This window comes from Bradyrhizobium sp. LHD-71, assembly GCF_031157255.1.
In the GTDB taxonomy this organism is placed as follows: Bacteria; Pseudomonadota; Alphaproteobacteria; order Rhizobiales; family Xanthobacteraceae; genus P52-10.
In genome coordinates this window covers 53,689-108,459 of the sequence record NZ_JAVIFX010000027.1, presented here as the reverse complement: position 1 = coordinate 108,459, position 54,771 = coordinate 53,689, and the positions used below count along the sequence as shown (strand labels likewise).

Genomic DNA, 54,771 nt, shown 5'->3' with positions numbered 1-54,771 from the left:
ACATCCCCGCCTCGATCTTCACGGAGCCGGCCGGCCGGCCCGACGGATACGGCCAGCATTTTCGCAGCTCCGACGGCAGCGCAGACCTCACCGTTCAGGCCGTCGTGAACCAGCAAGGCGTTTCGCCGGCTGAATTCCTGGCCCGGAAGAACCCTCCGTCGGGAATCATCTACAAGCGGATCACGTCGAACTTCTTCGTGGTGTCCAGCATCAAGCGCGACAAGGTCTGGTACAACCGCTGTAACTTCACTCGCGGCTATGTCCACTGCGTCCTGATCAATTATCCCGCCGCCGAGAAGCGTCGCTGGGACGCCGTGGTGACCCGGATCAGCCACAGCCTGCACGGCGGCTGACAGGTCACAACACAAAAGCTGCCCGAACAAGTCGGGCAGCAGCTGCGGAATGAATGCACGAATTGCGTCTAGCGCGCAGTCGTTGTCGTCCTCGACATGGTCGGCTTCGAGCCCGGCACATGCGACATGGTCTTGGTGGTGGAGCCGACCTCTTCGCCGGCCTTGACCTTGGTGCGCGTATGCGAGCGGCTGAACGTGCCACCCTCATGGGCCTGCGCCCGCGCGTTGGAGTTCATCACCGGACCGTTGCCCTTGTTCATGCTGACGCCGGTCTTGGCTTTGCCGTCCACGGCGGCGGCGCTTCCGCCGGCCGCAATCGACGAGCCGGTGCGGCCGGTCGCAGAGGTTGAGGTACCACCGGTGCCGACGGTGGAGGCGGATGTGCCGCCCGCTGCGGCCGAGCCGCCCGTTCCGCCCGTCATGCTGGTCTGTGCAAGAGCTGGTGTCGCGGCAGCGAGCAGAATTGCCACTGCCGAAGTCGTCAGGAGCGTTCTCATGTTTCCATCCTTCATGAATGTCAGGGTGACGAGGTCGAGATCGTGCAGCCGTTGACGGTGATGGTGCTGGCGCTGGTGGAGCCAGGCCCGCCCGCCGTCGACGATGAGCTCGAAACGCTGCCGCCGCCGGCCTGCACGTTCACCGATGATCCGCCTGCCGAGCTCGAGCTCGACAGCGAGCCGCTCGACGAGGTCGATCCGGTCGTGCCCGAACGCGACGAGCCGGCTGCAGTGATGCTGCCGTCCGCATGTTTCTCGACCGTGACCTTGCAGTTCTGGCCGGATGCCGTCTTGCCGGTTTTTTCCATGGTTTCTGCCGATGCAGCGCTGCTCATCAGAGCCAGTGCCGTAATCGCAACGATTGATCTGTTCATTGCGTGTCCTCCTCAACATGGACGAAGGGAGCGGCACGTGGCCGCTCCCGGGATCGGACTAGTTCTTGTCCTTCTTCCACTCGTCCTTGTTGTGGCCCTTGCCCTTCTCCATGCCCTTGTCGCTGGCATGACCGGCAGACGAGCCGGCGGCGCCGACAGTCGAGCCGCTCTTGCCGTCACCGGCTGACGAGCCACCGGTGCCGACCGTCGATGCGGAGTTCGAGCCCGAGCCCGCTGCGGATCCGCCGGTGCCGACGCTGGACGAGCTCTTGCCGCCGCCGGCCGATGAGCCACCGGTACCGAGCGTCGAAGCCGAGCCGCTGCCGGAGCCGCTACCCGCCGCGGAGCCGCCGGTGCCGACGGTCGAGCTGCTGGTGCCGCCGCCCGCCGAGGAGCCGCCGGTGCCGAGTGTCGAGGCCGAGCCGGAGCCGCTGCCGCCAGCCGAAGAGCCGCCGGTGCCGACGGTCGAGTTGCTGGTGCCGCCGCCGGCCGACGAACCGCCGGTACCGACCGTCGAGCTCGATTGCGCAACGGCGAGCGCCGTGCCCGCCAACAGCGCGGCCGCAGCCGCAGAAAGCTTCAGGATCCTCATGTCCGTTTTCCTCCAGTGGGTTTCCAAAACAAAAGCGCCAGATCAGGCTCGGGATAAACTGGCAATTGCGCAAACGTTCCTCATGTCGAGAACTTTGACGCCAATGATCGCTGCATCATGCCGTTCCGGGACGCATAACGTTGGCGCGATGCCCGTTCATTCATCCACTGTTCATCCAGGTCGGGTGTTCGGGCCGTGCGTCTGTTGCCGCGCAATCACGCGACGCCAGCGCCGTTCAGAATGCGCCGACCATCACATGGCGATCCATCACTTGGCGATCGTAGAGCCGACGCGAGGCCGCCGAGCGGGCCGTGCGATTTGGGCGGAGGTCGGCTGCCCGCGTCGCGTTGCGTCGAGGTGCGGGTATGATTTTCGTCTCCGGCTTCGGCGAGTCGGCCAACGCCAATGCATCGCCCGCAGTGTGGCTTGGGGCCTCGGCGATCAGAGGTGAGGAAGCCGCGGCAACAATCCCGGTGGACGTGTCCAGGATGATCTTCTCTGGCCAAGCGCGGGCGGAGTGGATGCGAATGGTCGTCCGGTCGACATCAGGCACCGCGGATGCTTTCGCCGTCGGCGCCAGATTGCGCTCGAGCAGGAACAGCAGCGCCACGACGAATGCGCCTGCAAAGATGAAATATCGAATGATGGGCATCAGGCGCTACCGCGAAACGAACCAAGGGCGGGTGGGCGGGCCGCCGTGTGACGGCCCGCCAGGCGACGCAGCTAGTCCACCGCTTGGACGACCATGCGGGTCTCGGGATCGACCAGCATCACGCGGCTGCCCGAATAGACGTAGCGATACTTGGTGAGCGAAGGGCCCCAGTCGCTCGGAACGGCCACGAGCTCGACGTCGCGCGGCACCGGCGAGCCGACGACGATCTTCTCGCGCGTCTCGACCGGACGGATCTTTTGCTCGGTGACGTAGGAGCGGATCCTGGTGCGATACTCCGGCTCGATCTGCACGGTCGCGCCGGGAGCCGCGCCCGTGGTGGTGACGACGGTGGACTGTGCCATCGCGCTCGTCGACACGAGCAGGGCGGCGGCTGATATCAGCATGAACTTCTTCATCGCATTCTCCCTCGCCGCTTCATGCGGCGCAGCGATGAACTCGCTACCAGCATGACCGTTCCGAGCAGCGCGGAACATTTGCTACTTTTTCCCGTTACCTTGCCGGGAGCAGTCATTGGAGGAGAGGACAATGCCCGTATTGATTCTTTGGGCCGTGCCGGCGATCCTGGTCGTCGGCGGTGGCATCTATCTCATTAGCCACATGCATTGATGTGAAGGGGCCCGTTTTCGACAATAGAGAAAATCGGGCCCTTACTTTCTTTCTGTTCGATCATCGCTACGAATGCGGATAAATCGACGATCGCCCACGCAATTCACCGCCACCCCAACGCCGGCGCCACATGCGTCAGGATCGCCTCGATCGCATGCGCGCAGTAATCGACGCCGAGCTGGTTGGGGATCGTCAGCAGCAGCGTATCGGCTTCCGCGATCGCCTCGTCCTGCCGCAACTGCTCGATCAGCACCTCCGGCTCCGCCGCATAAGAGCGTCCGAAGATCGCCCGCGTGCGCGGGTCGATGAAGCCGATCTGGTCTTCGCCTTCGCCACTTCTGCCGAAATAGGCGCGGTCACGATCGTCCAGCAACGCGAAAATGCTGCGGCTGACGGAGACGCGCGGCTCGTGGCTGTGCCCCGCCTCTTTCCATGCCGCGCGAAAGCTACGGATTTGCGCCGCCTGCTGCACGTGAAAGGCTTCGCCGGTCTCGTCGTTCTTCAACGTCGAGCTCTGCAGATTCATGCCGAGCTTGGCGGCCCACACCGCGGTCGCGTTCGAGCCGGCGCCCCACCAGATCCGCTCGCGCAAGCCCTGCGAATGCGGCTCGATGCGCAACAGCCCGGGCGGATTGGGAAACATCGGCTGCGGATTGGGCTCGGCAAAGCCTTCGCCGCGGAGCAGGTCGAGGAAGACTTCGGCGTGGCGCCGCCCCAAATCGGCATCGCTCTGGCCCTCGGCCGGCCGATAGCCGAAATAGCGCCAGCCGTCGATCACCTGCTCGGGCGAGCCGCGACTGATGCCGAGCTGCAGCCGGCCGCCGGCGATGAGGTCGGCGCTCCCCGCGTCCTCCACCATGTAGAGCGGGTTCTCGTAGCGCATGTCGATCACGGCCGTGCCGATCTCGATCCTATGAGTCTTCGCGCCGACGGCCGCGAGCAGCGGAAACGGCGAGGCGAGCTGGCGCGCGAAATGATGCACGCGGAAATAGGCGCCGTCGGCCCCCAACTGTTCTGCGGCAACCGCAAGCTCGATCGATTGCAGCAGCGTGTCGCTGGCAGAGCGGGTCTGCGATTGCGGCGAGGGGGTCCAGTGCCCGAAGGAAAGAAATCCGATCTTTTTCATGAGGGCAACATATGGATGATCGGAAGCATTTGCGAGGCGTCGATCGGAGGAAAGATGGCGACACGGGTGTGCAACCGTAAGCGCCCCTTGGGGATGAACCAGCCCCTGGCCAGCTGATGCTTCCGAACTCAGAGCGCTCGGCTTCGATCTGCCGCGCCGGGACGCGCGCTCAGATTTCGCAGCCGTTGAAATTCAATGCCTTGAGCAAGCCGCCAAACGCCTTCAGCCGGCAGGGCTCGGCATTTCCTGCGGTCTTCGAGCGCGGGACGTCGGCGGTTCGCTTGACGACGGTCGCCTTCGGCTTCGGCTTCGGCTTGGGACGTTCTGCGGCCGCGATCTTTTTCGGAGTATGCCGAGGACGAACGGCCGGCTCCGGTCCGGGAGAGCCGGCATGGGTCTCTTCCGCCGGAGCCATGCTGCTTTCGACCGGAGCCTGTGCCGGCATCGCGCTGATCGCAGGGGTAAGGTCGAGGCGATCGGCCTTCGCCAAGGCGTCGTGTGAAGCGGACATGCCTGCGTCTTGCTCGGCAAGCGGTTGCACGATCGCAGCCGCGCGACGCGGCGGTGCGCTCAGCTCCATCGCCGACAGCACGCCTGCACTCAACAGGATGAGGAGGCCCAACAACGCCATTCTCAGCATAATGCGCCTCTGACAGAGGTTCGTGCCGCTGAAAATTCTCCGCGCCAATGAGGCAATCTGTCGGCGGCTGCGGAATCATTTGCCGATAGGGTTAACGTCGGTGCTGCTCCCGCGCGTGGCGTTAGCGTTTCGAAAAACATCTCTTAAGCCTGTACAGATAACGTCGTGCTCTCCCCGTCGTCAGTGCCAGGGACCGACGCGCATATTCGCAAGCCCGCCATGAACGAAGCACGATACGAAGAGAGCCAGGCTCAACGGTTCGCAAATTGGCCGCGATGGAAACGGTGGTTTGCCAAGGTCGGTGTTCTCGATCGCCGCGTCTTGCTCATGAGCGACGCCGAGCGCCGGAAGATGAGATCAGAGGTTCTCGACCGCTTGGCTGCTCGCCCGCTTTGGGAGAAGTGCATGGCGATAGCAGGGCTTGTAACAGCCGCAATTTCGGTTGCCCTGTATCCCTATCTATTCGGACGCCTGACGATCGGCTGGGAAAATCTGGGCCTCGTCAGAACGATTGTTCCGTCCCGAGAGCCGGTCCTGTTCACGGCCACGCTGTTGTTTACCGAGAGCCTCCTTATTGCCGCGCTCTGCTTTTTGGCCAAGCTTTACTTCTTTCGGGGCAGGGACGGAGGCACTCGTTCCTGACCAGTCGCGGCGAATGCCCGGTCATAGCCCATAGCGGTCGTCGGCGCGCGCGATGCGCCGACCCGTAGGTCCTGGGTGAAGATCGATGGCGAACGTAACCTGGAGTGGGCTGCCAGGCAGCCCAAAGCCGCAACCCTCCATCGGCGCTTGCTGAAGCAGCCGTGACGGGGCGGCGGGTCGTCATTGGCCCTAACCGGACACTACACCACAAGAACTTTATTAGAGCGGTCGCCTGCGCCGCTTGGCCCAAATACCTCGGACTTCCGATCGTTTGCCGCTGCTTCTCTCGACGGTCTTCGATATACGAACGCGGAGGTTTCGGAGTTCTGCAAGTTGAGAGTTGAGAAAACAGACCCGTTGGTTCAAAATGACCATACGGTCGCAAATCCGACCACTACTCATTAGGAGCCCCAATAGCTGCAACTGCTGAAAAACACTGACATTGGTAAAAGGGCGTTCGATTGGATCGTAGCGTTGTTTCACGTAAAAGATGTGAAACGGCACACATGCGGCAGGAAAGATATTTCACCTGCCGCGTTTCTGAAAACGTGCTTTGGGCACTAGCGACCGAGTTGGTGCAGGAAGAAGGCCCGAAATAGGGTCGCCTCAGTGTCGCGGTCATAAATTTGTAATGTTAGAGCAGAGAACCCTCTCAGGGGTGCCAGCCCCGTGAACGTGCGGCGCGCGGCCCGCCGTCGCACTGCAAAGTCGATATCGGTCAGCCAGGTTTGTCGGCATGCAAACGGGCACCAAACTCGGCGGCTCAAATGACGAATCCAGAGCCAAAGGCTTGTCGGAGCTGGTTTGCGGAAGCTGTCGCAGATTTTGCCCCTGTGCTGAGGCACAGAGGCACGCGATCTTGCGGCTCGCGTTGCCGGATACTCGTATCGGAACGCTAAGTCACTCCAAGCCGAGAAAGTAGCGCCACTCCGTACCCATATTGTCGTCCGTAATGAGCTTTTGGCCGGCAGTAGCCTCCAGCAGCTGCGGACATGGTTCGATCGTAGGACCATCCTGACGGAAGTCGGCCATCAGCGCATCCAGCCGAGCGCGGTCAGCCTCATCGGAAGCAAACTCGGGTTTTCCGTCAATGCTGTAGGTTTCCAGCGTTCGTCGCCAGCGAGCATGATCCCAAGCGATCGGCGTCTGCGACAGCACCATATGATTCAAGAACCGGGCGCCATGGGAAATGCAGTGCAGCCCGTGCGCTGCGCCCGCCGCGAATTGGTGGTGTTGTAGAAGTAGACTCCACCGGGCTTCAGGTGTTGCTGCACGAGGCCCAGGAATTCCGACGAGAGCAAATTGGCGGCGTTGGCCCGAAAGTGCCACGTCGTGTTGGAGACGACCGCATCGAACTGAGCGTCGGGATGATGGCGCAGCCAACGGCGTCCGTCATCCTCGATAATCCTGATCTTGGGATTGTTCAGGATCGATTTGACATTGTCGTGTTTGGCGATCAACTCGACATATCCGCGATTGATCTCGACGATCGTGAGCGATTCCACATCCGGATTGTTGGCGATGACTTGGGCCCACGAACCGGAGGAGAGACCGATCATCAGCACCTGTCGTGGCGCAGGGTGGAAGAGGCTCAGCGCGTAGGGGCGGACGATGCCGTTGCGATCGGACTTCAGGTCTGTGTTGAAGCGGCCGTCATACATGCCGTTGCCGAAGACGGTGCCCTCGTTGTCGACGGTGATGATGCCGCTATGATTCTCGACAACATGGAGGAAGTCGCGGTCGCTGACCGCCTTCGCCTGCAAATTCTCCAATAGCCGCTGGCTCAACAAGGAGTTTGCGCCGAGGCCGAGCACGAGAACCGCAATGGCAAGTCGGCCAAGAAGATACCGCTCCTGCCGGGTTGTTTCGCTGACCGCAATCAATGCAAATGCGGACATCGTGCCGCCAACGAGCAATATTGCCGAGATTTGCCGGATTCCGAAGTAGTCCGTCAGCACGAAGCCGGTGAGGATAGCCCCGCTGGCGCAGCCTACGATGTTGGCGAAATACAGGAGCGCCGTCCGCTGACCAACCTGTTCGTCCGCAGCGATGCCAAATTGCGAGAGATAGGGGAGCAGTGCGCCCCATTGCCGCGCTATCAGGTAGGTAATGACGACTGCAACGCTGATTGCGCCGGCGCCGGTCCATGCCAATTGCGTCATCAAAGGAAGAAACAGCGCACCGAACAAGTTGGCCCAGATGAGATCGCTCGCGGCTTTGCGGAGCGCAGCCTGCGGCGCGAGTGTCCTGCAGGACTGTCCGGCCTGTCGGGCGCCGACCGCGATCCCGGTCAGAAAAGCATATAGCGTGATCGCAAAAGCCAGCGAACTCGATCCCGAGGCGAACGACATCACGCGGAACAGGTAGATCTCGTAGGACAGCGAGATGAATCCCCCCGCCATTGCGAGCAGCACGACCAAGCCCGTGCCGAGAATTGGCGGTGTTCCTGATGCGTTGCCCGACTTTGGCGAACCGTTCGTCGTGCTGCGGCCAGGCAGGACGTGCGCCGCGATTGCCCCGGCGCCGACCGCAATATTGATTCCAGCCGCGATCGTGATCGCCGCATGCATGCCGAGAAAGGGGAAAATCAGGATGGCGCATACGAGACACGCGGCACCGGCACCGAGCGTGTTGACGAAATAGAGAGTGCCGACGGCGTCGCCGATCTGTCCGGAAAGTCGTGCCAGATAGGCGACCAGGATCGGCAGCGTTGCGCCCATCAGAAGGGTTGGCACCAGCACCAGGACAAGGTTGATGGCGGCAAGGGCGGGCAACGGCAGGTCAGCCACCTGAGCGCCCACCTTTTCGAAGATCTGGAGGGAGGCCAATCCGAATGCAGCAGTCGCAAGCTCGATTACTCCTAGAAGCAACAATGGCCTGACGTTGGTGCGCCGGGATATCCAGCCGCCACACAAGCTGCCGAGTCCGAGTCCGAGCATGAACGCGGTCACGATAATCGTCACCGATTCCGAATTGACGCCGAAGATCCGGAACAGGCTCCGTTGCCAGGTCAATTGATAGATCAGCGCCGGAAAGCCGGAGAAGAAGAAGAGGATGCAAAGAATGCGGACATGGGGCGCAGCGGATGTCTGCGCCGGCGTATCCGCGGGCAATTCGACGGTGGTCATGACGGAACCCTTCTCCCAGACCATTGCAACCTAGAGGAGAAAGGTAATCAAATGTTGCGGTTGGTTGCTGAACCGCGCTGGGATTGACGGCTCAATCCGGCAACGCGATGCGCAAGGTTAACCCATTGCGAACCGCGGGCAAGAAATGACCGCTTCGCCACGTGGCACCGGCGCCTTTCCGGACCAAGCTCGGGAAAAATTGGCATCCATTGTTGCAAGTTGTTCCCGATCTGTGATGCACGCCTGTGTTGTACGTTTATTAATGGTTGTATTGGCAGAAACATTCCCCTGGAATGCAGGAATGTCAGATGACAACCACAAAGGGTGGACGACGTTTCGGATCAGCCAGGATGCTCTCAAACGTAAAGGGAGACGTGGAGCTTTCCCTGAGGCTGTTCCAGCTGAACTGGATCATCATCGGCGTGGTCTTGGTCTTGCTCGCACTCGGCGTTCTGCTGACCAGCTTCCGGATGGAACCCAAGGGCTACATCGTTATCCTGGGAATGACCGGGCTTTACGGATACATCGGACATCGCAACGCGAGATCCGGGCGCGGCAATCCGCGAGTCTATGCGACGCTGTTCACCTTAGCGCAGATCATCCTGATCCTCATACTCGTCACATCGCTGGGCTATATCGCGGCGTCGGCGGCTCTCCCAATGCAGGAAGCCAGACTGCTTGCATTCGATCGAGCGCTGGGGTTGGATTTTCGAGCATATCTGTCGTTTGTGAACGACCGGCCGGGATTGATCCGCGCGCTTGCCCCGACCTACAATTCCATATTCGTGCAGCTTGCCGTGCTGGTCGTTCTTCTGCCCTTGTGCGGTTTCTATCGACGGGCTGCAGAATTCGTTCTCTGCTTCGCACTGACGCTGATCGTCACCACGGTCATTTCAACACTGGTTCCTGCCACAGGCGTTTATCATGCGTTGGGCCTGCTGCCGGCGGATCATCCGAACATCGAGCCTTCCGTTTACTATGACACCCTGCGCGAGCTTCCCCTTGTGCGTGATGGTACCACCAGGGTGCTGGACGCGTTCAGCCTGGGTCCCCTTCTGACATTTCCGAGCTTCCACGCCATCACGGCCGTCCTTTACGCATGGGCGCTATGGCCGATCGGTTGGCTGAGAGTCGCAGGGACCTTGTGGAATGCCGTCGTGTTGGCGGCGACCCCGATTGGTGGTGGACACTTCTTCGTCGACGTCATTGCCGGCGTGGGCATCGCGTTTGCGACGATCTATGCGACGCATCGGCTTGGGAATTATTTCGCACGGGGCCAATCGCAGAAGCAGCAGCCGGTATTGGTCCCCTCGCATGCATCAGCAAACCGGATTTGATTTGATCATCAGCGCAGACACCCGCGTTGCACATCTGGCGGCTGCGCTCGCGAAACCAACCTGGGCTCTGCTTGTCTTCTCAGGCAAAGTGAGGGCCGGGCGTATTTCAGCGTCATCAACCTCTCGGTCGGGAAGAAAGCCCCCGGGGGGACGTTAGTCGGACCGTACGGCCGACTCGTCAATTTCCATGATCGGCCGGCCTGCCTTGACCTGCTGGCCGACGCGGTCACGCGCGATTCAAGTTTTGTTTTTTGATCTTGGGGCAGGCAAATATCCGCCCGCGCGGCCGCTGCCACCGTGCGCGGCGATGAACATGGCGACGGCCGACCGGCAATAGGATTCGATCTCGTTGTCGTCCTCTGCTCTCGCCTGATCGAAACGTGCGATCATCAGGAGATCGGATCCTTTGAAAAGCGCGGCAAACAAGCGGGCGGACCGGAGAGGATCGGGCACATTCAGAAGCGCCTTCGCGTGCAACTGACGCAGCACGGCTTCGATCTGGGCGATGACATGGGCGGGGCCGGCTTCGAAATGGAGCTTGCTCAACGCGTTTTGACTGGTCTTGTCGGCCATGACCATGGCTTCGACACTGCGCACGTCCGGTCTCAACAGCGTGCGAAGCAGTAATGATCCAATCGCCATGAGCTGATCTTCGACCGAACCGTCGCCTCCTTCAGGAAGAGCCTGTGGTGCGAACAACTGACGGCAGCCGGCCGCCATGGCCGCACCGAACAGCGCCTCCTTGTTCTCGTAGTGCCTGTAGATGCTGAGCTTGGATATTTTCGCCCGCTGCGCGACCTTGTCCAATGTCGTCGCTTGAAAACCCAATTCCACAAAGAGTTCGCGCGCAGCGTCGACGATCGTTTGGCCAAGCGCCTCGTTGGCGGGCCGGCCGCGCCGGCCCTGGCTGTTTTCGGTCACGACAATTCCAGTACTTGACAGTGTTCTAATCCCGACATTAAGATACCACGTAGTATCTGAAATGTGCAAGCCAATCGGCAGGTTTCAACCAGTCCTCCAAACGGAGTCTCGACCATGGATGACGTCATCATCATCGGCGGCAGCTTTGCCGGTCTCGCCGGCGCCCTGCAGCTCGGCCGTGCCCGCCGCAAGGTGACCGTTCTCGATACCGGCCTGCCGCGCAACCGCTTCGCTGAGCACTCGCATGGTCTGCTCGGCCACGATCCACAAGCCACCGTTGGACATCCTGGCCGAGGCGCGGCAGCAGCTGGCGCGTTATCCCACGGTCAGGCTGGTCAACGCCCGGGCTGACAGCATCTCTGGCACCATCGACAAATTCTCCGTCCTCACTGGCGATGGCGAAAGCCTTGGGGCGCGCCGCCTCATCCTGAGCTATGGCATCGTTGACCAGATGCCTGACGTTCCGGGTTTTGCCGAAGGCTGGGGCGGGTCTATCGTGCCTCGCCCCTATTGCGACGGCTTTGAAGTCGCCGGCCAGCATTGGGGCCTCGTCTGGTCCGGCCCGCAGTCGCACAATCAGGTCAGGCTGTTCCGCGATTGGACCGACAAGCTGACGCTCTTCGCCGATGGTCACGACATTCCGCCCGATATCCGGGCCGATCTGGCTCGCCGCAACGTCCCTGTCGTCGATGGCCGGATCACCGGGATCGCCCAACGCGGGGCCCGTAACGCCACCGTCAAGCTCGATACCGGCCCCGATGTCGCGGTCGACATCCTGTTCGCGCATCCGCGCAACAAGCCGTCCGCAAGCCTGCATGAATCACTGGGCCTCGCCACGGTGAAGACACCCCTCGGCATCATTCTCAAGGTCGACGAGCGCCGCGAAACCAGCATGCCCGGCATCTACGCCGCCGGCGACCTCGCCAACCCCATCACGCCGCCATCGGTCACCCTGGCATCGTCGCACGGCGCGATGGCGGGTATCTTCGCCCAGCAGTCGATGGTGGTTTGACAGCTCAGATGCAGGATGAGCATGGCCGTCGAACGAGACAGCGCGGGTGTGCGCTTCCCTCCGCCCCTCGTCTATCTGGGCGCGCTGCTGTTGGGGCTGGCGGCGGAGCGGTTCGTCACCCTGCGCTCTTTCGGCATCGACTGGCGGTTGCTGCTCGCGGCGGGCGCGCTGCTGTTCGTTGCCGGCGCGGCGATGATGCTTGCGGCGGCGGGGCTGTTCCGGCGGCTGGGCACCAACGTTCCGCCGTCGCAGCCAACGACCCTCATCGCAACGACCGGTCCTTATCGGTGGACCCGCAATCCCATGTATCTCGGCATGACGCTTGTCTATGCCGGCCTTGCGATCGGCTTCGACGGGCCGATCGCCTTGGCCTTGCTCCCGTTGGTGCTGATCGCGATCCAGACGCAGGTGATCGCCCGCGAGGAGCGCTATCTCGAAGCGAAGTTCGGCGACGACTACCGCCGCTACAAGGCCGAGGTTCGCCGCTGGCTCTGACTATTGCGCCGCCGCCGCCTGCGGGGCCGCCCGTCAGCCAGCTGTCCGAACAGATCGCCGTCGTGACCCGGAGCAGCTGTCAGTATCTGGAAGTATCCATCCGTCTTGCAGAGCCGTCGGCTAACAGGTGGCATCAATGGTCTACAGTCTCATTGTCAAAAAAGAGATCCGCAGGAGCTTCGATCATGTCAACAACCAGCGTTGGGATGATGCTGCAAAGGACCTAACACCAAACGCGTATCACTGGGTTGCCGGAGATCATGCGTTGGGGGGTGAGCGACATGGAAAGCAATCGGTAAAGCAATGGTTCGAGCGCATGGGCCGTGTTTTCCCGAAGCTTCACATAGATATTGAGCAGGTCGAAGTGACGGGTTGGCCATGGAACACCACAGTGTTCGTCAAGTGGCGGGCCAATGCGAGGCTACTCGACGGCCAAAGCTCGTATGTGAACAGGGGTGTCCACGTCTTCAAGCTGCGATGGGGCAAGGTTTATTCGATCGAGGAATACTTCGACTCGCAGGCTGCAGAACGAAGCCTCGCTATCCAGGCTCGTGCCGGTTTGGAAGAAGCTGCGGCTGGACCAATCGTGAGCTAACGCGGATCATTCGTGTGATGCCGCCATCAGAACAAGGATATGTCATGGCGCAGCACAATGCCGATCGGGTCGCAGCCAGGAACGCGGAATACCGCGACAGCCATAGCGGGCGCTCCTCCTCGCCACTGGGCGCGCTCAAATGAGCTACCACGAAAGCCGCGCCCGGCTTCAGCCGGCGGCGGATCTCGGAGGCGATGCGGCGGCGCTCTGCGACGTCGACGAAGTGCAGCGTCAAAAGGCAGCTGGCACCGTCGAACGGTCCCGCCGGCGCATCGTCGATATAGCCCTGGTGAAGATGCGCGCGCGGCGCCAGCGGGCCCAGGGTCTGTTTCGCGAGCCCCAGCATCGCCGCGGACGGGTCCACGCCGTCGAAGCGCCAGCGCGGCTGCGCCTGCGCAAACGTCCTCAGCTCCAGGCCGCCGCCGGCACCGAGGACGAGAATCCGCGCATCGTTACGCGCGCGCTCGGCCAGCAGGATCGCCGCCATCGACAGCATCGCATTGTAGCCGGGCACGAAGCGCGGCGGGCCTTCCGTGTAGCGCGCCACGGCCTGCGGATCGGAGAACATGTCTTGAATGTTGGTCATGGCGTCGTCCTTGCTGATGCGGCGGTCACGCGCCATGGGCGCGCAGGCCCTGATGTTTGCGCGAGCCGAGGCGCTTGCGACAATCCTCGCTCAGCATCGCCAGCGTCACCTCGCCGAGGCGCGACAGCAGCAACGCTTCCGCATCGTGAAAGGCCTGGTCGAGCGCGGCATTGACGGCCTGCTCGACGAGACAGCCCGGCGACTCCGTCCTGTTGCCCATGGCCAGCAGCGCTGGGCTGCCGAGCGCGGCGTAGACGTCGCGCAGCGTCACCTTCGCGAGGTCACACGCAAGCCGCCAGCCGCCGCCATGCCCCTTCTCGGAGCGGACGTAACCGAGCTCGCGCAGGCCCGCCATGATGCGGCGGATCACCACCGGGTTGGTGTCCATCGCCTTCGCCAAGGTCTCGGACGTGAACGGGCCGGGCTGTTGCGCCATGTGCAGCAGCACGTGGAGCACGCCGGACAATCGGGAATCGCGTCTCATGTAACTTCATATGTTGCATATAGGGGCCAAAGTCAACGGCCCGCTGTCGCACGTCAGTGCGGCCTGCCGAGCAACGAGGATGCCGTGCGATTGTCGGGATGAGCGGCACTGCTAGTAGAGCGCCAATTGGACGTCACGCATCTGCGTCCGATCATGCCATCATGCCGCTGCTTTGCCCGACGGGGCAACGCCGCTCTGCCCGACGCGTCAGCGTTGCAGCGCTGCGGCTAAGTCATTGATCCCGTTCATGCCGTCTACTGTGCATGGGGTTGTTTTCGCACTTTGTTTTCGGCGGTCTGAAAAGACCGAGATCGCCACGCTGATTTGTCACGGTGACGGCGCCGCGCGCGAGGGCGACAATCGGCTGGGCGACCATGTGGACTTTTCGTTCCCGACCTCGCGTGGCGCCCGTTTTCATCCATTCATTTTTTTCGGAGGCGCATCATGCAGGTTTACAACGTGGTCAAGTTCAAGGTGAAGCCGGGCGAGGAAGCCGCCTTCCTCGACGCGCACCGGAACGGCAAGGCCAAATGGCCCGGGCTGGAGCACGGCGTCATCATCAAGACCGGCGATCAGACCTTCTGCCTCATCGGCACCTGGGCCAGCCAGGATGCGATGGTCGCGGCCCGCCCTGCGATGATCAAGACCCTCGACAGTTTCAGGTCCGTGCTCGAGGATCAGGGCAATGGACGCGGCGTGACGGATGCGGTCTCGGGCGAGGTCGTGCTCGCGCTGTAGCAGGCGCGTAGCGCCCGCTACTTCATCACCCGCAGACCCTTGGTCGTGAAGCGCTGCGTCTTGCCGCCGGGGCGAACGGGGCGTTTGGTGCCGGCGGCCTTGCCGGTGCCGGGCGGCTGGTGCGCAGGCACGAGCTGGTGCGGCTGCGAGCCGATCAGGTCGCGGCGGCCCATCTCGATCAGGGCCTCGCGCAGCACCGGCCAATTGTCGGGATCGTGATAGCGCAGGAACGCCTTGTGCAGGCGGCGCTGGCGCAGGCCCTTGATCGCCTCCACCTTGTCGCTGCCGCCATGCCGCACGCCGCGCAAGGGATTGACGCCGGTGTGATACATCGCCGTCGCGGTCGCCATCGGCGAGGGCAGGAAGGTCTGCACCTGGTCGGCGCGATAGCGGTTCTTCTTGAGCCAGAGCGCGAGGTTCATCATGTCCTCGTCCGTCGTGCCCGGATGCGCCGCGATGAAATAGGGGATCAGGTAATATTTCTTGCCGGCGCGCTCGGCCGCTTCATCGAACATCCGCTTGAACTTGTTGTAGGCGCCGATGCCCGGCTTCATCATCTTGTCCAGCGGGCCGCGCTCGGTATGTTCGGGCGCGATCTTCAGATAGCCGCCGACGTGATGGGTGACGAGCTCCTTGATGTATTCGGGGCTCTCGACCGCAAGGTCGTAGCGCACGCCGGAGGCGACCATCACCTTCTTGATGCCCTTGGTCTCGCGCACCTTGCGATAGAGCCGGATCAGGTCGTCATGCGAGGTGTTGAGGTTCGGGCAGATCTCGGGGAAGACGCAGGACGGCCGCCGGCATGCCGCCTCGACCTTGGGGTCCTTGCAGGCCATCCGGTACATGTTGGCGGTGGGGCCGCCGATGTCGGAGATCACGCCAGTGAAGCCCGGCGTCTTGTCGCGGATCTTCTCGATCTCGCGCAGGATCGAGCCTTCCGAGCGGTTCTGGATGATGCGGCCCTCGTGCTCGGTGATCGAGCAGAAGGTGCAGCCGCCGAAGCAGCCGCGCATGATCGTCACCGAGAACTTGATCATGTCCCAGGCGGGGATCTTCGCGTCCCCATAGGATGGATGCGGCGCGCGCGCGTAAGGCAAATCGTAGACCGCGTCCATCTCGTCGCTGGTCAGCGGGATCGGCGGCGGGTTGAGCCAGAGATCACGATCACCATGACGCTGCACCAGCGGCCTGGCATTGCCGGGATTGCTCTCACGATGCAGCACGCGCGAGGCGCGGGCGTAAGCTTCCTTGTCCTGCTCGACCTGCTCCAGCGCGGGCAGCCGGATCACGATCGCGCCCTTCTGGCGCGTTGCGCCCTCGTCGGCAGAATCGAGATCGTCGGCGTGCAGCTCGGTGTAACCTTCCGGCACGCGGCGGAACAGTGCGACGCCCCTGATGTCATCGAGCTCGCGCGGAGCCTCGCCGGCGGCAAGGCGCTGTGCCACCTCGACGACGGCGCGCTCGGCATTGCCGTAGAGCAGGAGGTCGGCCTTGGCGTCGGCGAGCACCGAGCGGCGCACCTTGTCGGACCAGTAGTCGTAATGCGCGATCCGGCGCAGCGAGGCCTCGATGCCGCCGAGCACGATCGGCACATCCTTGAACGCCTCGCGGCAGCGCTGGGCGTAGACGATGGTGCAGCGGTCCGGCCGCTTGCCGCCTTCGCCGCCGGCCGTGTAGGCGTCGTCATGGCGCAGGCGCCGGTCCGCGGTGTAGCGGTTCACCATGGAATCCATGTTGCCGCCGGTGACGCCGAAGAATACGCGCGGCTTGCCCAATGCCCTAAACGGCTCGGCCGAGTGCCAATCCGGCTGCGCGATGATGCCGACGCGGAAGCCTTGCGCTTCCAGCAGCCGGCCAATGATGGCCATGCCGAAACTGGGATGATCGACATAGGCGTCCCCGGTCACCAGCACGATGTCGCAGGCGTCCCAGCCGAGCGCGTCCATCTCGGCGCGGCTCATGGGGAGGAACGGCGCCGGCTTGCGCGGCCGGGCCTGGGCCATCAGGGGCTTTTCGGCGGCGATGATCTGGATGTCCATGCGCTTACGCATAGGACTCGAGGCCCGCGAATTCAACCGACGGGCGCGTGAAATCGGCGGTTCCGCCTCATGTCGTCCGCCCGTGTCCGCGTCAAGCACCGTATCCATGCGCGGTGAGCCCGATCGGCTTTGAGCGCTGCAATCGTCGCATGCGGCGATCCGGGTTCTCACCGTAGCGGCCATGGCGTATTCGGTCGCTCCATGGGCAAGGGATCATCAGACGGCGGCAGCGGTGCGGTCGCGAGCGCAGCGCCATCCACCGGCACCTGGCTCGGCGCGATTGCGCTGATCGGCTTCATTGTGGTGGCGACCGCGCAGGCCTCCAATCAGATTCTCGCGCGCGGGCTTGCGGGCTCGGTCCCGTCCTTTGCGCTCGCCTTCTTTCGCTGGAGCATCGTCGCCATCGGGCTCGCGCCGATCGCGCTCAAGGAGATCCGCGAAGGCCAGGTGCCGCTCGGCAACATCTGGCCGATTCTTGCCGCCGGCTTCATGGGCATGTTTCTGTGCGGCGGTCCGGTCTATGCCGCGGGCGTGTCGACGACGGCGATCCACATCGCGCTGATCATGGCGCTCTCGCCGATCACGGTGCTGATGATCTCTGCGGCGCTCAAGATCGAGCATGTCGGCTTGCTGCAATGGCTCGGTACGGCGCTCGCGCTATCGGGTGCGCTGCTGATCATTTCCGGCGGCCATCCGGCCACGTTGTTCGAACTGGAGACGGCGGCCGGCGACGGCCTGGTCGTGATCGCGATGCTGGGCTGGTCCGGCTATACGCTGCTGCAATCGCGCGCCGCACCGAAGGCGTCGCTGCTTGCACGCATCAGCCTGTTCTCGGCCGCCGGCGCCTTGTTCTCGCTGCCGCTCGCGGCCTGGGAAATGTGGGCCATGCCCGCCCAAATCTTCAGCACCAAGGCGCTATCGGCCTATGTCTTCGCCGGGATCGTTCCTGGCCTGCTTGCCTATGCCGGCTTTGCCTGGCTCGGTGCCAAATTCGGTTCGGTGCGGACCTCGCTCGTCCTCTACCTCGGACCGGTTGCAAGCGCCCTGTTGTCTTTCGCGATCCTCGGTGAGCCGCCGGGGCTGATTCATCTCGTCGGCGGGCTGCTGATCCTCGGCGGCGTCTGGGCCAGCCTGCGCCGATAGTTCCATCTGAACGAGTCCTGGTTCAAGCGCAGGAACCATCCGCGGCTGCGAACATTCTGATTAGGGGTCCGTGCGGGCCCGGTTGCGCGCGCCTCCATCATGTCGGCGTTCGCGGCGTCGCCTCTGGCGATGGGGGACCTGTGAGTACAGTCATTGAGAACTTGCTATTGCGGAAGCAGAAGCTTGTGGAACAGCTCGAAAGGGTGCCGTCGGTCGAGGACCGCGACAAGATCGAGCACCAGCTCGAGCAGATCAACACCGCTCTGGATTTCCTGGACAGGCCGGGATCCAAGGACGCTCACTAGGCGCCTTCAGTCCGCTCCCACTTTCAGGGCCTTGGCATAGACCACGCCCGAATTGGTGATATGCATCGTCATCAGCGCCTCGAATGAAGCGTGCTCGCCGCGCGCGAACAGGTCGAGCAGCTTGCGATGCTCGTCGAAGGAGGTGCGGGTGCGCACGTCGATCGGCGAAGTCAGATTGGTGCGCAGCGCGGCGACGCGGCTGGAGGCGAGCTGATAGGATTCGGCGAGATAGCGGTTGCCGCAATGGGTGAACAGCGCCTCGTGGAAGGCGGTATCGGCCCGGCCATAGGCGATGTTGTCCTTTGCGGCAATCGCCGGCTCCATCGCCGCGATCGCGTCGTTCATCGCCGTAATGGCGCCGTCGCGATCATGGCGAAAGGCGAGCTCGGCCGCCCTGGGTTCGAGTGCGATCCGGAAGGTGCAGAGCGCGGTGATGTCTTCCGCACTCGGCGTAAAGACGAAACTGCCGACCTGCGGCCGGATCACCACCAGCCCCTGTGCCTGCAACAGGCCCATCGCCTCGCGCACCGGCGTGCGGCTGACGCCGAAGGAGTTCGCCACCATCTCCTCGGAGATGGCAGCCCCTAACGCGAATTCGCCGTCGATGATGGCCTGACGCAGCCGCTGCATCACCCGCTGGGACAGCGATTTCGGCGTATCGAGCTTGAGCGAGCGCATATGCCCTCAGATCACCTTGCCGGGATTGAGCAGATGATCAGGATCGAGCGCAGCCTTCAGCGTCCGCATCAGCGCGATCTCGGCCTCGCTGCGGGCGTGCCCCAGCCATTGCTTCTTCAGCGTGCCGATGCCGTGCTCGGCGGAAACGCTGCCGCCAAGCTCGCGCACCAGACCATAGATGATCGCATCCATCTCTTCCTTCGGCTGCTGCTCGACCGGAAGTCCTGTGACCCAGGAGACGAGGTGCAGATTGCCGTCGCCGATATGGCCGTAATAGACACTCTCGCAGCCTTTGATGCCGGCGGCGAGCGCGGCCTTGCAGCGCGTGGTGAACTCGTCCATCCGCGCCACCGCAAGGCCGATGTCGTAGGAGATGTGCGGACCCAGCACCTGGCCGAATTCGGCGCAGATGTCGCGCACGCGCCAGAAGCTCTGCGTTTGCGCCAGCGACTGCGCCACGGCGGCATCCGCCAGCAGCCCGCGCTCCATCAGCTCTTCGAGCCAGGCCTGGAAGCGCGGCGCATCGAGGCTTTCGTCGGTGCCCTGCGCTTCGACCAGCACGTAGAGGCCGTGGCCCGCCGCGACCGGCGGCTTCACGCCGGCGCGAGTCGTGATGACGTCCCAGTAGTCCGGCCACATCACCTCGAAGGCCGACAGCAACGGGCCGAGCCCGCTGCGCGCGGCGCCGAGCAGCGCGACCACCGCAGCATAATCCTTGAGCGCGCAGAGCGCGGCCATGGTCGAGCGCGGCTTTGGAAACAGTTTCAGCACCACGCGGGTGATGATGCCGAGCGTGCCTTCCGAGCCGATGAAGAGATGCTTCAGATCGTACCCGGCATTGTTCTTCATCAGCTTGTTAAGGCTGGTGATGATGGTGCCGTCGGGCAGCACCACTTCGAGACCGAGCACCAGCTCGCGCGTCATGCCGTAGCGGATCACGCGGTTGCCGCCGGCATTGGTGGAGAGATTGCCGCCGATCGCACAGGAGCCGCGCGAGCCGAGATCGAGCGGGAAGAAGAAGCCGGCCTCGTCGGCGGCCTTCTGGATCGTCTCCAGCGGCGTGCCCGCCTTCACCGTCATCGTCGCCGAGGCGGGATCGATCTCCTCGATCCCGGTCATGCGCTCCAGCGAGATCGCGACCCAGCCCGCTTCAGGCGAGGCGCCGCGGCACAGCCCGGTCAAGCCGCCCTGCGGCACGAACGGCAGCCGGGCCTCTCGGCAGGTCGCGATCGCATGGGCAACGCCTTGCGCATCGCGCGGACGGATCACCGCCAGCGGCGTCTGCGGCAGGCTCGCGCTCCAATCGTTGCAATTGCGCGCCGGCACTTCGCTGCCGGTCAGCACCGCAGCCGCGCCGAGCCTGTCACGCAGTGCGCCGAGCAGGTGGTCGGCACGCCCAGGGGGAGTTGCCATGTCCATGCGAGACCTCCGCTAAAATCAGTTGCGCCTTATGCGCGCCGCGAGGGTGGAAAGGAATTGCGCCACTCTTGTATGTAAGGTACAAGGTCAAAAGTAAAGTAAAAATAGTGACTCAGGACACAGCCTAAGATCCTTCCGAATCAAAGGCTTGGGTCCCGGCTCGCAGCAAAAAGGGCGATGGGATGACGGAGGCAATTCGCGGCTTATGGGTGGCGTCGGCGACGCCGCTGGCGGCGGACGGCAGCGTGGACGCGGCCAAGCTCGCGGCTCATGCCAAGCAGCTCTTCGGCAAGGGCGTCGACGGTGTCGTGCTGTTCGGCACCACCGGCGAGGGCACCTCGTTCAATGTCACTGAGCGCGTTGCGACCATCGAAGCCCTGCTCAAGGCGGGCGTCGCGCCGGAGCGCATGGGCATCGGCGGCGGCTTCCCCGCCATCACCGACGGCGTCGCGCTGTCGCGCACCGTGCTCGGCCTCGGCCTGCGCCACGTGCTGGTGCTGCCGCCATACTTCGACCGCGGCGTCACGCCCGAGGGCGTTGAGGACGCCTTCGCCGCGATCATCGACGGCGTCGCCGACGATCGCCTGCGCGCCTATCTCTATCACATCCCGCAGGTCTCGGGCGTTGCGATCCCGACCAGTGTCGCCGCCAACTTACGCAAACGCTACGGCAAGATCGTTGCAGGCCTGAAGGACTCCAGCGGCGACTTCAAGCAGTTTCAGGCGTTCCGTGCGGCCGCGCCCGAGCTCGCCATCACCGTCGGCAACGAGGCTGATATCGCCCGTGCGGTCGCCGCCGGCGGCGCCGGCACCATCTGCGGCATGGCCAACATCGTGCCCGAGCTGGTCAAGGGCATGCTCGACGGCGGGGATGTCGAGGCGCGCATGCAGGCCGCGATTGACGTCGTGTTGAAGACGCCGTCCTTCCTCCCGACGCTGAAGGCGATCCTGGCGGCGCAGACGGGCGATGCGGGCTGGCTGCGCGTGCGTCCGCCGCTTCGTGCGTTGTCCGACGGTGCCGCGTTCAAGCGACAGCTCGACGACCTGACGGCGCCCGTCATCGCGTGATTACGCAGCAAATTCGCGCGTTGCGTGCCGCGGAAGCCGCGGCCGCAATTGCTGATTGCGGTCCGATGCGCTGTGTCTTTAGAACGCTTCAATACTAGAGCTATTCAAGCCGACTTACGGTTCTCTTGACGCGCTGCGACTGTTAGACGCGCCAGCTTCAATGCTGCGTCTGACCTGGAAGTGAATCGTGCCTGCTTATCTGGACGGCCAACCTGTCGATGGCCGTCGAACTCGTGGCGGCAAGAGCCGTGCAAGTCTTCTCATTGGCGCGGCCGTGCTGCTCGCTGAATCCTCCTCCAGCACGACGATTGCGCAGGCGCAATCGGCACTGCCGCCGGTGACGGTGGAGGCCCCCGTGCAGCGACCGCGGCCGGCGCGCGCATCCGAACAATCGCCACGCCGCGCGCAAACTGCCACGCGCCAGCGCAGTCGCACTTCCAGTCCGGCGCCCACCGTACCGACGCTCTCGGAGCGCGCTGCGGCGGAAGCCGCCGCGCAACAGGCCGCGAAGCTCGGCTATCGCGCGATGCCGAGCGCGACCACGCTACGCAGCGGCGCTTCGCCGCTGAACACCTCGCAGGCGGTCAACGTCGTGCCAGAGCAGGTGTTGAAGGACCAGTTGCCGCGCAACATCGACGATGCGCTCATCAACGTCTCCGGCATCACCCAGACCAATACACTCGCGGGCAGCCAGGACGCCGTGATCCGCCGCGGCTTCGGCGACAACCGCGACGGCTCGATCATGCGCAACGGCATGCCGCTGGTGCAGGGCCGCAGCTTCAATCCCGCCGTCGAAAGCGTGGAGGTGCTCAAGGGACCGGCCTCGCTGCTCTACGGCATCATGGATCCCGGCGGCATCGTCAACACCATCAGCAAGCGTCCCGAGCTCTACCAGCACGGCTCGGTCACGCTGCTCGGCTCGGCCTACAGCGCCTCGAAAACCGGCGCCGACGGCCTGCTCGACGTCACCGGTCCGATCGGCGACCAGGGCCTCGCCTATCGCTTCATCGGCTACGGCGTCAGTGAGGACTATTGGCGCAATTTCGGCCGGCACCGCGAGATGCTGGTGGCGCCGTCACTGGCCTGGTACGGCCAGGACACCACGGTGCAGCTCAACTACGAGCATCGCGAGTTCATCTATCCATTCGACCGCGGCACCGCATTCAATCCGGTGACCAAGGCGCCGCTCGCCGTGCCCGCCACGCGAAGGCTGGACGAGCCGTTCAACAACACCTGGGGAACCTCCGACCTGATCCAGGCCTCGGTCGAGCACCGTTTCAATCAGGATTGGAAGCTCTACGCCGGTTACAGCTACAACACCGAAACCTTCAGCGCCAACCAGCTCCGCATCACCGGTATCAACTTCACGACCGGCAACGAGACGCGCAGCAATGACGGCACGCAGGGCTCGCTCAGCAATGTCAGCTACGGAACGTCCTACGTCTCCGGCGGCTTCTGGCTGGGCAACATGCGCAACGAGGTGCTGTTCGGCGGCGACGGCCAGTATCGCACCATCTACCGCGACAATCTGATCCGGCAGGCCACGCCGCCCATCAATGTTTACAATCCCATTTACGGTTTGATCGGACCGGGGACAACCGTCTCGAACAGCGACAGCGCCCAAACCGACAAGCTCGGCCAGTGGTCACTGTTCTTCCAGGACACGCTGCATCTGACCGAGCGGTTCGCGCTGGTCGGCGGCGTGCGTTATATGGACTACGATCAGATCGCCGGGCGTGGAAAGCCTTTCATCGTCAACACCAACGTCTCCCAGGACAAGGTGCTGCCGCTCGGAGGTGCGATCCTCAAGCTCACCGACGAGCTTTCGCTCTATGCGAGCTATACCCAGTCGCTGAAGCCGAATTCGACGATTGCTCCGTTGGCAAATAGCGGCGGCTTCGTGCTGGGTTCGAACATCGCTCCGGAAGAAGGCACGCAGTACGAGACCGGTCTCAAGTTCGATAACAAGCGTCTCTCAGGTACGCTTGCGGTCTACGAGGTCGAGAAGCAGAACGTGTTGGTCAGCCAATTTAACCCCGCGCTCGGCCTAAACGTCTATACGACGGCCGGCAAGGCACGCGCGCGCGGGGTCGAGATCGACGTCACCGGGAGGCTCACGGACAGCTGGGCCGTGATCGGAAGCTATGGCTATACCGATGCGCGAGTGACGGCTTCCCAGGATCTGACGCTGCTCGGCAAGAAGCTGCAAAACGTCGCCCTGAACACGGCCTCGCTCTATCTCGTCTACGACTTCGGGACGGCGTTGCCAGGTCAGCTCCGCCTCGGAGGCGGCGCCCGCTATGTCGGCGACCGTCCCGGTGATGCCATCAACACCTTCTTCCTGCCGTCCTACGTGGTCGCCGACATCTTCGCGACCTACGAGACCAGGTACGAGCAATTCCCGGTGATCTATCAATTCAACGTCAAGAACCTGTTCGACAAGGTCTATTATCCCTCCGCCGTCAACAATCTGAACGTCGCCGTCGGCGATGCCCGGCGCGTGTCGCTCTCGGCGACGGTGAAGTTCTAGCGATGTCGATGCGGCACATAGCCATCGCGATCCTGATCGCCCTGGCGGCTGCCTGCACGACGGCCCCAAGCCGCGCCGAAGAGATGACGCTCTACTCGACCAGGGAGGCCGCTCTGGTCGCGCCGGTTGCTGGGGCTTTTACGGAAGCCAGCGGCATCGGCGTGAAAATCGTCTTCATCGAGGACAGTCTCATCAGGCGTCTCGTATCGGAAGGCGAGGCATCGCCCGCCGATGTCCTGTTGACCATCGGGCTCGACAAGACCACCCAGCTTGCCGCGCATGGCCTGACCCAGGTCTTCACTTCGACGCATATCGAACGGGCCGTGCCGGCAAACCTGCGCGGCAACGGCGCGCAATGGGTTGCGCTTGCGATCCGCCCCCGCGTCGCATTCGTGCGCAAGGACAGCGCGCTTGCTCAGATCGACTATGAAGATCTGGTCGATCCCCGATGGCGCGGCAAGCTGTGCATGCGCTCGGCGCTGCATCAGAACAATGTCGCGCTGGTTGCGGCCTATCACGTCCATCACGGTGATGCCGCGACCGAGGTCTGGCTCGCCGGGCTGAAGGCTAACCTCGCCCACAGGCCTGAGGGCAAGGACAATGACGTAATCCGCGAGATCGCGGAGGGCAGATGCGAGATCGGCATCGGCAACACCGTTGCGCTGGCGCAATTGCGCGACGGACGGGAGGGGCCTGACTGGCGCGCCTGGGCCGAGGCGGTCAGGGCTGTTCCGACCGCCTTCAAAGGTGGCGGCGCGCATGTGAACCTCGCCGGCGCAGCCCTCGCGAAGCATGCGCCACATCCGGAGGCTGCGCAGAAATTCGTCGAGTTCCTCGTCACGCCGGCGGCGCAGCGGATTTTCGCTGCCGCTGAGCTCGAATACCCTGTGCTGGCCTCGGCAAGGCAGGCCCCGATCGTCGCCGATATGGGCGCGTTCACAGCAGATGCACTGCCGATCGATGAGATCGCCGCGCATCAGCAGGCCGCGATCGTCCTGATCAAGAAGGTCGGCTTCGATGAGTAGAGCGGGCCACACAATCAAGGCGGCCCTGCTTCAGGTCCATTCCATCGCCGGCCTCGTGCTCGCGCTGCTGCTCGCCCTGATCGCGCTGACCGGTGCGGTCATGAGCTTCGAGGATGAAATCCTCGATCATCTCAACGCCGATATCATGCACGTCGCGCCACGCCCAGCGTCGGCGCTGATGCCGGACGAACTGGTCGCGCGGCTCAAGGCGGCGCAGGACGCCGGCAAAGTCTCCGCCGTCGCGCTGTCGAGCGACCCGTCGGCAGCGGTGCGGGTTCGCTTCGGCCGCGACGAGCAGGGCGCAAGGCCGTCCTCGCTCTACGTCGACCCCTATGACGCGCGCGTGCTGGGCTCCCCGCGCGGCGAGGAATTCTTCGCGACCGTGCGCAGGCTGCATCGCTGGCTGCTCATCCCCGGCGATGCCAAGGGCTGGGGGCGCCAGGTCACTGGCGTCGCCGCGCTCGGCCTGATCGTGATGCTGATCTCCGGCCTCGTGCTGCGCTGGCCGCGCCGCGCCGGCAGCGTGAAGATGTGGCTCAAACCCAATCTCGGTCTCAGTGGGCGCGGTCTGCATCGCTCGCTGCACGCCGTCATCGGCACCTGGGTGTTTCCGGTCTATCTGTTAATGACGCTCACCGGGCTCTGGTACTCGTTCGACTGGTACAAGGATGGCGTGGTCTGGCTGCTGTCGCGGCCGCATGTCGCCGCGGCCAAGATGCAGCCCAAGATGTCTGCAAAGCCGCCGCGTGAGGCCGGCCGTATCGAGGCGCAAGCGATCGGTTTCGACCAGGCGTGGACGACGTTCCGGCGCGAGGAGGGCGGCCACTTCTCGAAGGCGTTGCTGACGCTGCCGGCCGGCGCCGGCACAGCGATCCGGATCCGATCGTGGTCGAAGGAGACGACGCTCGACACCTCGCGCGACGAATTCCGCATCGATGCCGTCTCGGGACAATTGGTTTCCGCGGAGCGGTACGCCGACAAGTCTTTTGGCGAGAAGATCATCGCTAACATGCTCGACATCCACCGCGGTGCCATCCTGGGCTGGCCCGGCAAGCTCGCCTTCATGATCGCGGCGGCGCTGATGCCGTTGTTCTCGGTCACCGGCGTCCTGCTCTATCTGTCGCGCCGCAGGCTGCGGCGCCCGGCGCAGCCGCCGCTCGGCCGGCTCGTTCCGGGCGAGTGAGCGGACACGAAGGCTAGCCAAGCGCGCGACAATCGTTCAAAAGCCCATGGCCTGTTCTCGTCAAGGTCCGCGCCATGAAGCTTTCCACCGTCACTCCCGCCGAGATCCGCCGCGCGCTGCTGCTGCGCGAAGAGATCGCGCTGCTCGATCTCAGATATGAGGCGGCGTTCGCGACCGGACATCCGCTGTTCGCCGCCAACATGGCGGCCGGCCGGATCGCCGTCGAGGCCGAGATCAGGCTGCCGCGCGAGGACGTTCCGATCGTACTTTACGATGACGGCGAAGGCCTCGTCGCTGTGGGTGCGGAGCGGCTTGCGGCGCTGGGTTACACCAATATCAGCGCGCTGGACGGTGGACTGAAGTCCTGGCGCGCGGCGGGCTATCAGGTCTTCGAGGACGTCAATTCCTATTCCAAGGCATTCGGCGAACTGGTCGAGTCGCGCCGTCACACGCCCTCGTTCAGTGCCGACGAAGTGGCAAAGCTGATCGCTGACAAGGCCAACATTGCCATCCTCGACGTCCGCCGCTTCGACGAATACGCGACCATGAACATTCCGGGCTCGGTCAGCGTGCCCGGCGCCGAGTTGGTCTTGCGGGCCGGGCAGGCTGCGCCCGATCCTGAAACCACCATCATCGTCAATTGCGCCGGCCGCACGCGCTCGATCATCGGCACCCAGTCGCTGATCAATGCCGGTGTGCCCAACAAGGTGCGCGCGCTGCGCAACGGCACGATCGGCTGGACGCTGGCGAGACACACGCTTGACCACGGTGCCGACAGGCGCGGCGCGATCGGACCGTTCGAGGGCGGTCCGGCCAATGCCCGCGACGTCGCCTATCGTGCCGGCGTTCGTCATATCGGTGCGAGCGAGATGGCGGCGCTGCTCGCGCAAACTGATCACACGCTCTATCGCTTCGACGTGCGCGACGCCGAGGAATATGCCGCCGGCCATCTGCCGGGCTTTCGTCATTATCCCGGCGGCCAGCTCGTTCAGGAGACCGACATGGCGGCGCCGGTCCGCGGCGCGCGAATTTTGCTGACCGACGACAAGGGCGTCCGTGCCGACATGACGGCATCATGGCTCGCCCAGATGGGCTGGGAGGTCTATGTGCTCGAAGGCGGCTATGACGGCGCGCTCGAGATCGCCCCGCCGCTGGTGCTGCCGAAGCCCGACCCGGCGCATCGTTACCGCCGGCCCTATGAAGGTACCGACGTCGCCGAAGCCGCGATGCAAGCCTATCTCGACTGGGAGTACGGCTTGGTCGAACAGCTCCGGCTCGACGCGACGCACGGATTCTACGTGATTTGATTCTGTCGTCCGTCAACTCCGCGCAAAGGCGATGCCGTTTGGTAGGCCGTCCCTGCCGCCCGCCATCTTCTCCCCGTATCCACGCCCTATTGTGCCGCGCACCGTCCGCGGTCTAAGAGCTGCGGCAAAGCTGTGACTGACGGAGACACCATGCCAGCCCCAGGCCAAAGCCCCGAGCGGACTGCGAAGGCGCTGCTGCTCGAAGGCGTCAATGATAGCGCTGTCGAGCTGTTCAAGAGCGCGGGCTTTACCAATGTCGAACGCCTGACCAAGGCGCTGGACGGAGAGCATCTGCGCAAAGCGCTCAAGGGCGTGTCGCTGCTCGGCATCCGTTCGCGCACCCAGATCACCGATGACGTGCTCGGCGCCGCCGACCAGCTGCTCGCGGTCGGCTGCTTCAGCGTCGGCACCAACCAGGTCGATCTCCTGGCGGCGCGCAAGCGCGGCATTCCTGTGTTCAACGCACCGTTCTCCAACACGCGCAGCGTCGCCGAGCTCGTGATCGGCGAGATCGTGATGCTGCTGCGGCGGATCTTTCCGCGCTCGGTATCGGCGCATGGGGGCGGCTGGGACAAGTCGGCGACCGGCAGCCGCGAGGTGCGCGGCCGCACGCTCGGCATCGTCGGCTACGGCAATATCGGCTCGCAGCTGTCCACGCTCGCCGAAGCCATGGGCATGCGCGTGATCTATTTCGACCGCACCGACAAGCTTCGCCACGGCAACACCGAGCCGGTCGAGCGACTGGAAGATCTGCTGGCGCAGAGCGACGTCGTCAGCCTGCACGTGCCCGAGACGCCGGAAACCGCCGGGATGATCGGCGAGAAGGAGCTACGGGCGATGAAGCCGGGCTCGTTCCTGATCAACAACAGCCGCGGCACCGTGGTCGATCTCGATGCGCTCGCGCGCGCGTTGCGTGAGGGTCATCTCGCCGGCGCCGCCGTCGACGTGTTTCCGGTCGAGCCGTCCTCGAATTCGGATCGTTTCAACAGCCCGGTGCAGGGCGTGGAGAACGTCATCCTCACGCCGCATATCGGCGGCTCGACCGAGGAGGCGCAGGAGCGCATCGGCGGGGAGGTCGCACGCAAGCTGGTCGACTATTTCATCACGGGATCGACCATGGGCGCGGTGAACTTCCCCGAGGTGCAGCTGCATCTTCGCCCCTCCGGCGCGCGCTTCAGCCATGTCCATCGCAACGTGCCGGGCATGCTGCGGCGCCTGAACGAGGTCTTCCTGCAGCGCGACATCAACATCGCCGCGCAATATCTCGAGACCGCCGGCGACCTCGGCTATGTCGTGCTCGATGCCGATCTCGCCGGCCAGGATTCGGCGGCGCTGCTCGATCAGATCCGCAGCCTCGAAGGCACGGTCGGAGCGCGGCTGGTGTTCGAGCACTAGAGCGTCATTGACGGCCGGCCGGCGGTCGACTTCAATGCGGCCTCCTGATCGAACCAGAAGAGAACCGGGGGGAAACAATGGCGCAACTGCGTGCGAAGCTCTGTGCATTGCCCGTCGGCGCGGCGACCTTGCTGGCTGCAAACTGCGCCTCGGCGGCGACGCTGGCTGAAGACGCCGAGGCCGTCTGCAAGGGTCTCGTTGGCGGCGCTGACGCCGTGAAGATCGATGCCGCGACTTTGCAGTCGCCATCGCCTCTCGCCGTCGCCGAGCGCGGACCGACCCCGTCGGGGCGCGTCACGCCGGCCAATCCCGTCTTCTGCAAGGTGCTCGGACACATCGACCCCGCCGATCCCAAGGCGCCGCCGATCAAATTCCAGGTCAATCTTCCCGTCGAGTGGAACGGCCGCTCGCTGCAATATGGCGGCGGCGGCTTCAACGGCGTGCTGATCACCGGCTTGGCGCTGCCGCCGGCCTATCCCTTCGACAAGCCGTCGCCGCTCGCGCGCGGCTTCGTCACCTACGGCACCGATTCCGGCCACGAGACCAAGCAGGGCGAGCCGCCGCAGGTTTTCGCGCTCAACGACGAAGCGTTCGAGAACTTTGCTCATCGTTCCTACAAGAAGGTGCGCGATGCCGCCGTCGCGCTGATGCAGCGTGCTTACGGCAAGATGCCTGAAAAGATGTATTTCATGGGCTCGTCCGAGGGCGGCCGCGAGGGCCTCACCATGGCGCAGCGCTATCCCGACGATTTCGACGGCATCTTCGCCCGCGTGCCCGTGATCAATTGGGTCGGCCTGCAGCATGCCGGCACGCGCGGGGGCCTTGCGACCATGGGCGAGGGCTGGATCAATCCGGCGCAGGTCAAGCTCGTGGGCGATGCGGTGCGTTCGGCTTGCGACAAGGCCGACGGCTCCGACGATGCGCTGGTGCAGGATCCCGTTTCCTGCAAGGCGGCGTTCAAGATCGAGACGCTGCGCTGCGCGGCGGGCCAGAGCGGCGATCAGTGCCTCACCGAGGCGCAGATCAAGGCCGTCAACACGCTGCATGGGACCTACAAATTCCCGTTCCCGCTCGCCAATGGTCTCGACGATTATCCGGGTTGGGGCATCTCCGGCGAGGACATCCCGGCCGTTGGCCCGACCGGCGGCTGGGTCGCCTGGTGGCTCGGCACCGCGCCGCCCGCGCAGCCGCCTGCGCCCAACAACGGCATCGCCTGGATCTACGGCGCCGGCGGCATTCAATATGTGTTCGCACGCGATCCCAAGCTCGACGTCACCACCTACAAGGTGGAGGACCACAAGGCGCGGCTGCTCGAGGTCTCCAGGCTGATGGATTCGACCGATCCCGATCTCAGCCGTTTTCGCGCGCGCGGTGGCCGGCTTATCATGCTCGAGCACATGGCCGATTACGCGCAGAGCCCCTATGCCGGCATCCGCTATTTCGAGAGCGTCGAGCGCAAGCTCGGCAAGGCCGAGACCGCGGAGTTCGCCCGCCTCTATACCGCGCCCGGCGTCGACCATGTCGGCTCCGGCGCGCCGGCCAATGTCGACATGCTGAGTGTGCTGGTCGACTGGGTCGAGAAGGGCAAGGCGCCCGGCGATCTCGAGGTCACCGAGCAGAAGGTAGAGGCGCCGTCATTTGCAGTGACGCGTGCGCTGCCGCTGTGCCGCTGGCCGTCCTGGCCGCACTACAAGAGTGGTTCGGTGACGGAGGCTTCGAGCTTTACCTGCGCGCCCTGAGAGGCGACGAGGCGAATGGATGACGGCGAACGTTACCCCGCTGCCATCGCCTGCGCCCCGCCGAGCAGGCGCGCATTCAGCCGGCCGCCGGAGAACAGCATGTCGTCGAGGGCTTCGTCGATGTCGGCCGAGACGGTCGAGTTGCCGCCGTCGCGCGCCAGGCTGGCTTGCGCCAGCCGCCGCATCAATTCCTTGATGAAGGCGCAGCTTGTCCCCTCGCTGCGGCGGGCAGCTTCGATGACGATCGCGTCGTCGAGCGGCAATTCCTTGCCATAGAGGCGCACCAGCTTGCTGCGGCCACTCTCGTCCGGGAGCGGCACTTCGATGGCCTGGTCGATGCGGCCGGGGCGACCGGCCAGGGCAGCTTCCAGGTCCTGCGGCCTATTGGTGGTGAGAACGAAAAGGATGTCGGCATCCTGCTTCAGTCCGTCCATCTCGTTGAGCAGCCTGTTGAGCAGGGGTTCTTCGCATGGCCCCATGTTGCGGCGGTCGCGCGCGATCAGGTCGACGTCCTCGATCACCACCATCGCAGGCTGCAGCAGCCGCGCCAGGCCCATATAGGCGCTGAGCAGGCCGATCTGCTCGGCCGTGATAATCAGGGTCGTATGTCCAGGCAGATGTGTTGCGAGATAGCGGATCGTATGGGTCTTACCTGTGCCGGGCGGTCCATAAAGCAGGATGCCCTTGCGCGTTGATTGCCCGAGCCGCCGCAATTGATCGCGCGTGTTGACGAAATTCAGCACGTTGCGATCGAGCAGCTGCAGAGTCCGCTCCGGCAGGATTACCTCGTCGCGCCCGACGGTCGGCAGCCGATGCACATTGATGCCGCGGGATTCGCCGCGGTAGTTGGAAGACTCCTCGAGCGACAGGATCTTGCCGCGATAGGTGCGCGCGGACTGCACGGCGTCTTCGAGCGCGCCGAAGCAGCGCTGCACCACGGCCGCCCCCGCGCTTCCCGCGGACACCATGATTTCGATCCGTATGCCGGGCTCGCGACGGGATTCCCGATTGGCGCAGAGCAGTACCGCATGGCGCAAACCGTCTTGCTCGCAGAGCCACAAACCATTGTCGAGGCACCGGGACGGATTGCCCTCGCCGATATCGACGTCGGAATATTGCAGCGGCGCGATCGGCACGGCGCTTCGATCGTCGCGGAGCAGGCGCGCAAACGACAGCGCGTCATAGCTTTCCTCGGCAAGTCCGAGCAAGTCGATGTGCGCTCCCAGCAGCTTGTCGAGCGCGGCCTGGACGTCCACCCGCATATGGCCGGGAAACTGCCGGGTGGTGGTCACGAGCTTACTGAGCGGGAAGCCTTCGAAGTACGCGTCCAGAACTCCGAAGGCATAGGCATGCTCACCCTCCGTTTCGTGCTCCTGGTCCTGCTCTTCCGCTTGCGCCAATCTCTCCACCAGGGTGTGCCTCTTTGTCTGCAACTAAAACGGGTACAGAACAAATAAGGAACACACGCGTGCGATGACGTCAAGCCCTTTGACAAGGAAACCGGCAGCAGCTATCTATTTCGCATGCGAAATAATAACGCCGGCGCGCGGCATCATCGGCTGATCTACCTGCTGAGCGTCGCACACCGCCGGCTGCAGCGCTGGATGGCGACGCGGCCCGAGAGCGAGGTGACGCCGGCGCAGGCCGGTCTGTTGTTCATCCTCGGCCGGCAAGACGGTGTATTGATGGGCGAGGCGGGCGCGGCTCTGGATCTTGGGCCGGCCGGCATTTCCGGCCTGGTCGATCGCACCGAGTTGGCGAAACTGATAGAGCGGCGGGCCGACCGTGAGGACGGACGCGCCTGGCGGATCTGGCTGACGCCGAAGGGACGCACCGCGCTGGCTCAGGCGAAGGCCGGCGCGGCGGAGGTCAATGCGGCGCTGACGGAAGGATTCACGGCCGCCGAGATCGACATCGTCGCGCGCTGGCTGACGAGCATTCAGGACAAGTTTCCAAGAGGAGCAGAGCAATGACCGACCACGTCCGGATCGAGAACAACGGTGGAATTCTCACCCTCACGCTGGCGCGCCCCGACAAGAAGAACGCGCTGACGGATGCGATGTACGGCAAGCTCGCCGACGCCATCGAATCCGCCGAGTTCGATCCATCGGCCCGCGTGATCCTGATCCGCGGCGAGGGCGACATGTTCACCGCGGGCAACGACGTTGGTGAATTCGCGGCCGTCGCAGCCGGAAAATCGGAAGGCAGCCGCAACGTCGTGCGCTTCATCCAGTCGCTGGCGCGTTGCACCCGGCCGCTGGTTGCGGCGGTGCAGGGCCGCGCGGTCGGCGTCGGCACCACCATGCTGCTGCATTGCGATCTCGTCGTGCTCGCGGATAACGCGCAACTGTCGACGCCCTTCGTCAGCCTCGCGCTGGTGCCGGAAGCGGCGTCCAGCCTGTTGATGCCGGCGCGCATCGGCTATGCCCGCGCCTATGAGATGTTCGCGCTCGGCGAGACCGTTGCCGCCAAATCGGCGCTGGAGTGGGGCATCGCCAACCGCGTGGTGCCGCTCGACAGGCTCGACGGCGAGGCGCTGGCACTCGCGCAGCGCCTCGCCCGCCAGCCGGCCGGCGCGCTCACGGCCACCAAGAAGCTGATGCGAAACGGTGAGGCACTTGTCGCGCAGATGCAGGCCGAAGGCGAGCAGTTCGCGCAGCGCCTGCGCACCGCGGAAGCACGCGAGGCTTTCACCGCCTTTGCCGAGCGCCGGCCGCCGGATTTCACCAGGGTTGCGTGAGGGAACACAGCCCTGCGGGAGGGGCGCAGCGGCGCAACCGCAGGTATTTGATTAAAGTCTTAACCAAACCTTGGCATGTCGCGGTGCAGGGTGGCCTCCTCGTGACGAGTAGGCCGCCCCACCCATGGCATTGTTTAAGAAATCGGTAAGCACGCTTCTCCTCGTCCTGATGGCCCTGCTGGCGGTCGGTGCGCTGACCAGCACGGCGATCCAGATGTTCGGGGCGTTCGGCCGCTACAGCGACAGCCTGGAGACCGAGCGGCTGGCGAACGCCGACAAGGCGATCTTCCAGGGCGTGCTGTCCTTGCGCAACAATCGCGGCGATGCCCAGAGCGCGCTGCTCGGCGAGGACGATCCGCGCGCCAAGCTCGGCACCGCCGAGAAGTCGGAGCAGGCCGGCTTCGACGCCATCATGGCCGCGCTCGCCACCGTCGAATTTGCCCGCCGCGACGAGCTCGCAAGCACGCTGAAGCAGCGCTGGAGCGAGGCCGCGCCGAAGTTCCAGCTGTTCTACGACGAGGCCAAGCTGCCGCGCGCCGAGCGCAAGGTCGAGCGCACCGCACCCTGGTACGATGCGGTCACCAAGGTGATCGAGACCGCCAATCTCGCGTCCACCGCGGTGTCGAACCGTGCCTGGATGAACGATCCCTACATCGCCCGCATGATTCAGGCGCGCCGCCTCGCCTGGCAGGTGCGTGATCGCTACGGCATCCAGTGCTCGACATTGCGCTCGAACGTCAACAGCTCGAAGCCGCTCGACGACGCACAAAAGCAGACCGTCGCCGGCTGGAACGGTATCGTCACCGCCGGCTGGACCGGCATGGAGGAGCTGCTGGCCGCGCCCGACGTGACGCCTGACCTCGTCAACACGGCCAAGGAGGCACGCGCCAAGACTGACGGCGTCGTCAAGCAGATTGGTGATATCACCAAAAATCTCGACGGCAGCGGCCGGCCGGCGATGCCGGCCTCGGAATGGAACGCGCTGTGCCAATCGCCGTTTGCGTCCATCGTCGCGGTCGCACACAAGGCGCTCGACCTGTCGATCGCGCGCGCGGAGACGGTTCAGGAGAAAGCCCTCACCAATCTCATCGTGCAATCGTTCGCGTTCGTGCTGGCGCTGGCCGTGACCCTGGCCGGTGTCTACGTGGTGCGCAACCGCCTCATGCGCCCGGTGCGCGCCATCCTCGATGCCATCGCCCGCATCAGCGCACGCGACTATGCGACGCCGGTGCCGCAATCCCGTCATCCCGACGAGTTCGGCACCATGGCTGCCGCGCTGGAAAGCCTGCGCGAGAGCGCGGCGACCGCGGAACGCCTGGGCCAGGAACGCGAATCGCAGCAGGCGCTGCAGCTCGCCCGCTCCGGCACGGTCGATGCGGCCTGCCGCAGCTTCGACGATACGGTGCAGGCCGTCATCCACAGCGTTGCGGCGTCCACGCGGGAGCTCGATGCCACCGCAACCAACGTGCGCTCGCTGGTCGCGGAATCCAGCAGCCAGACTGCGGCGGTCTCCTCGGCGGCCGAGCAGGCCACCAACAATCTCGAGACCATCGCCGCCGCGACGGAGGAGCTCTCCGCATCCGTCGGCGAGATCTCCGCGCAGGTGCAGTCGAGCGCGCGCGAGGCCCGCGAGGCCGTCGCGCAGGCCGAGCAGACCAACGCGACCGTCGAGATTCTCGACCAGACCGCAAGCCGCATCGGCGAGGTCGTCAAGATGATCAATGCCATCGCCGCCCAGACCAATCTCCTGGCTCTGAATGCCACGATCGAGGCGGCGCGCGCGGGCGAAGCCGGCCGCGGCTTCGCCGTGGTCGCCGGCGAGGTCAAGAGTCTCGCGGCGCAGACCGCGACCGCGACGGAGGAGATCTCGCGCCAGGTCGCGGAGATCCAGGGCGCCACCGGCCAGGCCGTGGCGGCCATCCGCTCGATCGGCGGTGCCATCAGCGGCATCGACGAGAAGATGACCGCGATTGCCGCCGCGGTCGAAGAGCAGCGCGCGGCCACCACCGAGATCTCGCGCAACTTCCAGCAGGCGGCCCAGGGCACCCGCGAGGTCACCGACACCATCGGCAGCGTCGCCAGCCTCAACCAGGAAACCGGCAACGCCGGCACGGTGCTGTCGGACTCCGTCAGGAAGATGTCGGCCGACGCCGATCGTCTCCGCGTCGCGTCGAGGGCTTCCTGGGCGCGGTGAAGACCGCGTAGCCTCGATTGCACCTCCGTCCAGATGTAATGTGATCGGCATTGCCGCCGGTCGGCGTGGCGAGTACATCTGTCCGCAGCGCGCGTGAGCGCTTGCTGTAGACGTAACATGGGATGGAGAGTTCGATGCCGGTCACGCCACAACACAAGGCCCAGCGCCCCTATCGCGGTGTGTTCCCGGTCGCGCCCACCATCTTCGACGAGCGCGGCGAGCTCGACCTCGAGGGCCAGCGCCGCTGCATCGATTTCATGATCGACGCCGGCTCGCACGGCCTCTGCATCCTCGCCAATTTCTCCGAGCAGTTCGTCCTCACCGACGCCGAGCGCGAGACCGTGATGCATGCGGTGCTGGAACACGTCGCCGGCCGGGTTCCCGTGATCGTCACCACCACGCATTTCAGCTCGTCCGTCTGCGCCGCGCGCAGCAAGCAGGCCGAGGCGGCGGGCGCCGCCATGGTGATGGTGATGCCGCCCTATCACGGCGCGACCTTCCGCGTGCCCGAGAAGGGCATCATCGAGTTCTTCAAGGTGCTCTCCGGCGCGATCGACATCCCCATCATGATCCAGGACGCGCCGGTCGCCGGCACGCCGCTCTCGGTCGAGCTGCTGGCGCGGTTGTCGCGCGATTTCTCCAACATCCGCTATTTCAAGATCGAGGTGCCCGGCGCGGCTTCGAAGCTGCGCAGCCTGATCGAGGCGGGGGGCAAGGACATCGAGGGGCCCTGGGACGGCGAGGAGGCGATTACGCTCTTGGCCGATCTTGATGCCGGTGCCACCGGCGCGATGACCGGCGGCGGCTATCCCGACGGCATCCGCCAGATCATCGATCCCTATTTCGCCGGCAAGCGCGAGGAGGCCAAAGCCGCCTATGAGCGCTGGCTGCCGCTGATCAATTACGAGAACCGTCAATGCGGCCTGATCGCCTGCAAGGTCATGATGCAGGCCGGCGGCGTGATCAGATCGGACGCAGTGCGCCACCCACTGCAGCCGCTGCATCCGGCGACGCGCGCGGGCCTGTTGGAGCTCGCCAAGGAGCGCGACGCCCTGGCGCTGCGGTGGGGGAAGTAGGCGAAGCGACGAAGCAATCCAGACTGTCTAGGAGGAGAAGACCTGGATTGCTTCGCTTCGCTCGCAATGACGGAACTAGTTGAGCCGATCTCCCTCCACAACGTCGTCCCGGCAAGCGAGGCGGCGACGGCGCCAATTTGGGCTGAAGCGCCGAGTCGGCGCGATTCAGCCAGTTTCCCCCGGCCCGGCGATCAAGTATCGTAAGCTCGCCAACCAAGCCGCGGAGCAGTCTCAAGACATCGCCCAACACCTCTTCATTATGCCGTTATCCCGAGCCAGGTTGGCGCGAACCGACAGAACAGGGAGGCAGTGCCATGACGATGAGGCCGGATCCCACGTTCCACGCATCGCCCAGGCTTGCGATGGAAGCACCTGCGGAGAACTTTGCCTACACTTTGCTGCTCAGCCCGGATTTCTCGAAGCCCGATGCTCTCGCGGTCATCGACGTCAAGCCGGGATCGCCGACCTACAGCCAGATCGTCCACACCGTGACGATGCCCAACAAGGGCGACGAATTTCATCACTTCGGCTGGAATGCCTGCTCCTCCGCTCTGTCGCCGCTCACCGGCCACGCCTTCATCGAGCGGCGCTATCTCATCATCCCCGGGCTGCGCTCGTCGCGGATCTACATCATCGACACCAAGCCCGATCCGACCCAAGCCAAGATTCACAAGATCATCGAGCCCGATGAAGTCTTCAAGAAGACCGGCTACTCGCGGCCGCACACGATCCATTGCGGGCCGGACGGCATTTACGTCAGCACGCTGGGCGGCGGCGGCAAGGACGGCACCAGCGGACCTCCAGGCGTTTTCATCATGGATTGCGAGACGTTTGAAGTTCTTGGACGATGGGAGATCGACCGCGGTCCGCAGACGCTGCATTATGACTTCTGGTGGAACCTGCCGCGCGACTACATGGTGACGAGCGAGTGGGCGTTGCCGCCGCAGTTCGAGAACGGGATCGTCCCTGAGGATCTGCTCGCGAACAAATATGGCCACCGTCTCCACTTCTGGGATCTTCGCGCCCGTCGCAACGTCCAGACCATCGACCTCGGCGCAAATCATCAAATGGCGCTGGAAGTACGACCGGCGCATGATCCGGTTCGCGAATACGGCTTCGTTGGTGTCGTGGTCGACACCACCAACCTCGAGGCGTCGATCTGGACGTGGTGGCGCGAAGGCGGAAAATTCCATGCCGAGAAGACGGCGACGATCCCGCCCGAGCCCGCGCCAAAGGAGAAGCTCCCGCCGCTGCTGCAGGGTTTTGGCGCGGTGCCGCCGCTGGTGACCGACATCGACCTGTCGATGGATGACCGGTTCCTCTATGTCTCGTGCTGGGGCACGGGTGAAATGCGCCAGTATGACGTCAGCGATCCCAGAAAGCCGAGGCTTGCGGGCTCGGTCCATATCGGCGGCATCGCGCGCCGCACGGCGCATCCAAACGGCAAGGCCTTTGCGGCCGGTCCGCAGATGGTCGAGATCAGCCGCGACGGCCGGCGCGTTTACTGGACCAATTCGCTCTATTCCACCTGGGATGACCAGTTCTATCCCGACGGGGTTCCGGGCGTTGAGGTCATGGCCAATGCGGGTCGCGACGGCGGTCTCGAACTCGCCAAGGATTATTTCGTAAGTTTCCCCGACGGATATCGTGCGCACCAGATCAGGCTCGAGGGCGGCGATTGTTCGACGGACTCTTTTTGCTACCCGTCGGTCTAGATTGGGGGCAGGCGAGCCCGGCGATTGGCTGGCTCTGGCTGGCGCTTGTTGCGAGCGGTCTCTACCACGGGATCAATCCGGGGATGGGATGGCCGCTCGCCGTTTCGGCCGGGCTCATGGACAAGAGTCCACGCGCGCTCTTCCGCGCGTTGTGGGCCCTGTCGGCCGGCCATCTCCTGGCAACGCTTCTCGTGCTGCTGCCATTCGCGTTCCTGCTCGTGCTGGCCGAGTGGCAGCGTTCGCTCCAGATCAGTGCAAGCCTTCTCGTCATCGGCTTCGGCGTCTATCGGTTGGTCGCGCGGCGCCATCCGCGCGCGCTGGCACGAATTCCGCCGACGCAATTGGCGCTCTGGTCATTTGCCGTTGCCATTGCACATGGCGCCGCCTTGATGCTCGTGCCGATCTATCTCGGACTCTGCCAGGCCTTCGAGCTCGATGCCGGCCATCAGGCCGCGGGCGCGCTGATGAAGGCAAGCTTGGGGATGGTGGTGCTGGTGTCCCTGGTGCACGTGATCGCCATGGTCGGCGCCGGCGGATGTCTGGCGTGGCAGGTCTACCGACATCTGGGATTGAAGTTCGTCTCGCGAAGCTGGTTCAATCTGGATGCTGTCTGGGCGACCAGCCTCATTATGGTCGGCGCGGTCGCGCTCGCCTTCAATGCTGCGAGCTGACAGGGAAGCCTACCGCGTCAATGCCCACTCGCCGATGATGCGGAAGCGCGCCTTGGCATCGTCCTGCCTGAACAGCGCGATGCGGTCGATCGTCAGCGCATCAAGCTTCAGCGCCGCAAACCGCTTCCGCAGCATCTCCAGAACCGGCCCGCGTCGCTCGGCATCCAGCCGCCCCGTCAGCGTCATGTGGAAGCGGAATTCCTCCATCACGTAAGGGTAGCCCCAGCGGTCGAGATGGTCGTGTTGCCGCTCGCTCAGCTTCTCAGGTCTCCGCCGCGCGCGATCCTCTGCCGTGAGCGGGGCGCGGAAGGAATCGAAAGCGCGGACACAATCGGCGGCGAGCTGTTGCAGCGTATTGGTCGGCTCGGCCGGAATGACGGCAATGAAGCCGCTGATGGAATCGACGATCGGCCGGATCGTCGGGATAGGCCGCGGCGTCCCGGCGAAGGCCGCGCAAGCCACCGCGAGCCCGGCCTCCGTCTGGCCTGGCGCGAGCGCCATCGGTGCCTTCAACGTGGCGTGGAAGCCGTATTTACGGGGATCGGCGGTGATGTCGCGCCAATCCGGCGCGATATCCAGTGCCTGACGCGGAAACGGCAGCTCGTCGCCGGCGTAGGCATCATAGCCGAGCAGCTCGGCGCCGTAGCGGGAGAGGGCGCTGTCAGAGCCGGCGGCAAAATAGATCGCGTAGCGGGGAAAGCCTGTCATCGCCTCAGCATAACCAATTCAAGCCGCGACGACAGCCTCGCGTGGCGCCGCCATTGCTGCGAGCAGCCGCGTCGCATCGGTGAGGTGCACGAGCTTGCCGCCCGAGATCACCGCGATGAGCCGTGGCCGCAGCGCCACGCTGTCGTCGACCAGCAGGATGTCGGCGCGGCGTCCCTCGGCGAGCACACCGCGATCGGTCAGGCCGGTGGCACGCGCGGGGCCGGCGGAGACCAGGTCCCAGGCTTCCGTCAACGCCAGCACGCCGTCGGCGGCGAGGCGGAATGCGGCGAGCAGCTGTGCAGGATAGTAATAGTCCGACGCCAGCACCGAGCAGAGGCCCTTGGCGATCATGTCCGACGCCTTGGTCCAGCCGGTGTGGCTGCCGCCGCGCACGACGTTCGGCGCGCCGTAGACGATGGCATCGCCGTGGCTTGCGGCTGCACGCGCCGTCTCCTCATTGATCGGAAACTCGGCGATCAATGCACCGAGCTCGCGAAACTCCTGACGCATCGCCGGCGTCGCATCGTCGTGCGAGAGCATCCGCACCCCTGAGGCGCGAGCCGTCGCGGCCAGTCGCGCCACCGAGGCCGGCACGTCGTCAGCGCGCGAGACCACGCGTTCGACCAGCCGGTCGAAATCCTCGCTCGAAAGGCCGGTCCGCTCCACCATGCGGTTGCGCTTGCGGGGCTTGGCCATGTCGGCGACGGTGCCGTCCATGTGGTCGTTGAAGGCGAACAGGTCGACGCGGCCTTCGGCGAGCCACTGGCTGATCTCGGGCTCCGCATCGAGATTGTAGGTCTCGTGGCGCAGGTGGAAGCGGGTGTCGGCGGCGAATTGCGGGCGCTGCCGCTCGATCGCTTCCATCAGGCCGCGCGCATTGTCGGCGCTGCGCAGGCCCGGCTCCCACGAGCAGGTCGTGGCGTGAAACACGGTGGTGATGCCGTTGCTGATCGCCTGACGGTCACTGTCGGCGAGCGCGACGTCGATCGGAAAGTCGACGCCGGCGCGTGGCATCATCTGGCGCTCGAAGGCGTCGCCATGCAGATCGACGATGCCGGGGAGCACGAGCAGGTTGCGCGCATCGATCGCCAGCCGCGAACGGCCGCGTGAGCCATCGATCTCTGCAATGTCCGTTCCGGACACGAGGAGTGAGGTTTCGACGAGCTCGGTGCCGATCAGAGCCCGGCCGCCTTCGAGGAATATCTCTGTCACGCGACCGCGCTTCGTTTGCTGGGAGAACCGGGGAAGGAGCTCGCCTGTGCTTCGTATGTCGCAAGGAAATCTTCAATCCCGAGCTTGCGGAAATCGGGCAGCGCTTTGCGCAATTTGTCGTGATCCCAGTCCCACCAAGCCAGCTTCGCGAGCCGTCCGGAAATCTCCTCCGAGAACCGCCGCCGCAGAATGCGGGCCGGATTGCCGGCGACGATGCTGTAGGCCGGCACGTCCTTGGTGACGATGGCGCCGGCCGCGATCACCGCGCCGGTGCCGATGTTGCGGCCTGGCAGCACGATCGCGCCGTGACCGATCCAGACGTCATGGCCGATATGGACGTGATGCCGGCGCCGCCAGGCGAAGAATTCGGCGTCGTCGCTCTCGCCCTCGAAATAGGCGCTGGATCGGTAGGTGAAGTGCGCCTGTGTCGCGCGGTGCATCGGATGATTGCCGGGGTTGATGCGTGTCATCGCCGCGATCGAGCAGAATTTTCCGATGGTGGTGTAGGTGATCTGCGCATCGTTGACGACATAGGAGTAATCACCCATCGCCACTTCATGCAGGATCGTGCGCGCGCCGACCTCGGTATAGGCACCGAGCCTCGTCTCGTGCAGTGTGGCCGAAGGGTCGACGGTCGGCTGAACCGAAAGAGCTTTGACGGCCATGTCGTATCCGAAGCGGGAGAGCGGGCGTTTCTCTTCGAGTGGCTTGATGACGATGTCATGACAAGGCGATGACAGTGGACGAGCTGTGCAGGATCGCCGCACCGCAATGCGGATGTCACACAAGTGTCAAGCGCCGGCGTTAGCGGTGGGTCCCAGCTACTCTGGAGCCCTGCATGCTGGTGGTTGAAGGTCTGACGTGCCGCTTCGGCGCAAAAGCCGCGGTGGACGACGCTTCGTTTCAAATCTCTCCTGGCGCTTTCGTCGGCGTGATAGGACGTTCCGGTGCCGGCAAATCGACGCTGCTCCGGGCCGTCAACCGTCTGGTGACGCCGACGCAGGGCAAGATCCTGTTCGACGGCCTCGACGTCACCGCGCTGCGCGGCAAGGAGCTGCGCCAGTGGCGGGCGCGTTCGGCGATGATCTTCCAGCAGTTCAACCTGGTCGGCCGGCTCGATGTGCTGACCAATGTCCTGATGGGGCGCCTCGCCACGATGCCGGCCTGGCGCTCGCTCTCGCAAATCTGGCCGGAGCAGGACAAGGCGCTGGCGATGTCCGCGCTGGAGCAGTTCGACATCGCGACGCTCGCCGCGCAGCGCGCCGACCAGCTCTCCGGCGGCCAGCAACAGCGCGTCGCGATCGCCCGTGCCCTGGTGCAGCAGCCCGACATCATCCTCGCCGACGAGCCGATCGCCTCGCTCGATCCGCGCAACACCAAGATCGTGATGGATGCGCTGCTGCGCATCAACAAGCATTTCGGCATCACGGTGCTCTGTAACCTGCATTCGCTCGATCTCGCGCGCAGCTATTGCGATCGCCTGATCGGCATGGCCGCGGGCCGCGTGGTGTTCGACGGCGCACCGGCCGCCCTGACTGACCGCGTCGCGCGCGAGCTCTACGATCTCGAAGCCGCCGACGTCATGGGCGGCGCGCCTGTCCCGGCGCCTGAGGGTGTTCCGGCACTTGGAACGGCTGCGGCTGCCTGAGCCGCGCCTGTTGTGTTGCAAGTCTTTTGCGTCAACCGACCCCAAACGATGATGAAGAGGGTATCATGATCACTCGCAGATTAGTCCTCGCCGGCGCCGCTGCGCTCGCTTTCACGGCCTCCGCTTCCGCGAACGACTGGAAGGCCAAATATCCCGAGCTGACCTTCGCGGTTGTTCCGGCCGAGAACGCCTCCGGCGTCACCGAGCGCTGGGCGCCGTTCGTCAGCTATCTCTCCAAGGAACTGGGCGTAAAGGTCACGCTGCGCATTGCCAACGACTACGCCGCCGTCATCGAAGGCCAGCGCGCTGGCAACATCCAGATCGCGAGCTACGGCTCGGCCTCGTTCGCCCGCGCCCGCCTGACCGGCGTCAAGACCGACGCCTTCGCCAACGACATCAACGCCGACGGCTCGACCGGTTATTACTCGGTGTTCTTCGTCAAGGCAGGCAGCGCCTACAAGAAGATCGACGACCTCAAGGGCAAGAACCTCGGCCTCGTCGACCCGAACTCGACCTCGGGCAACAACGTGCCGCGCTTCGAGCTCGACAAATTGGGCATCCACGACGCCGACACCTATTTCAGCAAGGTCGTCTTCACCGGCAGCCACGAGAACGCGATGCTGGCCCTGGCGCAGGGCACGGTCGACGTCGCCGCCAACCAATGGACCAGCGACAACGATTCCACGCTGGCGCAGATGCTGACCAAGGGCATGCTGAAGAATGCCGACGGCTCGCCGATGAAGAAGGACGATTTCCGCATCGTCCACAAATCGGCGCCGATCATCAACGGACCCTATGCCTATAATTCCGACCTGCCCGATGACGCCAAAGCTGCCATCGCCAAAGCGTTCTTCGATGCGCCGGCCAAGGACAAGGCCGCGTTCGACCGTCTCTCCGACGGCCAGAAGAAGGGCTTTCATGCCGCCACGACCAAGGACTGGGACGGCACGATCGAGCTGATCAAGTTCGTCGACGCGCTACGCAAGAAGAAGGCGTCCTGATCTCAGGACGATGCAACTGGAGCCGGGTCGATGGACCCGGCTCTTTCTCTTTTTTACGGGCCAGTTCCTGACAAGATGACCGTCGCGGTTTCGATCCTTCCCGAGCAGCAGCTCGCCGTGCTCAACGCGGCCTATCGTCAGGCGGTCGCGCGCAGGCGATGGCGCCTCTTTCTGGGAACAGTGGTCTTTGCCGCGGCGCTCCTTCTCGCCGCGGTCGGCGCCGAGGTGAATCTGCGCACGCTGTTCACCTATTTCGGCAATTTCGTCAGCTATTTCGACCGCATCCTCACGCTCGACAGCGGCCAGCGCGTCTGGACCGATGTCGGCGAGTGGCTGTGGGGCTGGCGCAAATGGCTGAAGATGCTCGCCGAGACGCTGCTGATCTCCTATGTCGGCACGCTGATCGGCGCCACCTTCGCCTTCGTCCTGAACTTCTTCGCGGCCGAGAACACCTCGCCCGCGCCCTGGCTGCGCTTCGTCGTGCGGCGCCTGCTCGAATTCGCCCGCACCGTTCCCGGCATCGTCTTCGCGCTCGTCTTCGTCATCGCCTTCGGGCTCGGTCCGATGGCGGGCGTGCTCGCGATCGCCATCCACTCCACCGGCGCGCTCGGCAAGTTGTTCTCGGAGATCGTCGAGAATGCCGACATGAAGCCGGTCGAGGGCATCCGCTCCACCGGCGCGAGCTGGCTCTCCTGCATGCGCTTCGCCGTCGTGCCGCAGGTGACTGCGGGCTATGCCAGTTATGCGCTGCTGCGCTTCGAGATCAATGTCCGCGAGGCCTCGGTGATGGGCTTCGTCGGTGCCGGCGGCATCGGCCAGGAGCTCGTCGTCGCGATCCGCAAATTCTACTACTCCGACGTCAGCGCGATCCTGCTCACCATCATCGTCACCGTCTTCGTCATCGACATCACCACCGGCTGGCTGCGCGGCCGCCTGTTCGGCAAGGAGGCGCGGGCGTGACGAAGCAGGAGATCGACACGCGAGAGATGCGTGCGCGCTACCCTGATGTGTTCGACCGGCCCGCCTCGGCGCGGCTGGCGACGCCTGCGATGATCGTGGCGGCGTTCGCGATTCTCATCTACGGCCTCGTCGATCTCGACTTCTCGCCGTCACGCTTCTTCGCCGGTCTCAGCCAGCTTGGCTGGATCGGCCTGATGATGATCCCGCCGGATCCCGGCTCCTCGCTGCCGGTCTATCTGAAGGCGCTGGGCGAGACGCTGTCGATCGCGCTGCTCGGCACCACGCTTGCGGCCATCTTCGCGCTCCCCGTCAGTCTGCTCGCCGCGCGCAACGTGGTGGCGTCGAACATCCTGCGCTTCCCGGTCCGCCGTGTCCTCGATTCGATCCGCGGCGTCGACACGCTGATCTGGGCGCTGGTCTGGATCAACGTGGTCGGGCTCGGCCCGTTCGCCGGCGTGCTCGCCATCGCGGTCGCGGATTTCGGCGCGTTCGGCAAGCTGTTCTCGGAAGCGATCGAAGGCGCCGACCAGAAGCAGGTCGAAGGCATCCGCGCCTCCGGCGGCAGCGCGCTGCACGAGATCCGCTTCGGCCTTTTGCCGCAGGTCCTGCCCGTGATCGCAGGCCAGGTGCTCTATTTCATCGAATCCAACACCCGCTCGGCCACCATCATCGGCATCGTCGGTGCTGGCGGCATCGGCCTGCAGCTCGCCGAGCAGATCCGCGTGCTGGAATGGCAGAAGGTATCGTTCCTGATCCTGATGATCCTGGTCGCGGTCGCCGCGATCGATTTCATCTCGGGCAAGCTGCGCTTTGCGATCATCGGGCGGCGCGCGGTGGCGTGATCGACGGTGCCGTAGGGTGGGCAAAGCGCAGCGTGCCCACCACTTTGCGATCGACAATGATCGTGGGCACGGCGCTGTCGCGCCTTTGCCCACCCTGCGGCTCCGGTGTCGTGGATAGAATCCCCTACGACTCCACGAGAAATTCCACCCGCTCCGCCGCGAAGCGCGAGTGCTTGGTCACCAGTGGCTTGCCGTCGAGATCGTGGTCGGTCGCATCGACCACGAGGATCGGGCGGCCCAGCGCGAGATCCAGCCGTGCGGCGTCGGTCGCGTCGACGATGCCGGCGGTGATCCGGGTCGCGCCGCGGCGGTAGTCGCGGACACCATAATGTTCGAGCAGCTTGGTCATGGAGCGCGTCGCGGCGAACACGGCGCCCGCGTCAGGAAACCGCTCCGCTGACAACCAGGTGGTGGAGACGCAGATCGGGGTGCGGTCGGCGAGGCGGATCGCCTCGATCCGTAGCAAAGGCGCGCCGGATTTCAAGCCGAGTTCCCGCGCGAGTTCGCGCGTCGCGACATCGTCGGTCGCCTCGATCAGCCGGCCATGCGGTTCGCGTCCCTCCGCGCCGACGATCTCGGAGAAGCGCGTGCGCGAGCGCAGCGGATAGGCGAGCTTCTGGGCCTCGACATAGGTCCCGCTGCCACGCTCGGCCCGCACCAGGCCGCGCTCGGCCAGCGCCGCCAGCGCGCGCCGCACGGTGTGGCGGTTCACGCGATAGGTTTCCGCGATCTCCACTTCGCCCGGCAGCTTGTCCCCGGCGGCGAAGCGGCCGTCGGCGATGCCGCGCTCGATGCCGTCGGCGACGAGGCGCCACAACGCCACGCCCGACGATGCAGTGTCTTGCATGCTCATATCGCTGGTCAGCCTAGCCCGAAAATCACGGCTTTGTCACGAAACAGTCATGGCGCTCCCGTATGAAGTTGTCTAGTATCATAGACAACTTGAACGCGGCAAGTTCGGTGAATCAGGTGACCCTGCACAACAATCAACAAGCCCAGCGCAAGGCCGCGATGGCCGTGCTGGCGCACGCGGAGGCGGGCGAGATCGCCGCCCGCCTCCGCAACTTGGCCCTGCCGGAGCATCAGGATCTGCGGACGCCCGAAAGCGGTCTCGTCATGCTGCGCGGCCGAATCGGCGGCGACGGTGCGCCGTTCAACCTCGGTGAAGCCACCGTGTCGCGTGCTGCGGTGCGGCTTGCCAGCGGCGAGGTCGGCTTCGGCTACACGCTCGGCCGCGACGGTGAAAAGGCGCGGCTGATCGCGCTTTGCGACGCGCTGGTGCAATCCGGTGATTTCGGCGCCGTCGTCGAGCGCGACGTAATCGCGCCGTTGCGCGAGCAGCTTATGATTCGCCGTGAACAGGCCGCGGCCGAGACCGCCGCGACCAAGGTTGATTTCTACACCATGGTGCGCGGTGAGGGGTGAGATCATGACCACGATTGCGGAACTGCCGCCGGGTTTCGCCGACAAGGTGTTGTCGGCGCAGTCGACCTTTCGCTCGGTGATGGACGCGATGGCGCGGCCGGGTTCGGTCCAGCGCATCGTGCCGATGGCGGGAGCGCCCGCGGCGATGATGCGCGGCGCCGCCGCGATCGCGCTGACGCTGTTCGATCACGACACGCCGCTCTGGCTCGATGCGCGCATGGCGGAAAGCGCCGAATTGGTGAAATGGCTCAAGTTCCACACCGGTGCACCGGTGGTGCAGGACACCTCGATCGCGAGCTTCGCGCTGATCAGTGACGGCGCGGCGCTGCCGCCGCTCGAGCGTTTCGCGCTCGGCACCAACGAATATCCGGATCGCTCGACCACGTTGATCCTGCAGGTCGACCGTCTGGATTCCGGTCGCAGCTTCGAGCTGCGCGGCCCCGGCATCGACGGTGTCGCGACGCTGCAGGGGTCGATCAAGCCGTTCGATCTGTTCGAGCGCCTGCGCTTCAACGAAGCGCTGTTTCCGCGCGGCATCGACCTGGTGCTGGTCGCCGATGATGCGGTGGTCGCGATTCCCCGCACCACGCGCGTCGCGAGCAAGGGAAGCTGAACCATGTATGTCGCAGTCAAGGGTGGCGAGCGCGCCATCGAGAACGCTCATCGCCTGCTCGCGCATGCGCGGCGCGGCGACCAAAGCGTTCCGGAATTAACGCTCGACCAGATCTCGGAGCAACTCGGCCTTGCCGTCGATCGCGTCATGAGCGAAGGCTCGCTCTATGACCGCGAGCTTGCTTCGCTCGCGATCAAACAGGCGCGCGGCGATCTGATCGAGGCGATCTTCCTGGTCCGCGCCTTCCGCGCCACGCTGCCGCGCTTCGGCGCCAGCGAGCCGGTCGACACCGGCGCGATGCGGGTGCAGCGGCGGGTGTCCTCGACCTTCAAGGACATCCCCGGCGGCCAGATCCTCGGGCCGACCTTCGACTATACCCACCGCCTGCTCGATCCCTCGCTCGCGGAAGGTTTTGTGCCAGAGGTGCCGGCGACAGCCGAAGCCTCGACCGCGGCCACGCCGCGCGTGACTGATATTCTCGGTCGCGACGGGCTGATCGAATCATCGCCGGAGGCCGAGGACGGCGCCAGCGTTGGCGATCTCACCCGCGAGCCGCTGAATTTTCCAGCGGATCGCGACCTGCGCCTGCAGAACCTCGCGCGCGGCGACGAGGGCTTCCTGCTGGCGATGGGCTATTCCACCCAGCGCGGCTATGGCCGCAACCATCCATTCGCCGGTGAGATCCGGTTCGGCGAGGTCGAGGTCGAATTCTTCGCGGAAGACGTCGGCTTCGCCGTCCCGCTCGGTTCGATCGAGCTCACCGAGTGCCAGATGGTCAACCAGTTCAAGGGCTCGGCGACCGAAGCGCCGTGCTTCACCCGCGGCTATGGCCTCGCCTTCGGCCAGAGCGAGCGCAAGACCATGTCGATGGCGCTGGTCGACCGCGCGTTGCGTGCCCGCGAGCTCGGTGAAGAGACGCTCGCTCCCGCGCAGGATGAAGAATTCGTGATGTCCCATTCGGACAACGTCCAGGCGACCGGCTTCGTCGAGCATCTCAAGCTGCCGCATTATGTCGACTTCCAGTCCGAGCTGGGTCTTCTGCGCAAGCTGCGGAAGGAATTTGCCGAAGCCAATACGCCCGATGCCATGAAGGAGGCCGCGGAATGAACGCGCCCGCCTATAATTTCGCTTATCTCGACGAGCAGACCAAGCGGATGATCCGCCGCGCGATCCTGAAAGCGATCGCGATCCCCGGCTATCAGGTGCCGTTCGCCAGCCGCGAGATGCCGATGCCCTATGGCTGGGGCACCGGCGGCGTGCAGGTCACGGCCGCGATCCTCGGTCTTGACGATGTGCTGAAGGTGATCGACCAGGGCTCCGACGACACCACCAATGCGATCTCGATCCGCAAGTTCTTTGCGAAAACCGCCGGCGTTGCCACGACCACGTCGACCCATGATGCGACCGTGATCCAGACCCGCCACCGCATTCCCGAGGCGGAGCTGAACGCGAATCAGGTGCTGGTCTATCAGGTGCCGATCCCCGAGCCCTTGCGCTTCCTCGAGCCGCGCGAGACCGAGACGCGGCGCATGCATGCGCTGGCCGAATACGGGCTGATGCATGTGAAGCTCTATGAGGACATCGCGCGGTTCGGTCATATCGCGACCGCCTATGCCTATCCGGTCAAGGTCAACGCGCGCTACGTGATGGACCCGTCACCCACGCCGAAATTCGACAATCCCAAGATGGACAATTGCGCGGCGCTGCAACTCTTCGGCGCCGGCCGCGAGAAGCGCATCTATGCGATCCCGCCTTACACGCAGGTGGTGTCGCTCGATTTCGAGGATCATCCGTTCGAGCCCTACCGCTTCAACGCGCCTTGCGCGCTGTGCGGGGCGGAGAACTCCTATCTCGACGAGATCGTCACCGACGACAAGGGCGGCCGCATGTTCGTCTGTTCCGACACCGATTATTGCGAGGGCCGCCAGGCCGCAGGCCATCACGGCAGCCTCAGCGCCGCGCCGTACAAGGAGAAGGCGGGCTCCCATGGTTGATACGCTTGAGAATGATCAGCCGCTTCTGATCGCGGAGAAGCTCAGCAAGTCCTTCGGCCGCATCGCGGCGTGTCGCGACGTGTCGTTCTCGCTCTATCCCGGCGAGGTGCTGGCCATCGTCGGCGAGTCCGGATCGGGCAAGTCGACGCTGCTGCAGATGCTGTCGGGCCAGCTCGCAGCCAGCGCCGGCCATGTGTCCTACCGGATGCGCGACGGCATCACCCGCGATCTCGCCACGCTGGGCGAGGCGGAGCGGCGCTTTTTGTTCCGCACCGACTGGGGCTATGTGCACCAGGATCCTGCCCAGGGCCTGCGCATGGCGGTCTCGGCCGGCGCCAATGTCGGCGAGCGGCTGATGGCGGTCGGCTGGAATCACTATGGCCGCATCCGCGATACCGCGTCGGACTGGTTGACCCGTGTCGAGATCGACACAGCTCGCATCGACGACGCGCCGCGGACCTATTCCGGCGGCATGCGTCAGCGGCTCCAGATCGCGCGCAACCTCGTCACCGAGCCTCGCCTGGTGTTCATGGACGAGCCGACCGGCGGGCTCGACGTCTCGGTGCAGGCCCGCCTGCTCGATCTCCTGCGCAGCCTGGTCGCCGAGCTGCACCTCGCCGTCATCATCGTCACCCACGACCTCGCGGTCGCGCGTCTGTTGTCGCACCGCGTGATGGTGATGAAGGGCGGCCGCGTCGTCGAGACCGGCCTCACCGATCAGGTTCTCGACGATCCCCGCGAGCCCTATACCCAGCTCCTCGTCTCCTCGATCCTGCCGCCATGAACTTTCCCAGATGAGTGTTCCGATGACTGCCATGATCGACGTCACCGATGCCCGAAAGGCCTTCACGATGCACCTGCAGGGCGGCATCGAGCTGCCCGTCGTCAGCGGCGTGACCTTTCACGTCAATCCGGGTGAATGCGTCGTGCTGTCGGGCCCGTCGGGCGCCGGCAAATCGTCGATCCTGAAGATGATCTTCGGCAATTACCGCTGTGACTCGGGGCGCATCGGCATCCGTCATCGCGGCGCGGTGATCGATCTCGCCAGCGCCGAGCCGCGGCAGGTCCTCAACGTCCGCCGCTCCACCATCGGCTATGTCAGCCAGTTCCTGCGGGCGGTGCCGCGGGTTGCTACGATCGATGTCGTGGCCGAGCCGCTGATCGTAAATGGCATGTCGCGGGCCGATGCGCAGGTCCGCGCCGGCGAGCTGCTGCATCGTCTCAACATCCCCGAGCGCCTCTGGCAGCTGCCTCCCGCGACCTTCTCCGGCGGCGAGCAGCAGCGTGTCAACATCGCGCGGGGCTTCATCTCCGACCTCCCCATCCTGCTGCTGGACGAGCCGACCGCTTCGCTGGATGCCGCCAACCGCGCCGTCGTGGTCGAGCTCGTCGCTGAAAAGAAACGCCGGGGCGTCGCCATGGTTGCCATTGTCCATGACGACGAAATCCGTCATCTGATTGCCGACCGCATCGTCGACGTCACCAGCTTCGCCGCGGCGGCCTGAGGAAAATGGACATGAACGCCAAGGATACCGTCATCGCCAATGCCAGGATCGTGCTCGCCGACCAGGTGATCGAGCAGGGCTGGCTCGCGCTCGTCGATGGCCGCATCGCCGAGATCGGCGAGGGCAGGGCGCCCGCCGGCGCCGAGAATGCCGGCGGCGATCTGATCATGCCCGGCCTGATCGAGCTCCACACCGATCATCTCGAAGCGCACTACGTGCCGCGGCCGAAAGTGTTCTGGAATCCGGTCGCGGCCGTCATCTCCTATGACGGCCAGCTCGCCACCTCGGGCATCACCACGGTATTCGATTCGCTCCGGGTCTGGCGCGAGGACGGCGCCGAGGAAGTCGACGGCCGCTCCGGCGTGCTTGCCGCCGCGATCACGACCGCGCGCGACGCCAATTTGCTGCGCGCCGATCACTTCCTGCATCTGCGCTGCGAGATCCCGATGCCGAGCGTGGTCGAGGAGGCCAAGGAGCTGATCGACCGTCCCGACGTCAAGCTGATGTCGCTGATGGATCACACGCCCGGCCAACGCCAGTTCCGCGACGAGGTGAAGCTGCGCGACTATTATCGCGGCAAGGGCGGCGGCAAGACCGACGCAGAGCTCGACGAGCTGTTCGCCAAGCGCTTCGAGTACCAGAAGCAATATGCCGCGACCAACATGCGCGAGATCGTGGCGCTGGCGCAGGCCTACAAGATCCCGCTCGCGAGCCACGACGACACCACCGAGGAGAACGTCGCGGACGCCGTGCGCGACGGCGTCGCGGTGGCGGAATTCCCGACCACGCTGGAAGCCGCGCGCGGCCTGCACCAGGCCGGCATCGACATCTTGATGGGCGCGCCCAACGTCGTGCGCGGCGGTTCGCATTCCGGCAACATCGCCGCGGTCGATCTCGCCCGCGAAGGCCTGCTCGACATCCTGTCGTCCGATTACATCCCGTCGAGCCTGTTGATGGGCGCGCTGCAGCTGCCCGAGCACGTGCCCGCGATCAGTCTTCCGGCTGCGATCCGCACCGTGACCAAGGCGCCTGCCGATGCCGTCGGCCTCACCGACCGAGGTGAGATCGCAATCGGCAAGCGCGCCGATCTGATCCGCGTGCACGTGGCCGGCAGCGTGCCCGTGGTCCGCAGCGTCTGGCGCGAAGGACACCGCGTCGCATGAGCGAGATCGTCGCCACGGCGCAGGATGCAGCAGGCGGGATCGGTTCCGGCCGGCTCGTGCTCGTGGTCGGCCCCAGCGGCGCCGGCAAGGACACGCTGCTGCGGCTGGCGCGGGCGGCGTGCGTCGATGACCACGACATCGTCTTTCCGCGCCGGATCGTCACGCGGGAAGCCTCCGCCGACGAGGACAACGTCGCGGTGACGCCCCAAGAATTCCGCCGCGCGCGGGAGCACGGCGATTTCGCCATGCATTGGAAAGCACACGGGCATTCCTACGCCTTGCCGGCCGAGATCAACGACGATATCCGCGCCGGACGCACGGTCGTGGTCAACGTTTCGCGCACCGTGCTTGGTGCACTGCGCCAGGCCTATGCCAACGTCGTCGTCGTCGCGATCACCGCGCCGCCGGATGTGCTGGCAGCGCGGCTTGCCGCGCGGGGGCGCAAGAGCGACGGCGACATTGCCGAGCGTCTCACCCGCAGCGTCGACGACGCCTCGGCGCGTGCCGATGTCACCATCCTCAATGCGGGCAGCGCGGAGTATCACGGTCGCCAGCTGCTGCGTGTGATCAGGAACGAAGGCTGGCACGAATAGCCGGCACGGCCAGGGAGAACGGAATGTCGGTGATCGAAACGGTCGAGCAGCTCGAAGCCATTTACGCTGCCACCAATGACGCCTCGACCGTGAAAGTCGCCGACCATGTCACGCCGCTCTACCGCGTCTTCATCGAGAAGGCGCCATTTGCTGCGCTTGCGACCATCGGTCCCGAAGGCATCGATTGCTCGCCGCGCGGCGACCTGCCCGGCTTCGTCCGCATCCATGATCGCAAGACCTTGATGCTGCCGGACCGCCGCGGCAACAACCGGGTCGATTCCTTGCGCAACATCGTGCGTGATCCCCGGGTGTCGCTGATGTTCCTGATTCCCGGCTCCGGCAACGCCGTCCGCGCCAATGGCCGCGCGCATCTGTCGATCGATCCGGAGCTGCTGGCCTCGTTCAAGGTCGAAGATAAGGCGCCGCGCAGCGTCATGGTGATGCATGTGGACGAGATCTACTTCCAATGCGCCCGCGCCATCGTCCGCTCCGACCTCTGGAATCCCGACAAGCGCGTCGATCCGAAGACGCTGCCGACGCCCGGCCAGATCCTCGCCGAGATGAGCGACAACAAGGTTGGCGGCGCGGAGTACGACCGCATCTGGCCGGAACGAGCGGCCGCGACGATGTGGTGAAGTCCCATAGTTGCCAAATGATCGTCATGTCCGGGCGTGTCCCGCCTGCGCGGCCGAAGCCGCTTCGGCGAGGCGAAGGCCCGGGCATCCACGTTCTTCGCACCACCTGAAAGGCGTGGATGGCCGGGACAAGCCTGGCCATGACGGTGTACCCTCTAATTAAACGCCATCCCGCCGCTCAGCGCGACGGTCTGCCCGGTCATGTAGGCGTTGTCGACCAGCAGCATCACGGCCTTCGCCACCTCGTCCGCCGTGCCGAAGCGGCCGAGCGGGATGCGGCTTACGAGCTGCGTCTGTCCGCTCATCATGTCGGTCTCGATCAGCGACGGCGCCACGGCGTTGACGGTGATGCCGTCCTTCACCAGCCGCGCCGCATAGCCCCGCGTGAGGCCCTCCAGACCGGCCTTGGACGCATTGTAGTGCGGTCCGATCGAGCCGGCGCCACGCGCCGCGCCCGAGGAGATGTTGACGATGCGGCCCCATTTCCGCGCGCGCATCGCCGGCAGCACCGCCTGCGTGCACAGGAAGGCGGACTTCAGATTGACCAGGATGGTCCGGTCGAAATCGTCCTCGGTAAGATCGTCGACCCCGCGCGTGATGGCAATGCCGGCATTGTTGATGAGGATGTCGATCGGCCCGAGTCCGGCCGTGACGCGCTCGACCATGCCGGCCACGGCCTCGCGCCGCGAGACGTCGGCGGCAACGACGATGGCGCGGCCGCCTTGCTTGCCGATGTCGCCTGCCAGCTGCTCGGCCTGTCCGATCTGCTCGCGGCAGTTGATCGCCACGGCCGCGCCGACCTCGGCCAGCGCGCGGCAGACGGCTGCGCCGATCCCGCGCGAGCCGCCGGTCACGAGCGCAGTGCGTCCTTTCAGATCGTTCGCCATCTCTGGACCTCCCGGTTCTTCTGTTCTGTGGCTGCTGAAACGTATCACGCCAGCCGCGCGCACGCGTTGAACTCATCGCGAGATGAATCCGGCTGCCGGTGCTTGCCGCGGGAGAAACGCTCAAGCGCCCTCACGGCAAATATGGATAGCCATTTCATTGACCAACCAGGCCGATCGCACGATATTCGCAGGCCACGAAACTGCTCCTCGAGCCCGCCGCGATATGAGAACCGATCACCAGCGCAATCAGAACGACATGCATGCCTGCATGACGCGGCGCTGCTTCTCGGCGGCAACGGGCGCCTGTTGTTGTTGCTGACCGCTTCCTAACAGCTCCCAACATCGCACGATCCAAGTCAGGAACGCCGAAATTCCGGCGAATGAGCAGTCATGTCCCAAGCACAGCATCAAGCCCAATCGAACGCCTACATCATCGAGATCCACGACCGCGCCGCCGGCATCGTCACGCGAGATGCGCGCGGCTTCCGCTTCTTCTCCTCCGAGCGTCTGTTCGACAGCCTCGAAGGCCGCCAGTTCAGCTCGGCGCGCGAGGCCGAGCG

General features: G+C 64.7%; 55 protein-coding genes and 2 pseudogenes (2 of these 57 cut by a window edge). 36 read left to right on the top strand and 21 right to left on the bottom strand.

The window, feature by feature from the left end:
* Window positions 1-353, top strand: partial view of a hypothetical protein gene (locus RCO31_RS26360; protein ID WP_145640460.1) — the 3' portion only. 106 nt of this gene lie to the left of the window's left edge; only the last 353 of its 459 coding nucleotides appear in the window; its start codon lies beyond the left edge, outside the window; the stop codon is at window positions 351-353.
* A 68-nt stretch (window positions 354-421) separates the two neighbouring features.
* On the opposite strand, the gene RCO31_RS26355 is transcribed toward RCO31_RS26360, so the two are convergent.
* From RCO31_RS26355 to RCO31_RS26325, 7 genes are all read right to left on the bottom strand, one after another.
* Window positions 422-850, bottom strand: a complete 429-nt coding sequence (locus RCO31_RS26355; RefSeq protein WP_145640458.1) for a hypothetical protein — start codon at window positions 848-850, stop codon at window positions 422-424.
* 20 nt (window positions 851-870) lie between these two features.
* Window positions 871-1,224, bottom strand: coding sequence for a hypothetical protein (locus RCO31_RS26350; RefSeq protein WP_145640456.1), 354 nt, complete (start codon window positions 1,222-1,224; stop codon window positions 871-873).
* A 58-nt stretch (window positions 1,225-1,282) separates the two neighbouring features.
* Window positions 1,283-1,816 carry a hypothetical protein gene (locus tag RCO31_RS26345; protein ID WP_060734670.1) on the bottom strand — a complete coding sequence of 178 codons (534 nt, stop codon included), beginning with the start codon at window positions 1,814-1,816 and terminating at the stop codon, window positions 1,283-1,285.
* Window positions 1,817-2,051: 235 nt separating this feature from the next.
* Window positions 2,052-2,468: a hypothetical protein gene (locus RCO31_RS26340; RefSeq protein ID WP_308971445.1), complete on the bottom strand. Its 417-nt coding sequence runs from the start codon at window positions 2,466-2,468 to the stop codon at window positions 2,052-2,054.
* A 71-nt stretch (window positions 2,469-2,539) separates the two neighbouring features.
* On the bottom strand, window positions 2,540-2,884 hold the full coding sequence (locus RCO31_RS26335) for a DUF1236 domain-containing protein (RefSeq protein WP_145640452.1): 345 nt from the start codon (window positions 2,882-2,884) through the stop codon (window positions 2,540-2,542).
* A 314-nt stretch (window positions 2,885-3,198) separates the two neighbouring features.
* A complete protein-coding gene (locus tag RCO31_RS26330) occupies window positions 3,199-4,221 on the bottom strand; it encodes an LLM class flavin-dependent oxidoreductase (protein ID WP_145640450.1) in 1,023 nt (340 codons plus the stop codon).
* 169 nt (window positions 4,222-4,390) lie between these two features.
* Window positions 4,391-4,852 carry a hypothetical protein gene (locus RCO31_RS26325; protein WP_231088658.1) on the bottom strand — a complete coding sequence of 154 codons (462 nt, stop codon included), beginning with the start codon at window positions 4,850-4,852 and terminating at the stop codon, window positions 4,391-4,393.
* Window positions 4,853-5,080: 228 nt separating this feature from the next.
* Here RCO31_RS26325 and RCO31_RS26320 point away from each other — a divergent pair, with 228 nt between their 5' ends.
* Window positions 5,081-5,503 (top strand): hypothetical protein, encoded by a 423-nt coding sequence (locus RCO31_RS26320; protein ID WP_145640446.1) that lies wholly within the window; start codon window positions 5,081-5,083, stop codon window positions 5,501-5,503.
* Window positions 5,504-6,403: 900 nt separating this feature from the next.
* Here the strand turns inward: RCO31_RS26320 and RCO31_RS26315 are convergent.
* Entirely contained in the window at window positions 6,404-6,673 is a 270-nt protein-coding gene (locus RCO31_RS26315) for a hypothetical protein (RefSeq protein WP_208750623.1), read from the bottom strand.
* Window positions 6,670-8,631 carry a fused MFS/spermidine synthase gene (locus RCO31_RS26310; RefSeq protein WP_208750622.1) on the bottom strand — a complete coding sequence of 654 codons (1,962 nt, stop codon included), beginning with the start codon at window positions 8,629-8,631 and terminating at the stop codon, window positions 6,670-6,672. Before RCO31_RS26310 ends, RCO31_RS26315 begins: the two co-directional genes overlap by 4 nt.
* Window positions 8,632-8,939: 308 nt before the next feature.
* Between RCO31_RS26310 and RCO31_RS26305 the strand changes: the two genes are divergently transcribed.
* Entirely contained in the window at window positions 8,940-9,968 is a 1,029-nt protein-coding gene (locus RCO31_RS26305) for a phosphatase PAP2 family protein (RefSeq protein WP_158644793.1), read from the top strand.
* Window positions 9,969-10,205: 237 nt separating this feature from the next.
* Here RCO31_RS26305 and RCO31_RS26300 read toward each other — a convergent pair whose 3' ends face one another.
* Complete coding sequence (locus RCO31_RS26300) at window positions 10,206-10,889, bottom strand: TetR/AcrR family transcriptional regulator (protein ID WP_145640442.1); 684 nt, start codon at window positions 10,887-10,889, stop codon at window positions 10,206-10,208.
* Between the two features lie 114 nt (window positions 10,890-11,003).
* Here RCO31_RS26300 and RCO31_RS26295 point away from each other — a divergent pair.
* The 3 genes and pseudogenes from RCO31_RS26295 (at window position 11,004) to RCO31_RS26285 (ending at window position 12,991) form a co-directional block, all read left to right on the top strand.
* Window positions 11,004-11,901: pseudogene (locus tag RCO31_RS26295) on the top strand (NAD(P)/FAD-dependent oxidoreductase).
* A gap of 21 nt (window positions 11,902-11,922) precedes the next feature.
* Window positions 11,923-12,396 (top strand): isoprenylcysteine carboxylmethyltransferase family protein, encoded by a 474-nt coding sequence (locus RCO31_RS26290; RefSeq protein ID WP_145640520.1) that lies wholly within the window; start codon window positions 11,923-11,925, stop codon window positions 12,394-12,396.
* Window positions 12,397-12,532: 136 nt separating this feature from the next.
* Window positions 12,533-12,991, top strand: coding sequence for a nuclear transport factor 2 family protein (locus RCO31_RS26285; RefSeq protein WP_145640440.1), 459 nt, complete (start codon window positions 12,533-12,535; stop codon window positions 12,989-12,991).
* Here RCO31_RS26285 and RCO31_RS26280 read toward each other — a convergent pair.
* Both RCO31_RS26280 and RCO31_RS26275 read right to left on the bottom strand, forming a co-directional pair.
* The gene (locus RCO31_RS26280; RefSeq protein WP_145640437.1) at window positions 12,936-13,577 is read right to left on the bottom strand and encodes a class I SAM-dependent methyltransferase; all 642 of its coding nucleotides are present in this window, start codon (window positions 13,575-13,577) and stop codon (window positions 12,936-12,938) included. The genes RCO31_RS26285 and RCO31_RS26280 overlap by 56 nt on opposite strands.
* Before the next feature lie 25 nt (window positions 13,578-13,602).
* Complete coding sequence (locus tag RCO31_RS26275) at window positions 13,603-14,061, bottom strand: Rrf2 family transcriptional regulator (RefSeq protein WP_145640435.1); 459 nt, start codon at window positions 14,059-14,061, stop codon at window positions 13,603-13,605.
* A 444-nt stretch (window positions 14,062-14,505) separates the two neighbouring features.
* Here RCO31_RS26275 and RCO31_RS26270 point away from each other — a divergent pair, with 444 nt between their 5' ends.
* On the top strand, window positions 14,506-14,799 hold the full coding sequence (locus tag RCO31_RS26270) for a DUF718 domain-containing protein (protein ID WP_145640433.1): 294 nt from the start codon (window positions 14,506-14,508) through the stop codon (window positions 14,797-14,799).
* A 17-nt stretch (window positions 14,800-14,816) separates the two neighbouring features.
* Here RCO31_RS26270 and RCO31_RS26265 read toward each other — a convergent pair whose 3' ends face one another.
* Entirely contained in the window at window positions 14,817-16,838 is a 2,022-nt protein-coding gene (locus tag RCO31_RS26265; protein WP_145640518.1) for a YgiQ family radical SAM protein, read from the bottom strand.
* Window positions 16,839-17,039: 201 nt separating this feature from the next.
* Here RCO31_RS26265 and RCO31_RS26260 point away from each other — a divergent pair, with 201 nt between their 5' ends.
* Window positions 17,040-17,981, top strand: coding sequence for a DMT family transporter (locus tag RCO31_RS26260; RefSeq protein WP_145640431.1), 942 nt, complete (start codon window positions 17,040-17,042; stop codon window positions 17,979-17,981).
* Window positions 17,982-18,121: 140 nt separating this feature from the next.
* On the top strand, window positions 18,122-18,286 hold the full coding sequence (locus tag RCO31_RS26255; protein ID WP_308971444.1) for a hypothetical protein: 165 nt from the start codon (window positions 18,122-18,124) through the stop codon (window positions 18,284-18,286).
* Between the two features lie 6 nt (window positions 18,287-18,292).
* Here RCO31_RS26255 and RCO31_RS26250 read toward each other — a convergent pair whose 3' ends face one another.
* A complete protein-coding gene (locus RCO31_RS26250) occupies window positions 18,293-18,964 on the bottom strand; it encodes a GntR family transcriptional regulator (RefSeq protein ID WP_145640429.1) in 672 nt (223 codons plus the stop codon).
* A 6-nt stretch (window positions 18,965-18,970) separates the two neighbouring features.
* The gene (locus RCO31_RS26245; protein WP_145640427.1) at window positions 18,971-20,383 is read right to left on the bottom strand and encodes an FAD-binding oxidoreductase; all 1,413 of its coding nucleotides are present in this window, start codon (window positions 20,381-20,383) and stop codon (window positions 18,971-18,973) included.
* 182 nt (window positions 20,384-20,565) lie between these two features.
* Here RCO31_RS26245 and RCO31_RS26240 point away from each other — a divergent pair, with 182 nt between their 5' ends.
* The 7 genes from RCO31_RS26240 (at window position 20,566) to RCO31_RS26210 (ending at window position 30,629) form a co-directional block, all read left to right on the top strand.
* Complete coding sequence (locus RCO31_RS26240; RefSeq protein WP_145640425.1) at window positions 20,566-21,450, top strand: dihydrodipicolinate synthase family protein; 885 nt, start codon at window positions 20,566-20,568, stop codon at window positions 21,448-21,450.
* 187 nt (window positions 21,451-21,637) lie between these two features.
* On the top strand, window positions 21,638-23,980 hold the full coding sequence (locus RCO31_RS26235; RefSeq protein ID WP_145640423.1) for a TonB-dependent siderophore receptor: 2,343 nt from the start codon (window positions 21,638-21,640) through the stop codon (window positions 23,978-23,980).
* An 8-nt stretch (window positions 23,981-23,988) separates the two neighbouring features.
* Window positions 23,989-25,005, top strand: coding sequence for an extracellular solute-binding protein (locus RCO31_RS26230; protein ID WP_231088592.1), 1,017 nt, complete (start codon window positions 23,989-23,991; stop codon window positions 25,003-25,005).
* On the top strand, window positions 24,998-26,188 hold the full coding sequence (locus RCO31_RS26225; RefSeq protein WP_145640419.1) for a PepSY domain-containing protein: 1,191 nt from the start codon (window positions 24,998-25,000) through the stop codon (window positions 26,186-26,188). Before RCO31_RS26230 ends, RCO31_RS26225 begins: the two co-directional genes overlap by 8 nt.
* 74 nt (window positions 26,189-26,262) lie before the next feature.
* Window positions 26,263-27,495, top strand: a complete 1,233-nt coding sequence (locus RCO31_RS26220; protein ID WP_145640417.1) for a rhodanese-like domain-containing protein — start codon at window positions 26,263-26,265, stop codon at window positions 27,493-27,495.
* Between the two features lie 150 nt (window positions 27,496-27,645).
* A complete protein-coding gene (gene serA, locus RCO31_RS26215) occupies window positions 27,646-28,890 on the top strand; it encodes a phosphoglycerate dehydrogenase (RefSeq protein ID WP_145640415.1) in 1,245 nt (414 codons plus the stop codon).
* 77 nt (window positions 28,891-28,967) lie between these two features.
* Window positions 28,968-30,629 (top strand): tannase/feruloyl esterase family alpha/beta hydrolase, encoded by a 1,662-nt coding sequence (locus RCO31_RS26210; RefSeq protein ID WP_145640413.1) that lies wholly within the window; start codon window positions 28,968-28,970, stop codon window positions 30,627-30,629.
* A gap of 32 nt (window positions 30,630-30,661) precedes the next feature.
* Here the strand turns inward: RCO31_RS26210 and RCO31_RS26205 are convergent, their stop codons facing one another.
* The gene (locus RCO31_RS26205; protein WP_231088593.1) at window positions 30,662-32,029 is read right to left on the bottom strand and encodes an ATP-binding protein; all 1,368 of its coding nucleotides are present in this window, start codon (window positions 32,027-32,029) and stop codon (window positions 30,662-30,664) included.
* A 123-nt stretch (window positions 32,030-32,152) separates the two neighbouring features.
* Between RCO31_RS26205 and RCO31_RS26200 the strand changes: the two genes are divergently transcribed.
* The 6 genes and pseudogenes from RCO31_RS26200 (at window position 32,153) to RCO31_RS26175 (ending at window position 39,025) form a co-directional block, all read left to right on the top strand.
* The gene (locus RCO31_RS26200) at window positions 32,153-32,602 is read left to right on the top strand and encodes a MarR family winged helix-turn-helix transcriptional regulator (RefSeq protein WP_145640411.1); all 450 of its coding nucleotides are present in this window, start codon (window positions 32,153-32,155) and stop codon (window positions 32,600-32,602) included.
* A complete protein-coding gene (locus RCO31_RS26195) occupies window positions 32,599-33,369 on the top strand; it encodes an enoyl-CoA hydratase (protein WP_145640409.1) in 771 nt (256 codons plus the stop codon). The genes RCO31_RS26200 and RCO31_RS26195 overlap by 4 nt, the downstream gene beginning before the upstream one ends.
* Window positions 33,370-33,493: 124 nt before the next feature.
* Window positions 33,494-35,574: pseudogene (locus tag RCO31_RS26190) on the top strand (methyl-accepting chemotaxis protein).
* Window positions 35,575-35,697: 123 nt separating this feature from the next.
* On the top strand, window positions 35,698-36,639 hold the full coding sequence (locus tag RCO31_RS26185) for a dihydrodipicolinate synthase family protein (protein ID WP_145640406.1): 942 nt from the start codon (window positions 35,698-35,700) through the stop codon (window positions 36,637-36,639).
* 314 nt (window positions 36,640-36,953) lie between these two features.
* Window positions 36,954-38,354 (top strand): selenium-binding protein SBP56-related protein, encoded by a 1,401-nt coding sequence (locus RCO31_RS26180; protein ID WP_145640404.1) that lies wholly within the window; start codon window positions 36,954-36,956, stop codon window positions 38,352-38,354.
* 83 nt (window positions 38,355-38,437) lie between these two features.
* Window positions 38,438-39,025: a hypothetical protein gene (locus RCO31_RS26175; RefSeq protein WP_145640513.1), complete on the top strand. Its 588-nt coding sequence runs from the start codon at window positions 38,438-38,440 to the stop codon at window positions 39,023-39,025.
* Between the two features lie 9 nt (window positions 39,026-39,034).
* Here the strand turns inward: RCO31_RS26175 and RCO31_RS26170 are convergent, their stop codons facing one another.
* The 3 genes from RCO31_RS26170 to RCO31_RS26160 are packed head-to-tail and all read right to left on the bottom strand — an operon-like array spanning window position 39,035 to window position 41,610.
* Window positions 39,035-39,733 (bottom strand): DUF1045 domain-containing protein, encoded by a 699-nt coding sequence (locus tag RCO31_RS26170; RefSeq protein WP_145640402.1) that lies wholly within the window; start codon window positions 39,731-39,733, stop codon window positions 39,035-39,037.
* A gap of 18 nt (window positions 39,734-39,751) precedes the next feature.
* Window positions 39,752-40,945 carry an alpha-D-ribose 1-methylphosphonate 5-triphosphate diphosphatase gene (locus tag RCO31_RS26165; protein ID WP_145640400.1) on the bottom strand — a complete coding sequence of 398 codons (1,194 nt, stop codon included), beginning with the start codon at window positions 40,943-40,945 and terminating at the stop codon, window positions 39,752-39,754.
* A complete protein-coding gene (locus tag RCO31_RS26160; RefSeq protein WP_167520698.1) occupies window positions 40,942-41,610 on the bottom strand; it encodes a chloramphenicol acetyltransferase in 669 nt (222 codons plus the stop codon). Before RCO31_RS26160 ends, RCO31_RS26165 begins: the two co-directional genes overlap by 4 nt.
* A gap of 173 nt (window positions 41,611-41,783) precedes the next feature.
* On the opposite strand from RCO31_RS26160, the gene phnC reads away from it, so the two are divergent.
* From phnC to phnE (RCO31_RS26140), 4 genes are all read left to right on the top strand, one after another.
* Window positions 41,784-42,593, top strand: a complete 810-nt coding sequence (phnC, locus tag RCO31_RS26155) for a phosphonate ABC transporter ATP-binding protein (protein ID WP_145640398.1) — start codon at window positions 41,784-41,786, stop codon at window positions 42,591-42,593.
* 65 nt (window positions 42,594-42,658) lie between these two features.
* Window positions 42,659-43,594 (top strand): phosphonate ABC transporter substrate-binding protein, encoded by a 936-nt coding sequence (gene phnD, locus RCO31_RS26150; protein ID WP_145640395.1) that lies wholly within the window; start codon window positions 42,659-42,661, stop codon window positions 43,592-43,594.
* A gap of 75 nt (window positions 43,595-43,669) precedes the next feature.
* Window positions 43,670-44,554, top strand: a complete 885-nt coding sequence (gene phnE / locus RCO31_RS26145; RefSeq protein ID WP_145640393.1) for a phosphonate ABC transporter, permease protein PhnE — start codon at window positions 43,670-43,672, stop codon at window positions 44,552-44,554.
* Between the two features lie 26 nt (window positions 44,555-44,580).
* A complete protein-coding gene (phnE, locus tag RCO31_RS26140) occupies window positions 44,581-45,396 on the top strand; it encodes a phosphonate ABC transporter, permease protein PhnE (protein WP_167520702.1) in 816 nt (271 codons plus the stop codon).
* Between the two features lie 124 nt (window positions 45,397-45,520).
* Here phnE (RCO31_RS26140) and phnF read toward each other — a convergent pair whose 3' ends face one another.
* Window positions 45,521-46,249 carry a phosphonate metabolism transcriptional regulator PhnF gene (gene phnF / locus RCO31_RS26135; protein WP_145640389.1) on the bottom strand — a complete coding sequence of 243 codons (729 nt, stop codon included), beginning with the start codon at window positions 46,247-46,249 and terminating at the stop codon, window positions 45,521-45,523.
* Between the two features lie 107 nt (window positions 46,250-46,356).
* On the opposite strand from phnF, the gene phnG reads away from it, so the two are divergent.
* The 9 genes from phnG to RCO31_RS26090 are packed head-to-tail and all read left to right on the top strand — an operon-like array spanning window position 46,357 to window position 53,324.
* On the top strand, window positions 46,357-46,821 hold the full coding sequence (gene phnG / locus RCO31_RS26130; RefSeq protein WP_167520697.1) for a phosphonate C-P lyase system protein PhnG: 465 nt from the start codon (window positions 46,357-46,359) through the stop codon (window positions 46,819-46,821).
* A gap of 4 nt (window positions 46,822-46,825) precedes the next feature.
* Window positions 46,826-47,434, top strand: coding sequence for a phosphonate C-P lyase system protein PhnH (gene phnH / locus RCO31_RS26125; RefSeq protein WP_167520696.1), 609 nt, complete (start codon window positions 46,826-46,828; stop codon window positions 47,432-47,434).
* A 3-nt stretch (window positions 47,435-47,437) separates the two neighbouring features.
* A complete protein-coding gene (locus RCO31_RS26120) occupies window positions 47,438-48,541 on the top strand; it encodes a carbon-phosphorus lyase complex subunit PhnI (RefSeq protein WP_145640383.1) in 1,104 nt (367 codons plus the stop codon).
* Window positions 48,538-49,428 carry an alpha-D-ribose 1-methylphosphonate 5-phosphate C-P-lyase PhnJ gene (locus RCO31_RS26115; protein ID WP_145640381.1) on the top strand — a complete coding sequence of 297 codons (891 nt, stop codon included), beginning with the start codon at window positions 48,538-48,540 and terminating at the stop codon, window positions 49,426-49,428. Before RCO31_RS26120 ends, RCO31_RS26115 begins: the two co-directional genes overlap by 4 nt.
* Window positions 49,421-50,212 carry a phosphonate C-P lyase system protein PhnK gene (gene phnK / locus RCO31_RS26110; RefSeq protein WP_145640379.1) on the top strand — a complete coding sequence of 264 codons (792 nt, stop codon included), beginning with the start codon at window positions 49,421-49,423 and terminating at the stop codon, window positions 50,210-50,212. Before RCO31_RS26115 ends, phnK begins: the two co-directional genes overlap by 8 nt.
* A gap of 22 nt (window positions 50,213-50,234) precedes the next feature.
* Complete coding sequence (phnL, locus tag RCO31_RS26105; protein ID WP_167520695.1) at window positions 50,235-50,933, top strand: phosphonate C-P lyase system protein PhnL; 699 nt, start codon at window positions 50,235-50,237, stop codon at window positions 50,931-50,933.
* A 5-nt stretch (window positions 50,934-50,938) separates the two neighbouring features.
* Complete coding sequence (locus RCO31_RS26100) at window positions 50,939-52,096, top strand: alpha-D-ribose 1-methylphosphonate 5-triphosphate diphosphatase (protein WP_145640374.1); 1,158 nt, start codon at window positions 50,939-50,941, stop codon at window positions 52,094-52,096.
* Window positions 52,093-52,689 carry a phosphonate metabolism protein/1,5-bisphosphokinase (PRPP-forming) PhnN gene (gene phnN, locus RCO31_RS26095; protein ID WP_145640372.1) on the top strand — a complete coding sequence of 199 codons (597 nt, stop codon included), beginning with the start codon at window positions 52,093-52,095 and terminating at the stop codon, window positions 52,687-52,689. The genes RCO31_RS26100 and phnN overlap by 4 nt, the downstream gene beginning before the upstream one ends.
* A 23-nt stretch (window positions 52,690-52,712) precedes the next feature.
* Entirely contained in the window at window positions 52,713-53,324 is a 612-nt protein-coding gene (locus RCO31_RS26090; protein ID WP_145640370.1) for a pyridoxamine 5'-phosphate oxidase family protein, read from the top strand.
* 155 nt (window positions 53,325-53,479) lie between these two features.
* Here the strand turns inward: RCO31_RS26090 and RCO31_RS26085 are convergent, their stop codons facing one another.
* Entirely contained in the window at window positions 53,480-54,211 is a 732-nt protein-coding gene (locus RCO31_RS26085; protein ID WP_145640368.1) for an SDR family NAD(P)-dependent oxidoreductase, read from the bottom strand.
* Window positions 54,212-54,601: 390 nt separating this feature from the next.
* Here RCO31_RS26085 and RCO31_RS26080 point away from each other — a divergent pair, with 390 nt between their 5' ends.
* A protein-coding gene (locus tag RCO31_RS26080) for a hypothetical protein (protein ID WP_145640366.1) crosses the window boundary here: on the top strand, window positions 54,602-54,771 show its 5' portion. 64 nt of this gene lie beyond the right edge of the window; the window shows 170 of its 234 coding nt (coding positions 1-170); the start codon lies at window positions 54,602-54,604; its stop codon lies off the right edge, out of view.

Excerpts from the sequence above, each read along its gene's own strand:
- RCO31_RS26350 (WP_145640456.1), bottom strand. The coding sequence starts at position 1,224 with ATGAACAGATCAATCGTTGCGATTACGGCACTGGCTCTGATGAGCAGC.
- RCO31_RS26305 (WP_158644793.1), top strand. The coding sequence starts at position 8,940 with ATGACAACCACAAAGGGTGGACGACGTTTCGGATCAGCCAGGATGCTC.
- phnK (WP_145640379.1), top strand. The coding sequence starts at position 49,421 with ATGGTTGATACGCTTGAGAATGATCAGCCGCTTCTGATCGCGGAGAAG.
- RCO31_RS26120 (WP_145640383.1), top strand. The coding sequence starts at position 47,438 with ATGTATGTCGCAGTCAAGGGTGGCGAGCGCGCCATCGAGAACGCTCAT.
- RCO31_RS26210 (WP_145640413.1), top strand. The coding sequence starts at position 28,968 with ATGGCGCAACTGCGTGCGAAGCTCTGTGCATTGCCCGTCGGCGCGGCG.
- RCO31_RS26325 (WP_231088658.1), bottom strand. The coding sequence starts at position 4,852 with ATGGCGTTGTTGGGCCTCCTCATCCTGTTGAGTGCAGGCGTGCTGTCG.
- RCO31_RS26225 (WP_145640419.1), top strand. The coding sequence starts at position 24,998 with ATGAGTAGAGCGGGCCACACAATCAAGGCGGCCCTGCTTCAGGTCCAT.
- RCO31_RS26290 (WP_145640520.1), top strand. The coding sequence starts at position 11,923 with ATGGCCGTCGAACGAGACAGCGCGGGTGTGCGCTTCCCTCCGCCCCTC.
- RCO31_RS26185 (WP_145640406.1), top strand. The coding sequence starts at position 35,698 with ATGCCGGTCACGCCACAACACAAGGCCCAGCGCCCCTATCGCGGTGTG.
- RCO31_RS26170 (WP_145640402.1), bottom strand. The coding sequence starts at position 39,733 with ATGACAGGCTTTCCCCGCTACGCGATCTATTTTGCCGCCGGCTCTGAC.
- RCO31_RS26200 (WP_145640411.1), top strand. The coding sequence starts at position 32,153 with ATGCGAAATAATAACGCCGGCGCGCGGCATCATCGGCTGATCTACCTG.
- RCO31_RS26335 (WP_145640452.1), bottom strand. The coding sequence starts at position 2,884 with ATGAAGAAGTTCATGCTGATATCAGCCGCCGCCCTGCTCGTGTCGACG.
- RCO31_RS26180 (WP_145640404.1), top strand. The coding sequence starts at position 36,954 with ATGACGATGAGGCCGGATCCCACGTTCCACGCATCGCCCAGGCTTGCG.
- serA (WP_145640415.1), top strand. The coding sequence starts at position 27,646 with ATGCCAGCCCCAGGCCAAAGCCCCGAGCGGACTGCGAAGGCGCTGCTG.
- RCO31_RS26195 (WP_145640409.1), top strand. The coding sequence starts at position 32,599 with ATGACCGACCACGTCCGGATCGAGAACAACGGTGGAATTCTCACCCTC.
- RCO31_RS26230 (WP_231088592.1), top strand. The coding sequence starts at position 23,989 with ATGCGGCACATAGCCATCGCGATCCTGATCGCCCTGGCGGCTGCCTGC.
- RCO31_RS26280 (WP_145640437.1), bottom strand. The coding sequence starts at position 13,577 with ATGACCAACATTCAAGACATGTTCTCCGATCCGCAGGCCGTGGCGCGC.
- RCO31_RS26090 (WP_145640370.1), top strand. The coding sequence starts at position 52,713 with ATGTCGGTGATCGAAACGGTCGAGCAGCTCGAAGCCATTTACGCTGCC.
- phnC (WP_145640398.1), top strand. The coding sequence starts at position 41,784 with ATGCTGGTGGTTGAAGGTCTGACGTGCCGCTTCGGCGCAAAAGCCGCG.
- RCO31_RS26355 (WP_145640458.1), bottom strand. The coding sequence starts at position 850 with ATGAGAACGCTCCTGACGACTTCGGCAGTGGCAATTCTGCTCGCTGCC.
- phnE (WP_167520702.1), top strand. The coding sequence starts at position 44,581 with ATGCGTGCGCGCTACCCTGATGTGTTCGACCGGCCCGCCTCGGCGCGG.
- RCO31_RS26330 (WP_145640450.1), bottom strand. The coding sequence starts at position 4,221 with ATGAAAAAGATCGGATTTCTTTCCTTCGGGCACTGGACCCCCTCGCCG.
- RCO31_RS26265 (WP_145640518.1), bottom strand. The coding sequence starts at position 16,838 with ATGGACATCCAGATCATCGCCGCCGAAAAGCCCCTGATGGCCCAGGCC.
- phnE (WP_145640393.1), top strand. The coding sequence starts at position 43,670 with ATGACCGTCGCGGTTTCGATCCTTCCCGAGCAGCAGCTCGCCGTGCTC.
- RCO31_RS26275 (WP_145640435.1), bottom strand. The coding sequence starts at position 14,061 with ATGAGACGCGATTCCCGATTGTCCGGCGTGCTCCACGTGCTGCTGCAC.
- phnN (WP_145640372.1), top strand. The coding sequence starts at position 52,093 with ATGAGCGAGATCGTCGCCACGGCGCAGGATGCAGCAGGCGGGATCGGT.
- phnF (WP_145640389.1), bottom strand. The coding sequence starts at position 46,249 with ATGAGCATGCAAGACACTGCATCGTCGGGCGTGGCGTTGTGGCGCCTC.
- RCO31_RS26115 (WP_145640381.1), top strand. The coding sequence starts at position 48,538 with ATGAACGCGCCCGCCTATAATTTCGCTTATCTCGACGAGCAGACCAAG.
- RCO31_RS26175 (WP_145640513.1), top strand. The coding sequence starts at position 38,438 with ATGGGATGGCCGCTCGCCGTTTCGGCCGGGCTCATGGACAAGAGTCCA.
- RCO31_RS26085 (WP_145640368.1), bottom strand. The coding sequence starts at position 54,211 with ATGGCGAACGATCTGAAAGGACGCACTGCGCTCGTGACCGGCGGCTCG.
- RCO31_RS26285 (WP_145640440.1), top strand. The coding sequence starts at position 12,533 with ATGGTCTACAGTCTCATTGTCAAAAAAGAGATCCGCAGGAGCTTCGAT.
- RCO31_RS26240 (WP_145640425.1), top strand. The coding sequence starts at position 20,566 with ATGACGGAGGCAATTCGCGGCTTATGGGTGGCGTCGGCGACGCCGCTG.
- RCO31_RS26220 (WP_145640417.1), top strand. The coding sequence starts at position 26,263 with ATGAAGCTTTCCACCGTCACTCCCGCCGAGATCCGCCGCGCGCTGCTG.
- RCO31_RS26245 (WP_145640427.1), bottom strand. The coding sequence starts at position 20,383 with ATGGACATGGCAACTCCCCCTGGGCGTGCCGACCACCTGCTCGGCGCA.
- RCO31_RS26160 (WP_167520698.1), bottom strand. The coding sequence starts at position 41,610 with ATGGCCGTCAAAGCTCTTTCGGTTCAGCCGACCGTCGACCCTTCGGCC.
- RCO31_RS26340 (WP_308971445.1), bottom strand. The coding sequence starts at position 2,468 with ATGCCCATCATTCGATATTTCATCTTTGCAGGCGCATTCGTCGTGGCG.
- RCO31_RS26270 (WP_145640433.1), top strand. The coding sequence starts at position 14,506 with ATGCAGGTTTACAACGTGGTCAAGTTCAAGGTGAAGCCGGGCGAGGAA.
- phnD (WP_145640395.1), top strand. The coding sequence starts at position 42,659 with ATGATCACTCGCAGATTAGTCCTCGCCGGCGCCGCTGCGCTCGCTTTC.
- RCO31_RS26310 (WP_208750622.1), bottom strand. The coding sequence starts at position 8,631 with ATGACCACCGTCGAATTGCCCGCGGATACGCCGGCGCAGACATCCGCT.
- RCO31_RS26260 (WP_145640431.1), top strand. The coding sequence starts at position 17,040 with ATGGGCAAGGGATCATCAGACGGCGGCAGCGGTGCGGTCGCGAGCGCA.
- RCO31_RS26345 (WP_060734670.1), bottom strand. The coding sequence starts at position 1,816 with ATGAGGATCCTGAAGCTTTCTGCGGCTGCGGCCGCGCTGTTGGCGGGC.
- RCO31_RS26100 (WP_145640374.1), top strand. The coding sequence starts at position 50,939 with ATGGACATGAACGCCAAGGATACCGTCATCGCCAATGCCAGGATCGTG.
- RCO31_RS26250 (WP_145640429.1), bottom strand. The coding sequence starts at position 18,964 with ATGCGCTCGCTCAAGCTCGATACGCCGAAATCGCTGTCCCAGCGGGTG.
- phnL (WP_167520695.1), top strand. The coding sequence starts at position 50,235 with ATGACTGCCATGATCGACGTCACCGATGCCCGAAAGGCCTTCACGATG.
- RCO31_RS26320 (WP_145640446.1), top strand. The coding sequence starts at position 5,081 with ATGAACGAAGCACGATACGAAGAGAGCCAGGCTCAACGGTTCGCAAAT.
- phnH (WP_167520696.1), top strand. The coding sequence starts at position 46,826 with ATGACCACGATTGCGGAACTGCCGCCGGGTTTCGCCGACAAGGTGTTG.